Raw genomic sequence first — 56818 nt, forward strand, 5'->3', positions numbered from 1 at the left:
TCGCGGCAGTCGATGCCGATGTTGTGGATGCGTGCGCTCACTGCTGTTCCTCCAGGTCGGACGTTCCTGCCCGCTCCGCCGCACTGCGCAGGACGCAGAACTCGTTGCCCTCCGGATCGGCGAGCACCACCCAGCCCGAGCCGTCGGCGTGCCGCCGGTCGTCCACCAGGACGGCGCCGAGCCCGAGCACCCGGTCGACCTCCTCGTCCCGGGTCCGGCCGGCCGGCTCCAGGCAGACGTGCACCCGGTTCTTGACCGCCTTGGTCTCGGGTACCTGCTGGAAGAACACGTTCGGGCCGGTGCCTGACGGCAGCAGGACCGCCTCCGGATCACCGGGGGCGTCGTCGGGATGCCGGGGGTAGCCGAGCACCGCCGACCAGAAGCCGGCGAGGGCGTAGGTGTCGTGGCAGTCGAAACTGATGTTGTGGATCCGTGGAAACACGGGTGAAGCCTCCGTGGTCGAGGCGCCCCGGATGCGTGAGCGTCAGCCGGCGAGACGGGGCGCGGAGTTGGTCACCATGGACATTCGACGCACCCCCCTCCGAAATCGGGCTGACCTGGTGATCCTTTCACCCCGCCCACCGGCGCCGCAACCCCGTCAGCGGCCCCCCGCCGGCCCGGCGTGTTCGGCGGTGACCGCCGGGGCGGCGTCCGCCGCCGGCAGCGTCACGGTCACCTCCAGGCCGCCGCCCGGCTGGGCGACGGCCTGCACGGTCCCGCCGTGCGCGTCGCTGACCGCGCGGACGATGGAGAGTCCGAGGCCGGAGCCGCGGGCGCCGGTGCGCTCCCGGCCGCCGCGGCGGAACGGCTCGAACAGCCCGGGCACGTCGGCCTGATCCACCTCGAACCCGGTGTTCCCCACCACCAGCCAGGACCGGCATCCGTCGGTGCCGGTCCGCACCCAGAGCCGGCCGTGCAGGTGGTTGTAGCGGACCGCGTTCTCGACCAGGTTGCCGGCCAGCCGGTCCAGCAGCCCGGGATCGCCGACCACCGGCGCCGACTCCAGCGAGGTCTGCACCCGCAGCCCGATCCGCTCCACCTCCCGGCGTACCGCCGACAGGGCGTTGGCGGTGCCGGCGGCGAGGTCGCACTCGGTGCGCCGGCCGAGCCGCCGGCCCGCCTGCGCCTCGCTGCGGGCCAGCACCAGCAGCGCGTCGACCAGCCCGTTGGCCCGCTCGGAGGCGTCCCGGACCACGGTGGCCATCCGGCGGTACTCGCCGATGTCCGCCTCGTCGTCGCTGAGCGTCACGTCGATCTCGGTCCGCATCACGGCGAGGGGGGTCCGCAGCTCGTGCGAGGCGTTCGCGACGAACCGCTTCTGCGCCTCGAACGCGGCGGCGATCCGGTCCAGCATGTCGTCGAACGTCTCGGCCAGCTCGGCCACCTCGTCGTCGGCGCCCGAGTAGCCGATCCGCTGGTCCAGGGTGGCCTCGCCGAGCCGCTGCGCGGTGGCGGTGACCTGGTGCAGCGGCCGCAGCGCCCGCCCGGCGACCGCGTACGCCCCGGCCACCCCGACCACACTGATCGCCAGCAGCGCGACCAGCCCCTTGGCCAGCAGCTCCGCCGAGGCGGAGTCGACCAGCTGCCGCTGCCACTGCGCCGCGTCCAGCGCCCGCCCGTCGGCCAGCACCACAGTGGTGCCGGGCAGCAACTCGTCGGTCGGCCGCAGCGCGTCGCGGACCAGCAGCCAGGCCAGCAGCACCAGGATCGCGCCCGCCCCGACCAGCAGCACGCCGTTGAGCAGGGTGAGCCGCAGCCGCAGGGTGGGCCGCAGGCGCGGGCGCCGGCTCATGCCGGCGCTCCGCTGCGCTCCGTGCCGGCATGAGGCATCCTCGCGCTGAGTGTGATGATTCGCCCGCTGCGCTCGCTCATGCCTCCACCTCGGCGGTGCGGTAGCCGGCGCCGACCACCGTCTCGATCAGCGGCGGCTCGCCCAGCTTCTTGCGCAGGGTCATCACGGTGACCCGGACGATGGTGGTGAACGGGTCGGTGTTGGCGTCCCAGACCCGCTCCAGCAGCTCCTCGCTGGAGACCACCGCGCCGCGCGCCTTGAGCAGTTCGCAGAGCACGCCGAACTCCTTGTTGGTGAGGTCGACCGGCACGCCGCCGCGGGTGGCCACCCGGCGGGCCGGATCGAGCACCAGGTCGGCCAGGGAGAGCACCGGCGGCGCGGCCGGGGTGGCCCGCCGGCCGAGCGCCTGCACCCGGGCCACCAGCTCGTCGAAGGCGAACGGCTTGGGCAGGTAGTCGTCGGCGCCGAGCCCCAGCCCCTCGACCCGGTCGGCCACCGTGCCGCTGGCGGTCAGCATCAGCACCCGGGTCAGCGCGCCCGAGGCGGCCAGGTCGGCGCAGATCCGGTCGCCGTGGATGCCCGGCAGGTCGCGGTCGAGCACCACCACGTCGTAGCGGGTGACGAAGGCCAGCTCGTGGCCGCTGTCGCCGTCGTAGGCGACGTCCACCGCCATGCCGCGCTTGCGCAGTCCGCGCGCGATCGCGTCCGCGAGGTTCCGCTCGTCCTCGACCACCAGCACCCGCATCCCGGCCCTCCTCGCCCCGACCACCCGACAACCTAGTGCCGGCCGCCAAACCAGCGTCCCGCGCCGTCCCGGTCAGCCGCCATTGCAGAAAACCTTCGTCGTACGCGATGCTTCCGGCGGGAACCTACGGAACGGACGGACCTGTCATGACCGACGCGGGGCGGGACATCGCCTACCGGGGCTTCCGGCTGCCCGGCGACCTGGCCGGCGGGGCGACGGCCGGGGTGCGCGCGGACACCCCGGGCCTGGTGCTGGCCGAACCGGCCGGCCGGCGGGAGCACCCGCTGGCCGACGGCACGGTCGCGGTGCACGAGCACGGAAGCTGGACCTCCCCGCCGGTGCGGGTGGGCTTCGCCGTGCACGAGGTGGTGCCGTCCTGGACCGCGGACACCCCGGCCGGCTGCTGGCTCCGGGTCGAGCTGCGCGGCTGGCACGACGACGGGCCGGCCACCGGCTGGTACCCGCTCGCCGACTGGGCGGCCGACGACGCGACGCTGCGGCGCACCTCGGTGCCCGGGCAGGGCGACGCGGACGCCCGGGTCGACACGGACACGCTCGTGGTGACCGGGGCGACGGTCACCGGCTGGCAGGCCCGGGTGACCCTGTTCCGGCCGGCCGGCACCGGGCCGGGTCCGGTGCTGCGCTCCGTCGGCGCGGTCGCCTCGGGCCGGCCGGTCGTCGCGACGGCCCGGCCCCCGGCCGGCGGCCCGGACGCGGCGGGGCCGGACGGCGCCGGACCGGCCGCGGTGGCCCGGCCGGCGGCCGGCGCGCCCGGCCCGCGGCCCGGCTGGGGCACCGTGCTGGAGGTGCCCCGGTACTCGCAGCGGCTGCACGCCGGCGAGCACCCGCAGTGGGGTGGCGGCGGCGACTCCTGGTGCAGCCCCACCTGCACCTCGATGGTGCTCGCCTTCTGGGGCGCCGCCCCGGCGCCCGAGCGGTACGCCTGGGTGCGCCCGCCCGGCCCCCGGCCGGTGGTGGTGCACGCCGCCCGGCACTGCTACGACCACGCCTACGCCGGCGCCGGGAACTGGCCGTTCAACACCGCCTACGCCGGTCTGTACGGGATGGACGCCTTCGTCACCCGGCTGCGCTCGCTCGCCGAGGCGGAGGCGTTCGTCGCCGCCGGCATCCCGCTGGTCGTCTCCGCCGCCTTCCGGGTCGGCGAGGTGCCCGGGCTGGACTACGACACCCGGGGACACCTGATGGTGCTGGTCGGCTTCACCGCCGACGGCGACCCGGTGCTCAACGACCCGTACGCCCCGGACGACGAGGGGGTGCGCCGCACCGTGGACCGGGACCGGTTCGAGGCGGTATGGCAGGGCGGCAGCGGCGGCGTGGCGTACGTCGTCCGGCCCCCCGGGGTGCCGCTGCCGCCGGCCCCGGCGCAGGCCAACTGGTGATTCACCGGGGCAGCCGCCAGATCCGCAGCGCGCCGCCCGGTTCCTGGCACACCAGCGTGCCGGGCTGCGAGGCGCACCGCCGGGCCCACCCGGGCAGCACGGCCAGCACCTCGGTCCGGGCCGCGGCCACGTCCAGCTCGGCCAGGAACACCCGCCCGTCGGCGAGCCGGCGCAGCCCGTAGCGCGGCCGGCCGGCCGGCCACTCCCAGATGACCTGCCAGCGGCCCAGCTCACCCAGCACCTGGCCGGTGGCGGGGTCGAGCACCACCAGGGGCCGGTCCTCCCGGTCGTCCGGTCGGCCGGCGTCCGCGAGCAGCCGGTCGCCGACCAACGCCACGTTCGACCAGCGCGGGTCCGCCCAGCGGGTCCGGCCGGTCGCCGGGTCGACCACCCGCACCCCACCCTCGATCCGGTGCAGGCAGAGCCCCACCCCGCACCGGTTGGCCCAGCCCACCTGCGGGTCGGGTGGCAGCACCCAGCGCCGGCGCAGGGAGGCCAGGTCGTAGCCGGCGATTCCGCCGGTCCCGTCGCCGACCAGCAGCACGTCGCCGATCAGCTCCAGGAAGCGGTGCGCGGCGTGGCCGATCCCCGGCAGGTCGGCGGCGGCGAGCCGGGTGCCGGTGCGCGGATCGCGCAGCTCCACCCGACCTACGGGCGAGACCGTGGCGACCAGGTCGACGACCCCGTCGGTGTACCGGTAGGCGGCGAAGCCCTCGCCCACCGGCACGGACCAGCCCGGTGCGCCGGTGGCCACGTCGACGGCCCGCACCTCGTGACCCGGTCCCGCCCGGTGCGTCTCCAGCAACACCCCGCCGTCCACCACGGGCAGGGCCCGACCCGGCCGGTGCCACCGCGGCTCGCCGCTGTCCAGTGCGAGCGCGCTGGTGGTCGGGTGGTCACCGGCGGGCGACGAGGTGGTGACCAGGAGCAGGTCGCCGTGCACGGTCAGCCCCATCGAGACGTCGTCGTCCGGCAGTTGCCGGCGCCAGAGCGGTTCCCCGTCCGGCAGCCGGTACGCGACCAGCTCCCGGGCGCCGCCGTCGGCCGGCGTCAGCCCGTGCAGGACCAGCAGCCGGTCACCGAACAGGAGGACGTCCGCGGGATCGGTCGCGGGCACCGTCACCATCGGCGGGCCGGCCGGCGGGGGCGCGCCGCCGGCGAGGGTGCCCAGCGCGAGCAGCAGCGGCAGCGCCACCCGCCACCAGCGGGCCGGTGGCCGGGGGCGGCGGGCGGTCGGCTCGGGCTCGGGCCCGCGCGGCCGCTCACCCAGCTCGATCACCACGTCGCCGGTCATCCGGCCAGCCGCCGCACCACGAAGCCGCCACCCTGCCGCCGGCAGACCAGCATCTCCCGGTCGACCTGGCAGTCCCCCGACGCGTCCCGGAGTACGTCGTGCCCCCGGGTCCGGCCCGTGGCGGCGTCCAGTTCGGCGACCAGGACCCCGCCGCCGGGCATCGGCCGGATCCCGACGATCCGGTCATCGGCCGAGCGCGCCGGCACCAACTGCCAGACGCCGAGATCGGCGAGTTCCCGGCCGGTCGTCATGTCGATCACCACCACCCGGCCCCCACCGGACCCGGTCATCGCCAGGCCGAGCTGCCGGCCGCCCCGCCCGGGCGACAGACCGGTCCAGGCCGCACCGGTCCACCGGACCTGGCCGGTGGCCGGATCCAACGCCTGGATCCCGCCGTTGCGGCCAGCGGCGCAGAGCAGCTCGCCGCACAGGTAGGCGTACGCCACCAGCGGCAGCTCCACCTCCCAACGCCGCCGCAGCCCGTCCAGCTCGTACCCGGTCAGCCGCCCGGACTGCCGACCGATCACCAGCAGCAGGTCCCCCACCAGCTGCGGGTACGTGGTGCCGGGCGGCCCGCCGGGGGGTAGCTCGCCCCGGCGCAGCAGGGTGCCGGTGCCGGCGTCGTACACCTCGACCGCGCCACCGGCCGTGACCACCACGAGCTGCTCGATCAGGCCGTCGCGCCCCCGGTAGTGCGCCCCCTCGGCGGGGACCGGCAGCGACCACAGCGCCCGCCCCGAGGCCAGGTCCACCGACCGGACGGTGCCGGGGCCGTCGAATCCGGCGGTCTCCAGCAGCAGCCGCCCGGCGGCGTCCAGCCGGGCCAGGCCGGGCTGACGCCACCGCAGCCGCCCGGTGTCCGGCTCGAACACCAACGTGTCGCCGCCCTGGAAACCGTTGAGCCCGGCGACGGAGAGCAGCACCGCCCCGTGGCTCTCCTGGATCCCCCAGAACTGCCCGGCTCCCGGCACCGGCACCCGCCACAGCGGGGTGGGCCGCTGCGGGGTGGTCGTCGCCCGGTCGGGCAGCGGGTAGGCGACCAGGTCCCGGGTGCCGTCGGTGACGCCCTCGGCCGGCTGGGCCAGGTAGAGCCGGTCGTCGACGAGGAAGGCGTCGGCGGCTGAGCCCGGCACGTCGGCGGCGACCCGAGCGGGCGGCGGCGCGGCGGCGGCGACGGTCACCAGGACCGCCGCCAGCACCAGGACGCTCCGGAGTGGACGGCCGGCCGGCCGGGGGCGGCGGGGCCGCGTGATCGGCTCGGGCTCGGGCCGGTCGCGCAGTTCACCGAGGTCGATCAGCGTCACGTCGTCCTCCCCCGGCCACGCCCGCCCGGCATACCGGCCGTGGCCGCACCGGGCCGGCAAATGCGACGCATCCCGCCTGTACGATGGCGCGTCGTGGCTGCGCCGATGGTAGACCCCGCACCGACCCCCGTTGCCGAACCCGTGGCGGCGCAGCCGTCGCGGCAGCTCCGCCGGCGGCCGGCCCGCGCCGACGTGCTGGCCGTCGCCGCGTACCTCGCGCTCGGCGTCCTCGTCTGCCTGAACTACTGGGTGGACGTGCAGCACCGGGTGTCGTCGCACCTGCCCACCGACCACAGCTGGTTCGAGTGGCTCTTCTCGCACGGCGCGTACTCGGTGCGGCACCTGGAGAACCCGCTCTTCACCACCCGCCAGAACGCCCCGGACGGGGTGAACATGATGGCGAACACCTCGCTGCTCGGGGTGACGCTGCCGCTGGCGCCGCTGACCATGCTGCTCGGCCCGCAGGTCATGTACGCGCTCTACCTGGGCGCCGCGCTGGCGGCGACCGCCGGCACGTCGTACTGGATGCTCTCCCGGCACCTGGTGCGCTCGCGCGCGGCGGCCTTCGTCGGCGGTGCCTTCCTCGGCTTCGCGCCCGGCATCGTGCACCACGCCAACGGCCAGCCGAACTTCGTCTCCAACTTCCTGCTGCCGCTGATCGTGGTGCGGGTGCTGCGGCTGGGCGAGCCGGGCCGCTGGCGGCGCAACGGCGTGCTGCTCGGCCTGCTGGTGGCGTACCAGATCTTCATCAACGAGGAGATGCTACTGCTCACCGCGCTGGCCTGCCTGGTCGTCGTGGTGGCGTACGCCGTCATGCGGCCACGCGCGGCGTGGACGCAGGCCGGCACCTTCGCCGCCGCGCTCGGCGTCGGCGGCGGGCTGGCGCTGCTGCTCACCGCCTACCCGATCTGGTTCCAGTTCAACGGCCCGCAGTCCTACCGGGGGCTGCAGGGCGGGGTGTTCCACAACTGGGGCGAGGACCTCGCCGCGTTCGTCACCTTCGCCCGGGACACCGTCGCCGGCGACGAGGCGGTGGAGCAGACCATCGGGCTGACCGAGCAGAACACCTGGTTCGGCTGGCCGCTGGTGCTGCTGGCGGTGGTGGCGCTGGTGCTGCTGGTCCGCCGCTCGCTCGCCGCCCGGATCCTCGCCGTGCTGGTGGTGGTCTTCGCGGTGGCCTCGATCGGCCCCAAGGTGCGGCTCAACGGGGTGGAGACCGCGACCGACGGCCCCTGGGCCCATGTCCCCGACGACCTGCCGCTGGTCGAGATGATGATGCCGACCCGGTTGGCCCTGGTGGTGGTGGCCGCGGTCGGCGTGCTGCTCGCGCTGGCCTGGGACGCGGTGGCCGGCGCGGGTCGCCCGCCGGTGCCCGCGCAGCGCACCGGCGAGGCGGACGCCCCGCCCCGGCCGCGCCGCCGCTGGCTCCGGCCGGTCGGGTACGCCGCCATCGCGCTGGCCGTGCTGCCGCTCTTCCCCCGCCCGCTGCCCGCGCAGCCGATCGACCCGCCGCCGCACTTCATCACCGCCGGCGGCTGGCGCCCGTACGTGCCGGCCGGCCGGACCCTGGTGCCGGTGCCGATCCCGAGCAACGTGCACGGCCTGCCCACGCTGCGCTGGAGCGCGCTGACCCAGCACGCCTTCCCCGTTCCCGGCGGCTACTTCATCGGCCCGAACGAGCTGGGTGAGGGCGTCTTCGGCGCGCCGAACCGGCCCACCAGCAGCCTGATCTACGCCACCATGGACGCCGACGCCCTGCCCGAGCTGACCGACGAGCACCGCCGGCAGGCGGTGGCGGACCTGCGCTTCTGGCGGGCCTCCGTGGTGGTGCTCGGCGCCCACCCGCGCGAGGCGGTGCTGCGCGAGCTGATGGCCGCGCTGCTCGGCCCGCCGCAGCGGGTCGACGACGTGTGGCTCTGGGACGTGCGGGCGCTGGTGCCCTGAGCCCGGTCAGCCGACCAGCGGTCGGACGTCCCACACCCAGGCCCCGGCGACCTCCCGGCCGGGGCCGAGCAGCTGGTCCACCGTGCGGCGCACCGGATCGCCGTGGTGCAGTCCACCCTGGACGACCACGGCCGCCCGCCAGTGGCGCAGGTCGTCGACCGCCTGGCGCCGGTCGGCGTCGGTGACCACGGGCACCTCGCCGGTCTCGGCGACCCGGCGCAGCAGCACCGAGGTGGGCCGGTCCGGGGCGCCCCAGCGCGCGGCCGGGTCGTCGGCCGACCGGGGACCGATGAAGTAGCCGCCCGGCGCGTCGAAGGCCAGCCCGGTCCGAGCCGACCAGAACATCGCCGGACTCACTCCCGCGCCGGTCACCGGCGGCACCGGCACCACCGTCCGGCCCGCCGGCACGTGTTCCCGCCAGCCGCCGTCGGCCACGAACGGCGGCACCGGCCAGGTCGGCACGGTCCGGATCGGGGTCGGGGTCAACGGGAGCAGCGCGGCGGCCACCGCGCCGGTCCAGAGCAGCCGCACCGGCACCCCACCCGCCGCCGCGTCCGGGGCGGGTGCCGGCGCGAGCGACCGGACCCGGTCCACCGACAGGGCGAGCAGGATGCCCAGCACCGGGACGCAGACCAGCGGGAACCGGGCCGGCACCGCCAGGTCCAGCAGCGGCAGCCCGGCGACCAGCCGGTACGGCCCGGGCAGGCCGGTGTCCGTCCCGTCCACCCGGATCTGCTCGCCGAGCGAGAGCAGGGCGAACAGCACCCCGCAGACGGCCAGCGCCCTCACCAGCGGCCGGCGCCACAGCCAGACGGTGATCACCGCGGCCAGCACCAGCAGTCCCGGGCCGAAGAACGAGTTCTCCTCGGTCGGGTTCGGCGACAGCAGGCCGGGCAGGTGGTCGTCGCCGAGCACCGTCTGCCGGGCGGACGCGGTGAACGACGCGGCGTCCAGCTGGTAGCCGTACGCGTGGAAGGGCATCCCCCGGTAGTGGCCCGGGCCGAAGAACTGGAACCACAGCGGGTACGCCAGCAGCACCACCGCCACCGCCGCGCCGACCCCGAGCCGGCCGAACAGGGCGGGTGCCAGCCGACGGGCCGCCGCCCGGTCGGCCAGCGCGTACGCGACCGCGAAGGCGCCGGCCGCCAGCACCACGAAGACCAGCACCTCCTCGCCGAGGAAGACCTGGTAGGTGACGGTCAGGCCGAGCAGCACGCCGGCGGGCCAGACCCGGCCGCGCGCCGGGCGGAACACCAGCGCGAGGATCACCGGCACCAGGAACTGCGCCGCCATGTGCAGGTGGGCCCCGGCCTGGGCCACCATGCCGGGGGCGAAGCCGCAGCAGAGCCCGCCGACGGCGGCGGCCACCCGGGAGTCGACCAGCCGGCGGCGCAGCAGCGCGTACCAGGCGGTCGCGGTGCCGGCGAGACAACAGACGACCGCGGTGAGGAAGGCCGCCTGCGAGCCGAGGAGCAGGGTGACCGGGGCCAGCGGCACGCCCAGGCCGAGCACCGAGGTGTTGGCCATCAGGTTCACCCCGTCCGGGGCGTTCAGCGCCGTGCTGTGCAGCGGGTTCTCCAGGTCGACCACGGCCCGGGCCGCGCGGGCCAGCATCCACTCGAAGAGGACCTGGTCGCCCGCCTGGTGGAACAGCCGCCCGCCGCGGCCCCACTGCCCGCTGGTGAGCAGCACGGCCAGGCCGAGGTAGCCGGCCACCACCAGCAGGTCCGGTGGGCGCACCGGTAGCCGGCGGCGCCGGCTGGGCGGGGCGTCGGCGGATGCGGTGGTGGTGCCGACCGCCATCAGGCCGGCTGGTCGGTCAGCGCCCGGACGTCCCAGACCCAGACGTCCAGCTCGCGACGGCCGGGGCCGACCAGCTGCTCGACGGTACGCCGCAGCGGCTCGGCGTGGTGCTGGCGCACCGGCAGCACCAGGATCGCCGCCCGCCAGTGCCGCAGCTCGTCCAGCGACCGGCGGCGCTGCCGGTCGTCCAGTTTGGGGGTACGTCCGGTGGTAGCCACCTCCTCCAGCAGCTGCCCGACCCCGCTGGGCCGCCCGCCGAAGCGGCCCGGGTCACCGGTGTTGCCGTTGCGCGGGGCGAGGAAGTAGCCGCCGGGAATCTTGAAGTCCAGGTTGGTCGCGGCCGCCCAGCGCATCCCGTGCGTGTTGCCCATGCTCGGCACCGGGATGGGCACCAGGGTCTGGTCCGGCCCGACGTAGCCGCGCCAGCGGTCCGCGGTGATGAAGTCCGGCACCGGCGGGCGGGAGGTCACCCGCAGCGGCATCGGCGCGATCGGCAGCAGCGCCAGCACCAGCCCGGCGACGGTGAGCGTCCGCACGGTCCGCCGGTCGAGCGGCAGGGACCGGGCCCGTTCGACGGCGATCGCCAGCAGCACGCCGATCACCACACTGGTGATCAGGCCGAACCGGGTGGGCACCACCGCGTCGAGCAGCGGCAGCCGGACCAGCCACTCCCACGGCCCGGTGAACAGCTCCCGGTCCCACCAGGACACCCGCTCGCCGAGGGAGAGCACGGCGAAGAACACCGCGGTCGCGGCGAGCGCCCGGACCAGCGGTTCGCGGCGCAGCCAGAGCACGATGCCGACGGCGAGCAGGGCCAGGCTCCAGCCGAAGAACGCGTTCTCCTCCGAGTAGTTCGGGGCCAGGTTGACGTTGGCCCGCTCGTTGCCGCCGATGGTGGGCGAGCCGGGGGCGAAGAAGGCGGCGATGTCGTTGCCGTAGTCGCGCACCGCGTCGCTCAGGCCGTGGTACGCCATCGGCCCGCCGAACTGGATGTAGAGCGGATACGCGAGCAGCGCCCCGGCGAGCACCGCGCAGACCGCCAGGCCGGTCCCGAGCGGCCGCCACGCCGCCGACCAGAGCGCCGGCCGCTGGACCAGCACGGCGAGCAGGAAGACCCCGCAGGCCAGCGCGGTGAAGAGCAGGATCTCCTCGTTGATGAACGCCTGCGCGGTGACCATCAGGGCCAGCAGCACGCCGTCGCGGACCGGCCGGCGGGACCGGGTGAGCACCAGCACCCGCCACACGATGAACGGCAGCAGGAACTGGGAGATGATGTTCGGGTGCCAGCTGGCGTGCGAGAGCATCGCCGGCGAGAACCCGCAGAACCAGCCGCCGACGACCGCGGCCAGCGGGGTGCGGACGACGTGCCGGGAGAGCATCACGTACCAGGCGGCGGCGGTGCCGGCGAGGCCGAGGGTGACCAGCACCACGAAGGTCACCGCGGGGCCGAAGAGCAGCGTCACCGGCACCATCGGGATGCCCAGCGCGAGGATGGCGGTGTTCGCCATCAGGTTCACGCCGTCGGGATAGTTGAACTGCTCGGTGAAGAACGGGAACTCGCCGTGCAGCACCACCCGCACCGAGTGGGCGAGGAAGAACTGCACCTGGGCCGGGTCGCTGCTGTAGAGCGGGGCGACCCGGCCGGCCGGGTCCAGCCAGATCTGGCTGGTCACCCAGAGCGCGGTGAGCAGGAAGAGCGCGAAGACCGCGAGGTCGGTGCGCCGGCGGCGCCACCACCGCGGCCGGACGGCGGGTTCCGCGGCCGCGGAAGCGGCCGGACCGGTGCCGCTCTCGGCGGGCGCGGTGGCCGGCTCGGCGGGCGCGGTGGCGGGCTCGGCCGGACCCGGTTCGGCACGGGTGATCGCGGGCGCGGCGGGGTCCGTGGTGGACGGGGCCGTGGGGGCGCCGACCCCGGCGTGGGTGACACCGGCCCCGCCGTCCCGCGCGGAGTGGCCGTTCGCCCGGCCGTCGCCGGGGGTCGCCGGTTCGGACGCGGCGACGGCGGATTCCGGCGAGGACTCGGCGCGGGTCTCGGCAGGCGTCACAGTCGGCGGAGTCTACCGGAGCGGGAAAATGTCCCCAAAGCCACCGCGAGGTCCCTTGTGGTGGCTCGTGCCGGGACGCGGCCGTCGCGTTCGGAACGGGCGCGAGGTGCCGTGTCCGGGTGACCGGACATCTCGTACTATGGCGCTTTCACGACGGCAGACCGATTGAGGGGGCGTACAGGTGGCTCCAGTCCGCCGGCGCGGCACGACGGCCACCGCACTGCTGACCCTGCTGCTGACCGCCACGGCCTGCGGCCCGGTGGCCGAGCGGCAGCAGCCCCGACAGCTGCGGGTGGGCTACGACAGCCGGGACGGTTCCCTCGCCGTCTGGCCGCCGCGGGGCGACCTGGCCGGGGACGCCGCGGTGACCGCGGCGATCACCGCCGCGGTCCGCGACTGGCGGTCGCCGGTCGACGACCGGGTGCACCTACCGACCTCCGGCATCCTCTTCTCGGGCGAGGTCGACGGCGTGCCGCTGGCCCTGGTCGCCGCGGACGTGCCCGGCGAGAGCGCCTCCTGGCTGCTGCAGCTCACCCGCGACGGCGACCGGTACGCGGTCACCCGGGCCACCGAGTACACCGACCCCGGCTACCTGGTCTACTCCGACGTGCTCCCGGTGCAGACCGCCGACGGCCGGCGCTACCTGACCTCCGCCCGGGTGCGCCGCCTGCTCGGCCCGAACGGCAAGGCGTTGAGCAGCACCGAGGGCCTCACCGAGTCGGTCGACGTGCCGGCCTGCCGCGCGGTGGCGGTGACCGCCACGCTGCGGTCCACCGAGTCGCTGCCCCGGGGCCGGGCCACCGACCGGCTGCTCGACCTGGGCACCGGCACCACCGACCCGCGCTACCCGCTGGTCCGGGACGAGAGCGGGTCGGGCAGACGCGCGCTGGCCGGCCTGGACACCTGCGCGCTCGCCGGCGAGCAGGGCCCGTTCGGCAGCATCCCCCGCCGGATCGGCGACCGGGACGCACCGCGCTCGGTGCCGTCGTCCTGGCCGATGGCGAAGGTCGCCGTCCGTACCCTCGGCGAGGTGGCGCTCGGCGGTGGCGAGCCGGCCGAACTGCAGCAGCTGAGCTGGGAGACCGCCACCGGCCCGATGACCGCGGCGGTCTACCGCCCGGCCGACGGCGGCCCGCCGGTGGTCTCCCCCGCCGACCAGGCCAGCCCGCTGCAGACGTACCTGCTGCCGGTGCCGGGGCAGCCGCTGGTGGTGCTGAGCTGGCGGGCGACCCGGGACAGCTCGCTGTCGGTGCCCCCGGGCACCCCCCGGTTGGTGGACCGGCCGGGGCTGGCGGTGGTGCCGAAGCCGGTGCGGAGGGAGACGTTCAGCCTGGCCGGGTCGGGCAAGACGCACTACCGCTCGGTCGGCGGTCGCTGACCCGCACCCCGTCCCGACCCGCCGGCCCGCGCGTGGACGGCCGACCCGCCGGCCCACCGTCGCGGCGGAACGGAGGGAACGTCGACGGCGGGCGTCCCGGTGGTCCGGGGCCGCCCGCCGTCGGTGTGTTCAGTTCTGCGCGGCCGCGTCGTCGGCGGCGAGCCGGACCGGCTCCACCGGCTCGACGTCCAGCTGGGAGATCCAGCCGGTGACGTCGCGGGCCACGTCCTGCGCGGTCAGGCCGAGGTCGGCCAGGATCTGCGCGCGGGTGCCGTGCGGGTGCCAGTCGGCCGGTACGCCGAGGTCGCGCAGCGGCACCCGGACGCCTGCGTCCCGCATCGCCTGGGCGAGCGCGTCGCCGACGCCACCGACCCGCACGCCGTCCTCGACGGTGACCACGAGGCGGTGCCCGGCGGCCAGCTCGACCAGCTCGGCCGGGACCGGGCGGACCCAGCGCGGGTCGACCACGGTGACCCCGTAGCCCTGCTCGGCGACCCGGGCGGCCACCTCCATGCCCAGCTGGCCAAAGGCGCCGACCGCGACCAGCAGCACGTCGGTACGCGCCGCCTCGGCCAGCACGTCGACCGGCCCGACCCGCCGCAGGGCCGGCAGGTCGGCGGCCACCGTGCCGGTCGGGAAGCGCACCACGGTCGGGCCGTCGTCGACGGCCACCGCCTCGCGCAGCTCCTCGCGGAGGGTGGCCGCGTCCCGGGGCGCGGCGATCCGCAGCCCGGGCACCACCCCGAAGACCGACATGTCCCAGATGCCGTAGTGGCTGGGGCCGTCCGGGCCGGTGATGCCGGCCCGGTCCAGCACGAAGGTGACCGGCAGCTTGTGCATCGCCACGTCCAGCAGGACCTGGTCGAAGGCCCGGTTGAGGAAGGTCGCGTAGACCGCCACCACCGGGTGCAGGCCGCCCAGCGCGAGCCCCGCCGCCGAGGTGGCGGCGTGCTGCTCGGCGATGCCCACGTCGTAGGTGCGCTCCGGGTACTTGCGGGCCAGCGCGGCGATGCCGGTCGGCTCGGCCATGGCGGCGGTGATGCCGACCACGTCGGGGCGCTGGTCGGCGATCGCCACCAGCTCCTCGGCGAAGACGTGGGTCCACTTCACCGACGGGGCGGCGACCAGCTTGCCGGTCTCGATGTCGAAGGCGCCGCCGGGGCCGTGCAGGCAGTCCGCCTCGTCCTCCTCGGCCGGCCGGTAGCCGTAGCCCTTGCGGGTGACCGCGTGCACGATCACTGGGCCGCCGAAGTTCTTCGCCGCGCGCAGCGACGACTCGACCGCCGCCACGTCGTGCCCGTCCACCGGGCCGACGTACTTGATGCCGAGGTCCTCGAACATCGCCTGCGGGGCGACCGCGTCCTTGATGCCCTTCTTGACCGCGTGCAGCACCTCGTACATCGGCTTGCCGACCAGCGGGGTCGAGCCGAGCGCATCCTTGACGGTGTCGAGCACCTTCTCGTAGCCGGGGTTGAGCCGCAGCGAGGAGAGGTGGTCGGCGAGGCCGCCGATGGTCGGCGAGTACGACCGGCCGTTGTCGTTGACCACGATCACCAGCGGGTTGCCGGCGGTGGCGATGTTGTTCAGCGCCTCCCAGCACATGCCGCCGGTCAGCGCGCCGTCGCCGACCACCGCCACCACGCTGCGCGACTCGCCGCGCAGCGCGTACGCCTTGGCCAGGCCGTCGGCGTAGGAGAGGGCGGTGGAGGCGTGCGAGTTCTCGATCAGGTCGTGCTCGCTCTCCGCCTGGCTGGGGTAGCCGGAGAGGCCGCCGCGCTGGCGCAGCCGGTCGAAGCCGGCCTGCCGGCCGGTGAGGATCTTGTGCACGTACGCCTGGTGGCCGGTGTCGAACAGGAGCCGGTCGCGCGGGGAGTCGAAGACCCGGTGCATGGCCAGGGTCAGCTCCACCACGCCGAGGTTGGGCCCGACGTGCCCGCCGGTGCGGGAGACCTTCGCGATCAGGAAGTCGCGGATCTCGGCGGCGAGGACGTCCAGTTCCTCGGCGGACATCCGCTTGACGTCCTGCGGACCGCGTACGGTGGCCAGCAACCGGCCCTGGATGGCCGGGTCCTCTTCAACACTCATGACCGGAGAGTCTATCGGCCGTCCGGTACTCCGCAGCCCGGGCCGAGGCCACCCCGGCCGGACCGACGGGCTGAGCGCCAGGTCAGGACCGGATCCGCAGCCGGCGCGGTGGGGCCGGCGGGACGGCGTCACGGGCCGGCCCGGCGGGGTCCAGGGGCCCGGCACGGCGCTCGCGTGGCCCCGGTCACCTCCTTGGCCTGCGCCGGCGCCCCCGGCTCGTCGATGGTGCGCAGCCGCCACCGGCCGGCGCCGAGCGCCGCCAGCCGGCGCCGCAGTGTGGGATTGCGCACCCGCCGCCGGCCGCGACGGTGGTGCCGGCCGGCGGCAGCAGCCCGCCGATCTCCACGCCGTCGGGCCGGCGCCACCCGCCGGCCCGACCATCCCACCGGCCCCCCTTTGCTCTGCTTCAACGGACGCAACGACAGTGGCGGGGAAGCTGTGCGTGGGTTGAAGCAGAGCAAAGGGGGCGAGCCGTGGCTCCGGCCGGCGCGCGACACGCCGGCCGGCGGCTCAGTCGGGCCGGCGGCTCAGTCGGGCGGCAGCAGCAGCCCGACCAGCTCGACGTGCTGGGTCATCGGGAACAGGTCGAAGCCGCGCAGCGTGGCCAGCCGCCAGCCGAGCCCGGCGAAGGTGCGCACGTCGCGGGCGAACGCCGCCGGATCGCAGGCCACGTAGGCCACGGCGCGCGGACCGGCGGCGGCCAGCGCGCGGACCACCCGGCCACCGGCGCCGGAGCGGGGCGGGTCGAGCACCACCACGTCGACCGGGCCGGTGATCCGGCGCCGGGCCAGCGCGTTCTCCACCCGGGCCGCCACCACCTCGACCTGGCGCAGGTCGCGCAGGTTCTCCCGGGCTGCGGCGACCCCCTGCTCGGCCGACTCGACCAGGGTGACCCGCCCGCCGGGGCCGACCCGGTCGGCCAGCGCCGCGGCGAACAGCCCGGCCCCGCCGTAGAGGTCCCAGGCCGACTCCCCCGGCCGCGGCTGCACCGCCGCCAGCACCGCGCCGACCAGGGCGTCCGCCGCGGCCGGGTGCACCTGCCAGAAGGCGGACGCGGGCAACGTCCAGTCCCGGCCGGCGGCCACCTCGCGCACCGCGGCCGGCCCGCTGACCGGCGTGACGACACCATCGGCGACGGTCGAGACGGTGACGTCGCCACCGGTGGAGGCGACCGTGTCGACCGCGTCGGCCGTCGGCCAGCGGACCCCGCTGGGGGCGAGCACCGGCAGCTCCTGGATCGCCGGGTGGGCGATCAGGCAGCGGTCGATCGGCACCACCTCGTGCGAGCGGTGCTTGAGCAGGCCGGCCCGGCCGGCCGCGTCGACCGCGTAGCGGACCCGGGAGCGCCAGCCCAGCGGGCCGCCGGGCAGCGCCTCGACCCGTACGCCCAGCCGGTCCAGCTCGTCCGGGGTCAGCCCACCGAGGCGGGTGAGCTGCTCGCGCACCACCGCGGCCTTCCACTCCAACTGGGCGGCGGGGGCGACGTGCTGCAGGTCGCAGCCGCCGCAGCGGCCCGGCTTCGCGTACGGGCAGGGCGGCTCGACGCGCTCCGGCGCGGCCCCCAGCACGGTCACCGCGTCGGCCCGGACGAAGCCCTTGTGCACCTCGGTGACCTCGACGACCACCCGCTCCCCGGGCAGCGCGTGCCGGACGAAGACCACCTGGCCGTCCACCCGGGCCACGCAGTGCCCGCCGGGGGCGACCGCCCCCACGGTCAGCTCGACCCGCTCGGCCTCCTCCAGGCCCCGCCCCGGCTCAGTCACGGCCGGTTCCGGCGGGGCGGCTGCTCTCGCCCGGCTCCTCGGCGGTCGGCGGCGGCACGGCCGGCGGCAGGGTGCCGCGCGGCGCCACCCGGGGGCCGCGGGCCGGGCCGAGGCTGAGCGTGGCGTCCAGCCGCGCCAGGTTCTTGTTGGCGGTCGACTCGAGCTGCCACGGCACGCTGGTCACCATCACGCCCGGCTCGAAGAGCAGCCGGCCCTTGAGCCGCAGCGCGCTCTGGTTGTGCAGCAGGTTCTCCCACCAGCGGCCCACCACGTACTCGGGGATGAAGACGGTGACCACGTCGCGGGGGGACTCCCGGCGGACGTTGGCGACGAAGTCGATGATCGGCCGGGTGATCTCCCGGTACGGCGAGTCGATCACCGTCAGCGGCACCGGCACCTCCCGCCGCTCCCACTCCTCCTGCAGGTCCCGGGTGTCCTTGTCGTCGACGTTGACGGTCACCGCGGTCAGCGTGTCCGGCCGGGTGGCCCGGGCGTACGCGATGGCCCGCAGCGTCGGCTGGTGCACCTTGCTGACCAGCACCACGGCGTGGTTGCGGGCGGGCAGCACGGCGCGGCCGGCGTCCGACGGGGTCAGCTCCGCCGCGACCCGGTCGTAGTGCTGCCGGATGCCCAGCATCACCAGGTAGATCACCGCCATCGCGGCGATCGCGATCCAGGCGCCGAGCAGGAACTTGGTGACCAGGACGATGACCAGCACGGTGCCGGTCATGACCATGCCGAAGGTGTTGATCGCCCGGGACCGGACCATCCGCTGGCGTGCCTGCGGGTCCCGCTCGGTCTTGAGGTGCCGGTTCCAGTGCCGGATCATCCCCGCCTGGGAGAGGGTGAACGAGACGAACACCCCGACGATGTAGAGCTGGATGAGCCTGGTCACCTCGGCCTGGAAGCCGACGATCAGCACGATCGCGAAGACGGCCAGGAAGACGATGCCGTTGGAGAGGGCCAGCCGGTCGCCCCGGGTGTGCAGCTGTCGGGGCAGGTAGCGGTCCTGGGCGAGGATCGAGCCGAGCACCGGGAAGCCGTTGAAGGCGGTGTTCGCCGCCAGGAAGAGGATCAACGCGGTCGCCCCGGCGACCACGTAGAGCAGCACCGAGCCGGAGCCGAAGACCGTCTCGCCGAGCTGGGTGGTGACCGTCTTCTGCACGTACCCCTCGGGGCCGGAGACGATCTGCAGGGCCGGGTCCTCGACGAACTGCAGCTGCGTGAGCCGGGACAGCCAGATGATGCCGACCAGCATGCTCACCGCGATGGTGCCGAGCAGCAGCAGCGTGGTGGCCGCGTTGCGGCTCTTCGGCGCCTTGAACGCGGGCACCCCGTTGGAGATCGCCTCCACGCCGGTGAGCGCCGCGCAGCCCGAGGAGAAGGTGCGCAGCAGCAGGAAGACCAGGGCGAAACCGGTCACGCTGTGCTCGGCCTGGATCACCAGGTCGGCGCTGGGGGCCCGCAGCTCGTCGCCGAGCACGAAGATCCGGATCAGGCCGGTGAGCAGCATCCCGCCGATCACGATGACGAAGCCGTAGGTGGGGATCGCGAAGGCCGTCCCCGACTCGCGCAGGCCGCGCAGGTTCATCGCGGTGAGCAGCGCCACCGCGGCGACCGCGACGCTGACCTTGTGGGTGGCCACGAAGGGCACCACCGAACCGAGGTTGGCCACCCCGGAGGAGACCGACACCGCGACCGTCAGCACGTAGTCGACCAGCAGCGCGCTGGCCACCGCCACCCCGGCGCGCGGCCCGAGGTTGACCGTGGCCACCTCGTAGTCGCCGCCGCCGGAGGGGTAGGCGTGCACGTTCTGCCGGTAGCTGGCCACCACGGTGAGCATCACCACCACGACGGCGAGGGCGATCCACGGCGAGAAGAGGAACGCCGAGGCACCCGCGATGGAGAGGGTCAGCAGGATCTCGTCGGGCGCGTACGCGACGCTGGAGAGCGCGTCGGAGGCGAAGACGGGCAGCGCGATGCGCTTCGGCAGGAGGGTGTGCTGGAGCCGGTCGGACCGGAAGGGTCGACCGAGGAGCAGCCGCTTGAGCAGCGAGGTGGGACTGGCCACAACCGCCAAGAGTACGACCCGCCGCGCGGACCCGTGGGGGTGGTCGATCACGCCGGCCGCGCGCGGGCGGAGTACCGTCGGTCCCCGCCCGCGCCGGGAACGTGGCAGGCTCGCAGACGACACGCCCGGTCCGGCGGGGCGGGCCGGCAGCTTGGGAGGGCAGCGTGCACGTCGTGATCATGGGATGTGGCCGGGTCGGCTCGACCCTCGCCCACAGCCTGGAGTCCCGGGGGCACTCGGTGGCGGTCATCGACCAGGACGCCGACGCCTTCCGCCGGCTCGGCCCGGACTTCGCCGGCATCACCGTCACCGGAGCCGGTTTCGACGGCGAGGTGCTCCGCCAGGCCGGCATCGAGCGGGCGGACGCCTTCGCGGCGGTCTCCAGCGGCGACAACTCCAACATCATCTCGGCCCGGCTGGCCCGGGAGACGTTCGGGGTCTCCCGGGTCGCCGCCCGGATCTACGACCAGCGCCGGGCGCAGGTCTACGAGCGGCTGGGCATCCCCACCGTGGCCACCGTCCGGTGGACCGCCGACCGGATGCTGCGGCACCTGGTGCCGGAGGGGAACGTGGAGATCTTCCGCGACCCGACCAGCACGGTGTCGATCGTCGAGGTGCCGGTGCACAAGGACTGGATCGGCCGGTCGGTGCGTGCCCTGGAGGACGCGACCGGGGCCCGGGTGGCGTACCTGACCCGGTTCGGCATCGGCACGCTGCCCACCACGACCAGTGCCGTGCAGGAGGGTGACCAGATCTTCATGCTGGTCACCGACGACATCGCGGCCACGGTCACGTCGGTGGCGGCGGCGCCGCCGGAAGGAGTGCACTGAGCATGCGGATCGCCATCGCCGGCGCCGGCAACGTGGGGCGCTCGATCGCGCAGGAGCTGATCGACAACGGCCACCAGGTGATGCTCATCGAGCGCCAGCCCAAGATGCTCCGGCCCGACCGGGTGCCCGCCGCCGAGTGGGTGCTGGCCGACGCGTGCGAGCTGACCAGCCTGGAGGAGGCCAACGTCGCCGGCTGCGACGTGGTGGTCGCGGCCACCGGCGACGACAAGGTCAACCTGGTGGTGTCGTTGCTGGCCAAGACCGAGTTCGCGGTGCCCCGGGTGGTCGCCCGGGTGAACCGGGCCGAGAACGAGTGGCTCTTCACCGAGCAGTGGGGCGTGGACGTCGCGGTGAGCAAGCCCCGGGTGATGGCCGCGCTGGTGGAGGAGGCGGTCACGGTCGGCGACCTGGTCCGGCTGATGACCTTCCGGCAGGGCGAGGCGAACCTGGTGGAGATCACCCTGCCGCCGGCCGCCCCGTACGTCGGCCAGCCGCTGCACGCGGTGCCGCTGCCGCGCGACTCCGCGCTGGTGGCGATCCTGCGCGGCAAGCGGGTGCTGGTGCCCAGCCCCGACGACCCGCTGGAGGCCGGCGACGAGCTGATCTTCGTCTGCACCGCCGAGGTGGAGGACGCCGTCCGCGCCGTGATGCTCGGACCGGACAGCGTGGAACGGACCCGCGAGCGGCGCTGACCGCCCGGGTGGGTCAGCCGCCGGTCAGCGGGGCCGGGCGGGTCTCCCGGGTCACCCGGCGGACCGTCCAGACGGTGATCAGCAGCAGCAGCGCGTACGGCGGGTAGCCCAGCGCCAGCCGGGCCACGCCGAGCGCGGTGTCCTGCTGGGCGAGGTAGAGCCCGGCCTGCACGCCGACCTTGGCCAGCCAGACCACGCCCCAGAGCACGGTCAGCCCGGTGAACGTCCTCACCAGCCGCGGGTCGTCGCGCCATTCGGAACGCCCCTTGGCCACCAGCACCGACCAGATCCACCCCACCAGGGGCTGCCGGATCGCCGCCGAGAGCAGCAGCGCCACCCCGTAGCCGATGCCGTAGAGGATGCCGGGTAGGTAGAAGTCGCGCTCGTCGCCGGTGCGCCAGGCGATCGCCGCGCCGACGGCGATGCCGAAGAGGCCGTTGACCGCGTGCCGGACGGGCCGGCGCTGGGCCAGCCGCAGCCCGGCGATCCCCAGTGCCACGGCCACCGAGGCGATCACCGCGGGGCGCAGCTCGCCGACGATGTTGGCGACCACGAAGACGAACACCGGGATGCTCGACTCCACCAGCCCCCGCCAGCCGCCGAGCTGGTCGGCCATCTGTTCGGCGATGGTGGGCAGCCGCTCCTCCTCCGGCCCGGTCCCCGGCTGCGCCGCCCGGTCCTGTCCGGTGGTCACTTCGGCGACTCCAGCTCGTAGTACGGGTTGTAGATGACCTTGCGGTCGTCCCGGACGGCCACCCGCCCGCGCGCGGTGAGGTGCCGCCCGGGCTCGATCCCGGCGATGTGCCGTTGCCCCAGCCAGACCAGGGTCACCACGTCACTGCCGTCGTAGAGGTCAGCCTCCAGGGTGGGCAGGTTGGTGCGGGGGGTGTAGACCACGGTGCGCAGCCGCCCCGAGACCGACACCACCTGACCCCGGCAGCACTGCCGGGCCGGCACGCCGCCGTGCTCGGCGCTCTCCTTCTGCAGCTCGAGCGCCTCGATCTCGGCTTCGCTGGCCGTGAGCCGGCGCAGCATCCGCCGCAGCGATCCCCGGTCCTCGTCGGTCGTCATGACCTCCGCGTCACCCTTCCCACGCCGGCCGGCCCGCGCCGGCACTGCCCGAGCCCGGCATCACCGGGACCGTTCCGCCAGCGTACGCCGAGCGGGCCGGCCCCGGCGGGCCGGTGGACCCTCGGTCAGGCCTCGCGGGGGCCCGGGGCGGGACGGCCGCCGGCCGCCGCACCGGCCGCGTCGGCCGCCTCGGCGGCGGGACCGGCCTGGTCGGCGACCTCGCGGGGCAGCCGCAGCGGCAGCGGCTCGCGCACCGGCTTCGCCTCCTGACCCCGGTCGACCACCAGCCCGTCGAGGCACTGGCCCAGCGGACCGGCGGCAGCCGGGTCGGTGGCCGCGGCGCCCTGGTAGACGCCGCGGACCATCCAGCGCGGCCCGTCGATGCCGACGAACCGCAGGTCGGTCAGGCCGTCCGGGGTGCGCACCCGGGCACGCAGCTCGGTGCCGTACTCCCCCTCGACCTCCTGGGCGGCGGCGCCGTCGTTGAACAGCGACTGGCGGATCTCCTCGCGCACCTCGTCCCAGATGCCCTCGGAGCGGGGGGCGGCGAAGACGCCGAGCTGGAGCGCGTTCTCGCCGTGCACGAGCACCACCTGCTGGATCACGCCCTGCGGGTCGGCCTGCACCCGCACCTCCACCTCGGGCACCGCCGGGATCTGCAGGCTGCCCAGGTCGAGCCGCTGCACGCCGGCGGGCGCCTCGCTGACGTCGTACGGGCCGCGTGCCGGGACCGGGGTCCGCTCCTCGTCGTAGCTGTCGAGGACCTCGGTGGTCCGCTCGTCGCGGCCGCGCCGCCCGGCGTCGGCCCGCTTACGGGAGAAGATCACTGCGCCAACCCTCCGCTGTTCGCACTCACCCTGACACCTCTTCCGTCCGTCCGCCGGCCCGGTCCACCCGCGGCGAGGGCGGTACCAGCCCGGCATGCCCGCCGGTGGAGCCGTGCCCGCCGGCGCCGCGCCGGGACGCGGGCAGCTCGGCCACCGGCTGGAAGACCGCCCGTTCCACCCGCTGGATGACGAGCTGGGCGATCCGGTCGCCACGGGAGATCTTCGCCGGCACGTCCCGATCATGGTTGATCAGGTTGACCAGGATCTCGCCCCGGTAGCCGGCGTCGACCGTACCGGGCGCGTTGAGCACGGTCACGCCGAGCCTGGCCGCCAGCCCCGACCGGGGGTGGACCAGGCCCACGTACCCCTCCGGCAGGGCGATGGCCACGCCGGTCGGGACCAGTGCCCGACCGCCGGGTGGCAGTTCGACGTCGGCGGCGGCCACCAGGTCGGCCCCGGCGTCACCGGGATGGGCGTACGCCGGCAGCGGCAGCTCAGGGTCGAGCTGCCGTACGGGCACGGGTACGACGTCGGTCACGGTTCCCCTCTTCCGTCCGGTTTCACTGGGGTGACCCTGCCATCCTGCCGGGTACCCGGGCCGTTGTGCGCCGTACCCTCGGACTGTGAGCCTGTCGCCATCCTCGCCGTCGCCGACGTCCCGCCGCGCGGCGCCCGCGGAGCACTCCGAACGGCTCGGCCTGCCCTGGTGGCTCTGGCTGGCCGGGCTGGCCGCGGCCGCCCTGCTCGCCGCCGAGATCTGGATGGGCTACCCCGGGGTCCGGGCGTGGCTGCCGTTCGCGGTGCTGCTGCCGGCGACCGTGCTCGGCCTGGCCTGGCTCGGCCGGGTCCGGGTGGCGGTACGCGACGGCGAGCTGCGGGTGGACGACGCCCGGTTGCCGGTGCGCTTCGTGGCCGACGCGATCCCGCTGGACGCCGCCGGACGGCGCGAGGTGCTCGGGGTCGGCGCGGATCCGCTGGCGTTCGTGGTGCAGCGGCCGTGGATCGGCGGCGCGGTCCAGGTGGTGCTGGACGATCCGGCCGACCCCACGCCCTTCTGGGTGGTGAGCACCCGACGCCCGGTCGAGCTGGCCGAGGCGATCCTGGCCGCCCGCGACGCCGGCTGAGCCGGCTGCTCGCCCGGGTGCGGCCCGCGCTCAGGGACGGGTGGGCTCGCCGGACAGCTCGGGCGGGGCCCCCGGCAGCGCGCGGCGCTTGCGGTGCAGGTCGGCCCGGACCTGGTCGGCCAACCCCCGGGTGGCCCGCCGGTTGAGATAGCTGGCGACCGCCGCCCCGGTGAGGAACGGCCCGAGCGTGGTGAGGTTGCGCCCGAAGCGCCGCAGCAGGGTGTCCCGCAGTTCCCGGCGAGCCGCGGTGCCGAGCACCGCGCCCACCCCGGCGCCGGGGAGCATCGGGTTGATCCCGCGCTGGCTGGCCCAGGAGTGCACCAGGGCGACCGTGCGCGGGGTGCCGTGGACGGGCAGCGGGACGCCGTAGACCTCGTGCAGCTCGCCGACCAGCTTCAACTCGATCGCCACCACGGCGACCGTCTCGGCGGCCAGCAGCACCGGCGCGGAGAGCAGGGTCGGTGTGACCGCCCACTCCACCGCGGCGACGCCGCCGCCGGCGGCGCCCACCCCGGCCGTCGCCCGGGCCGCGTTGCGGACCAGCCGGTCGGCCAGCGCGTCGTCGTCCAGCCCGGGGAAGTGCCGGCGCAGCGTGGCCAGGTCGCGGACCGGCACGTGGGGCGCGATCTCGGCGACCGTGTCGACCATCCAGCGGACGGCGGCCCGAGGTTTGAACAGGTCGCCGAGCCCGCGGGCCCGGGCCTGCCCGACGAGCCGGGTCAGCAGTTGCCGGCGCCGGGCCGGCTCGATGTCGTCGGCGGTGAGCGCGGCGACGGTCGCCCCCAGCTCGTCCGCGCCCCGCTCGCCCACACCCGGCTCGCCCACGCCCGGCTCGTCCGCGCCGCGCTCGCTCATCGAACCGACCTCCCGGGTGGATCGTCAGCCGCCGTGCCGGCTACCCGTCACGAGTCAAGCAGCTCCCCCGGCGCGCCGCACGGTGACTCGGACAGCGGCGGCCCCACGAGGGAGCCGCCGCCGGTGGAGCCTGCCGCGATCAGACGCACTCGCGGCAGATCAGCTCGCCGTTACGCTCGACCGCCAGCTGGCTGCGGTGGTGCACCAGGAAGCAGCGGGCGCAGCGGAACTCGTCCTGCTGCATCGGCAGAACCTTGACCGTGAGCTCCTCGTCGGCCAGGTCGGCGCCGGGCAGCTCGAAGCTCTCGGCCACCTCGGCCTCGTCGACGTCCACGGCGCCCGACTGTGAGTCGACGCGCCGTGCCTTGAGCTCTTCCAGGCTGTCCTCGCCGAGGTCGACCTCGTCGCGACGCGGGGCGTCGTAGTCGGTGGCCATCGGTTTCACTCTCCCATGTCGATGTTGTCGCTTCCGGTTGTAACGCCGGACGACGCTGTTTCGGTTCCGCTGGCCGGCCGCCACTTGTGTCGGTCACCCGACCCGGCGACCGCACGGGCCGGAGCCGCCAGAGGAACTCCCCCAGCGAGCGCGGAACCATACCCCCCCTTTGGGCGAGGCATGTATACCGCCCTCGTGGCTGAGATGTACGCCCCCGCACGCGAAGTTGTTCCCAATGTGACTCAGGCGACACGAAGATAGGGGTAGTAGTACCCCGTTCCCGGATGGCGCGCCGGCATGTCCGGCTGTTTCCACGCGACGGCCGGACAAGCGTTAACCTCAGCGGCGTACTCGACGGCCGGCGGGGCGGCCCGACCGCCGACGGCCGCCGCCACCCACCACTGTCCGGGGAGCGCCCTGATGAGCTTTGCGCGAGTGCGAGCACTCGTTGTCGTCGGCCTGCTGGCGGTGCTCGCCCTGGTCTTCGTGGTGGTCGCGCTGGTGCGCGACACCCAGGGCGCCGCCGGCACCGCCGAGGGATGCCCGGAGGGCTGGCCGTTGGCCGACGTGGCCCTGCGCGAGCCCAAGGACGTCAAGATCAACGTGCTGAACGGCACCGACCAGCCCGGCCTCGCCGCCAACGTCGCGGACGACTTCCGCAACCGCAAGTTCCAGGTCAAGAAGGAAGCCAACGCGCCCAAGCAGATCGACGACGTGGCGGTGCTGCGCTACGGCCCGAAGGGCGTCGGCTCGGCGCACCTGCTGCGCGCCTACTTCCTCAACAACGCCGCGTACGTCTACGACGAGAAGCGCGCCGACGACGTCGTCGACGTGGTGCTGGGCAACTCCTTCCAGCAGTTGGCCACCACCACCGAGGTCAACCAGTCGCTGGGCGACCTCGGCTCGCCGGTCGCGCCGCCCGGCTCCTGCCCGGCGCCGGTCGAGAACTGACGCCACCCCGGGCGGCGGTCACCCCCGCACCACCCGGCCGGCGAGCGGCCTGGTCACCGCCGGTCCGACCGCCTGACCGCGGCCCGCCGCACGGCCCCGGTCGGCCGACGCCGGCCGGGAGGGGCTCCGTGACGCCCGTACGGCCCGTCGGCCGGCCGCGCTGACGTACGCGGCCCGGTCAGCCGGCCGCGCTGGCGTACGGCCCGGTCAGGGGCCGCCGGAGGCGTCCAGGTCGGCCAGGCGGGCGTGCAGCGGCTCGTACAGCGCCGGCGGCGCGGCGATGACCATGTCCGGGCCGGGCGGCAGCCCGCCCAGCCCGCCGACCCGCAGGCCGGCCTCGCTGGCCACCAGGGCGCCGGCGGCCTGGTCCCAGGCGGCCAGCCCCTTCTCGTAGTAGGCGTCCACCCGCCCCTCGGCGGCCAGGCAGAGGTCGAGGGCGGCGGCGCCCAGCCGGCGGATGTCCCGGACGTGCGGGATCAACTCGGCGATCACCCGGGCCTGGTGCGCCCGGCGCCCCGGGTCGTAGCCGAACCCGGTCGCCACCAGCGCCTGGCCGAGGTCGGTCTCGGTCGAGCAGCGCAGCCGCTCGCCGTCGCGCCAGGCCCCACCGCCGGCGGTGGCGGTCCACTCCTCGCCGGTGCTGACGTTGCGCACCACGCCGGCGACCACCTCGCCGTCCACCTCGGCGGCGAGCGAGACGGCGCAGTGCGGCAGCCCGTAGAGGTAGTTGACCGTGCCGTCGATCGGGTCGAGGATCCACCGGACCCCGCCCGGCCCGACCGGCCCGCCGGCGCCCGCGCCGTACTCCTCGCCGAGCACCGCGTCGGCCGGACGCAGCCGGCGCAGCGCGTCCACGACCTGCCGCTCCACGGCCCGGTCCGCGGCGGTCACCACATCGGTGGCGGTGCTCTTGGTGGCCGCCACCGACACGCCCTCGGCCCGCATCCGGTACGCCGTCGCGGCCGCGTCCCGGGCCACCCCGACCGCGATCTCCAGCAGTTCCCGCGGCGCCGGCGCCGTCCGGTCCATCGTCCGTCCCCTTCCCGCACGACCGGGGTGTTCCGGATCCCGCGCGGGTATCATCCTTACAAAGTCCACATCTGCGTCGAATCGGCGGTCCCCACAGCGGGTACGCCGTGCGGCGCAGGATGTTCGCCGCAGACGGCGTTACAATTCACCCCTGCCCACGCGCCACGGACCGCCAGCGACCGGCCGGCCCGGGACACGGGGGTTCCTCAACCACATCGTCCGGCACGGTGCGCCGCTCTGCGCCAGACGACCCGGCCGTGCTCGCTCTTCGCCTCCGGAAGGTCATTCGTGACAGAACCCCGCCAGACCGGCGCCGACGTTCGCTCGCTCACCGACACCCTGATCGCCCACGCGCAGAGCGCCGGCGGCCAGCTCACGTCGGCCCAGCTCGCGCGCACCGTCGAGTCCGCCGAGGTGACTCCGGCCCAGGCCAAGAAGATCCTGCGGGCGCTCTCCGAGGCGGGAGTGACCGTGGTGGTGGACGGCTCGGCCAGCACCCGCCGCCGGGTGGCCGCCGCCCGCTCGGCCACGCCGGCGTCCCGGGCCACCACCGCCAAGACCACCAAGAAGGCCGCCGCGCCCGCCCCGAAGCAGGCGCCCGCCGCCGACGAGGCCCCCGCGCCCGCCCCGCGCAAGGCGACCGCGCGCAAGGCCGCGGGCACCACCGCCGAGGTGGCCGCCAAGGCCGCCGCGCCGGCGAAGGCGACGAAGACCACCCGGGCCACCAAGGCCACGGTCGCCGCGGCGGCCGGCGCCAAGCCGGCCAAGGCCGCCGGCAAGGCCAAGGGCGAGGGCGCCGAGGGTGACATCGACCCGGAGGAGCTCGCCGCCGAGATCGAGGACGTGGTGGTCGAGGAGCCGGCCGAGCTGACCCAGGCCGCCGAGGCCGACGCGGCCAACTCCGCCAGCGACAACGACTTCGAGTGGGACGACGAGGAGTCCGAGGCGCTCAAGCAGGCCCGCCGGGACGCCGAGCTGACCGCCTCCGCGGACTCCGTCCGGGCGTACCTCAAGCAGATCGGCAAGGTCCCGCTGCTCAACGCGGAGCAGGAGGTGGAGCTGGCCAAGCGGATCGAGGCCGGGCTCTACGCCGCCGAGCGGCTGCGCGCGGCCGAGGAGGGCGAGGAGAAGCTCACCCGCGACATGCAGCGGGACCTGCTCTGGATCTCCCGCGACGGCGAGCGCGCCAAGAACCACCTGCTCGAGGCCAACCTCCGCCTGGTCGTCTCACTGGCCAAGCGCTACACCGGCCGCGGCATGGCCTTCCTCGACCTGATCCAGGAGGGCAACCTCGGCCTGATCCGCGCGGTCGAGAAGTTCGACTACACCAAGGGCTACAAGTTCTCCACCTACGCCACCTGGTGGATCCGCCAGGCCATCACCCGGGCCATGGCCGACCAGGCCCGCACCATCCGCATCCCGGTGCACATGGTCGAGGTGATCAACAAGCTCGGCCGGATCCAGCGCGAGCTGCTCCAGGACCTGGGCCGCGAGCCCACCCCGGAGGAGCTGGCCAAGGAGATGGACATCACACCGGAGAAGGTGCTGGAGATCCAGCAGTACGCCCGGGAGCCCATCTCGCTCGACCAGACCATCGGTGACGAGGGCGACAGCCAGCTCGGCGACTTCATCGAGGACTCGGAGGCCGTGGTCGCGGTCGACGCCGTCTCGTTCTCGCTGCTGCAGGACCAGCTCCAGCAGGTGCTGCAGACGTTGTCCGAGCGTGAGGCGGGTGTGGTACGCCTGCGCTTCGGCCTCACCGACGGCCAGCCCCGCACCCTGGACGAGATCGGCCAGGTCTACGGTGTGACCCGGGAGCGGATCCGGCAGATCGAGTCCAAGACGATGTCGAAGCTGCGCCACCCGTCGCGTTCCCAGGTGCTCCGCGATTACCTCGACTGATCCGCGATCGTCAACCCGGCGTGTCGTTTTGGCCACTTGGCGTGCAACGTCGGATGGTGATCGTTCGGTTGCACGATTGTGATCGTTGACGTGGCACCCTGGGTAGACGGCACACTGTCCCTGCCATGTGTGACCTCGGTCCCCCGCGGGCACACAGGGAAGGCAAGGCCCCACAAGGGTGTTGCACGATAGGTGAGCAACGACCGAAGAGATTGTTCATCGGTGACGACCAGAGGAGGAAGGCGATGACCCCGACCCTCACGCCGCCGCCCGAGACGGTGAGCCCCCCGGCCGCCGATGAACGGTGCGACCGCTGCAATGCTGCCGGCAAGCTCCGGATCACTCTGGCGGGTGGGAGCGAGCTGGTGTTCTGTGGGCACCACGCGAACAAGTACGCGGAGGATCTCGTGAAGATCACCGTGCGGTTCGCGACGGACCCGGAGTTCAGCTGGCGTGGCGCCGATCTGATGGCGAACTGAGTCCGCAACCCGACATAGCCGGCCGGAGGCACCCACTGGGTGCCTCCGGCCGGCTTTTCGCTGTCCGCACCCGGTCGGCCCCGCCGTGACCGCCGGTTCGCACCCGGCCACCCCGGTGACCAACGGGCCCGCACCGCCCACCCGACACCCCCCACCCAACCGGTGGATCCACGATCGTCTGCTGCCGGGCAGGCGTGAGTCGGGCTTTCCGCCCTGCTCGCCACCAGACGATCACGGGCACCCGGGGTGCGCCGCGGGAGCGCAGGAGCCGGGCAGGGAACTGGGCCGTCAGAGGGTCTGCACGGTGGCGATGCGTTCCTCGAGCTGCTCGATGGTGGCCTGGGCGCTGGGCGGGCCGCCGCAGAGCCGGCGCAGCTCGGCGTGGATCTTGCCGTGCGGCTGGCCGGTGCGGTGGTGCCGGGCGGCCACCAGGGCGTTCAGCTGCCGGCGCAGCGCCACCCGGCGCTGCGCCGCACTCATCGGAGCCGGTGGCGCCGCGGACGTCTCAGCGGCCGGCTGAGCGCTCCGTTCGGCCGCCCGGCGGCGCTGGGCCGCGAGCTGCTCGGCCTGCCGCTTGGTGAGCAGCAGGGCCACCTGGTCGGCGGTGAGCAGACCGGGCAGGCCCAGGTACTCCTCCTCCTCCGGGGTGCCGGCCTGGGCCGCCGTGCCGAACGAGGCGCCGTCGAAGATCACCTGGTCCAGCTCGGCGGTGGCCGAGAGCGCCGCGAACCGCTTCTCCAGCTCACCGCTGGCCTGCTCGTCGCGCTGGGCACGCTCCAGCAGGTCGTCGTCGAAGCCCTCGCGGTCCTTGGGCTTGCCGAGCACGTGGTCCCGCTCCGCCTCCATCTCGCTGGCCAGCCCGAGCAGGTGCGGCACGCTCGGCAGGAAGACCGAGGCGGTCTCGCCGGGCCGGCGGGCCCGGACGAACCGGCCGATCGCCTGGGCGAAGTAGAGCGGGGTGCTGGCACTGGTGGCGTAGACCCCGACGGCCAGCCGGGGGATGTCCACCCCCTCGGACACCATCCGCACCGCCACCATCCAGCGCTGCTCGGACGCCGCGAAGCTGGCGATCCGCGCGGAGGCACCGACGTCGTCGGAGAGCACCACGGCCGCCTTCTCGCCGGTCACCTGCTCGATCAGCTTGGCGTACGCGCGGGCGGTCTGCTGGTCACTGGCGATGACCAGGCCGGCGGCGTCGCTCATCCCGCCCTCGCGCAGCACGGTCAACCGGGCGTCGGCGGCGCGCAGCACCTGCGGCATCCAGTCCCCCGCCGGGTCCAGCGCGGTACGCCAGGCCTGGGCGATCAGATCCTGGGTCATCGGCTCGCCGAGCCGGGCGGCCAGTTCCTCGCCGGCGTTGGTGCGCCACCGCGTCTCCCCCGAGTACGCCAGGAAGAGCACCGGCCGGACCACGCCGTCGCGCAGCGCGTCCGAGTAGCCGTAGACCGAGTCGGCGCGCGAGCGGAGCAGGCCGTCGTCGCCCCGCTCGTAGCTGACGAACGGGATCGGGTTGTCGTCGGAGCGGAACGGGGTGCCGGTGAGCATCAACCGGCGGACCGCCGGCTCGAAGGCGGCCTTCACCCCGTCGCCCCAGGACCGGGAGTCGCCGGCGTGGTGGATCTCGTCGAGGATGACCAGGGTGCGCCGGGTCATGGTGCGCCGCCGGTGCACCTGCGGCGCCATGCCGACCTGCGCGTAGGTGACCACGGCGCCGTGGAAGTCGGCCGAGGAGTGCAGGTCGGCGTTGCGGAAGGCGGCGTCGAGCTGGATGCCGACCCGGGCCGCCGAGGCGGCCCACTGGGCCTTCAGGTGCTCGGTGGGGGCGACCACGGTGACCGCCTCGACGGTGCCGTCGGCGAGCAGCTCGGCGGCGATCCGCAGGGCGAAGGTGGTCTTACCGGCGCCGGGCGTGGCGACCGCGGTGAAGTCCTCCGTCCGGCGGCGCAGGTACTCCACCAGCGCCTTGCGCTGCCACGCGCGTAGCGCCGGGAACGTCTCGATCGCCGGCAACCGGGAAGCCACCCGAGCGCTCCTCTCCGACCGCGCGTAGGCGGACCCCGGCCGAGGGCCAACGGGTACCGCCGCCCATGAAAACGCCTCCGCGCAGGACATGCCGCGAAGGCCGACTCAGCATAACCAGCGGCGCCCGCCCGGCGCAGCGGACGCCACGCTGGTCACCCCGGTCACACCCGGACCGCCGCCACTGCCACCCTCAGCCGGGCGACGTCAGAGACCCGGGCCGCCGGTACGCGGCGGCCGCAGCGTCGCCACCGGGGCCGACCAGCGCCGGCGCAGCGCCACCAGGCGGATCCCGAACACCAGCAACGCCGCCGCGGTCAGCGGGACGGGGCCGGTGTAACCCAGGCCGGACAGGACCGCCACCACGACCGAGCCGACGAACGCGGCGACCGCGTAGATCTCCCGCCGCAGCACCACCGGGATCTCGGCGGTGAGCAGGTCCCGACCGAGGCCACCACCGATCGCGGTGAGCATGCCGATCACACAGGCGCCGACCGCGGGCACCTGGGCGTCGAGCGCCTTCAGCGTGCCGGTGACGGTGAACAGACCGAGGCCGGCGGCGTCCAGCACCAGCACGGTGGTCCGCAGCCGGGCGAGCTGGGGATGCAGCCAGAACACGGCGGCGGCGGTGACCGCCGCGGTGACCGCGTAGCGCCAGTCGGCGAAGGCCAGCGGCGGGACCTCGTCGATGACCAGGTCGCGGAAGATGCCGCCGCCGAGCGCGGCGACGAAGCCGACGAAGACCACGCCGAAGAGGTCGAGCCGTTTGGCCACCGCCGCGGAGGCCCCGGAGGCGGCGAAGACGGCCACCCCGGTCAGATCGGCGAAGAGCAGCGCGGTGGAGGTGGTCACCGCCGCAGGTTACGTGGGCGGCCGGGCGGGCCGCCCTGGATCACTCGCCCCAGGCGTCGTAGATCTCCTTGCACTTCGGGCAGACCGGCGAACCCGGCTTGGCCGCCTTCGTCACCGGGAAGGTCTCCCCGCAGAGCGCCACGACGAAAGTGCCCATGACGGCGCTTTCGGCGATCTTGTCCTTCCGGACGTAGTGGAACATCTCGGGACCGGTGTCGGCGTCCTTCAGCTCCGGACGCTCGAGAACCTGTGTGCTCACTTTTCCACCTCCAACCGTCAAGTCTGGCAGGTCACCGCGGCCCGGTCCAGTTCAGCCCGGCCCGGCCGGAGCCCGTACCGTGGCCGCCGTGACCAACTTCCACATCCGTTACGGCACCGAGGTGGCCGACGCGCTGCGCGACGGCCGTCCCGTCGTCGCCCTGGAGAGCACCATCGTCTCGCACGGGCTGCCCCGCCCGGAGAACCTGCGGGTGGCCCGGCAGATCGAGCAGGCGGTCCGGGACGCCGGGGCGGTGCCGGCCACCATCGGCATGGTCGGCGGCCGCCTCGTGGTGGGCCTCGACGACGCCGAGCTGACCCGGCTCGCCACCGCCGACGGCGTGACCAAGCTCTCCGTACGCGATCTGGCGGTGGCCGCCGCCACCGGCGCGGACGGCGCCACCACCGTGGCGGCGACCAGCGCCGTCGCCGCCGCGGCCGGGATCGGCGTGTTCGCCACCGGCGGCCTCGGCGGGGTGCACCGGGAGGCGGCCCAGACCTTCGACGAGTCGGCCGACCTGGTCACCCTGGCCCGGACCCCGATCGCGGTGGTCTGCGCCGGGGTCAAGTCGATCCTCGACGTGGGCGCCACCCTGGAGCGGCTGGAGACCCTCGGGGTCGGCGTGGTCGGCTACCGCACCCGGCGGTTCCCCGGCTTCTTCGTCACCGACGGCGGCTTCGACCTGGACTGGTCGGTGGAGAGCCCGGAGCGGGTGGCGGACGTGCTCGCCGCCCGCGAGCAGCACGGGGTGCAGCGCGGCGGCCTGATCGTGGCCAATCCGCTGCCCACCGACGAGCAGCTCGACCCCGACCTGCACGACCGCACGCTCGCCGAGGGGCTGGCCCGGTTGGAGCGCGACGGGGTGACCGGCAAGGCGGTGACCCCGTACCTGCTGGCGCACTTCCACTCGGCCACCGAGGGGGCGAGCCTGGCGGTGAACGTCCGGATCATCCTGCGCAACGCCGACCTCGCCGCCCGGATCGCGGTCGCCGCGGCCGCCCGCCGCGCTGCCGCATGACCACAGGCCGCGTCCTCGTCGTCGGTGACCTGATCACCGACGTGGTGGCGGTGCTGGCCGGACCGCCGGCCACCGGTTCCGACACCCCGGCGGCGATCCGGTTCAGCGGCGGCGGGCAGGCCGCGAACACCGCGGCCTGGCTCGCCGCCCAGGGCGTGCCGGTGACGCTGGTCGGCGCGGTCGGCGACGACAGCCAGGGGCGCGACCGGGTGGCCGAGCTGGCGCGCGCCGGGGTCGACTGCGCGGTGACCCGGCACCCGGACGAGGCCACCGGCACGGTGATCGTGCTGGCCACCGACGACGAGCGGACGATGATCACCGAGCGGGGGGCGAACCTGCGGCTGGCCCCGGAGCACGTCGAGGCCGCGCTGGCCGCCGCGCCGGACGCGGGGCACCTGCACCTGTCCGGGTACCCGCTGCTGGACCCGGCGTCCCGTCCGGCCGGGCTGCGCGCGCTGGCCGCCGCGCGCGAGCGCGGGCTCACCACCAGCGTCGACGCGGCCTCCGCGGCGCCGCTGCGGCGGGTCGGCGCGGCGGCCTTCCTGGCCTGGGTACGCGACGTCGACCTGTTGCTGGTCAACGCGGACGAGGCGACCGTGCTGGCCGGCGGGCTGGACCCGGCGGCCCAGGGGCGGGCGCTGACGGCCTCGGCCCGCCGGGTGGTGGTGAAGCGGGGCGCCGCCGGCGCGGTCTGGGTGGACCGGGCCGGGGCGGTGGCGGTGGCACCGGCCCGCCGGGTGGCGGTGGTGGACGTCACCGGCGCCGGGGACGCGTTCGCCGCCGGGTTGCTCTCCGCCTGGCTGGCCGGGGCCACGCCGGCGGCGGCGCTGGCCCGGGCCGGCGACCTCGGTGCGTCGGCGGTCTCCCAGGTCGGCGCCCGACCCGCGGGCTGAGCGGCCGGCCGGGACCTGACGTCGACGCCGGGACCGGGCGGCCGGGAGACCGCGGCTGGACGGCCGGGTGGCACCCGGCCGGCCCGGTCAGGGCTCGGCGTCGATGACCTTGTGCGGCCGTTCCTCGGCGGTGAGGCTCATCGGCGGCGTCTCGTCCCGGTGCCGCGCCTGGAACCGGCTCATCAGCCGGTGCTCCTCCTTGGGCGGCCGGTCGTTGGCCAGCAGCACGGCCAGCCACGGGATGAGCAGCATGCCCAGGCCGACCAACGGCAGCCAGAGCCAGAGCAGCGGAGCCTGCGCGCCGACCAGGATCGCACCGGCGATCACGCAGGCCACCCGGATGCCCATCATCAGCACGTACCGCTTCTGCCGGCTGGTGAGCTGGTCGTCCTGGCTGCGCGAGGCGTCGGTGATCAGGATCGGCTGGTACGCCTGACGCTTCACCGCGGACCTCCTCGAGGGGATTACGCCCCATCCTGTCACCCCGAGCCCGTGATCAGCGAGAATCGTGGCAAGGAACATCGTGTTACGTCCGTGGTACGCTCGCCGCGTGGGCAGCAGGTTCAGCTTCACCGACGAGGCGTTGGCCAACCTGAGGGTCTACGACGTCACGCCGGGGGAAGTCTGGGAGGCGCTGCACAGCAGCCGGCGGGTCATCCGCCACCTGGGCGACGACGTGATGGTCGTCTACGCCGCCGCCCGCCGGGGGCGTCGACTGGCCGTGCTGCTCGCCGAGGCCGACGGCACCGACAACGACTGGGACATCCTCTCCGCCCGGGAGCTGAGCGACGTCGAGGCCAAGCGCTACGACGAGGCCGTGCGGAGGTCCCACCGACGAGGAGGCGGTGACGATGCACCGTAACGACGCGACCAAGCAGTTCCACAGCGGCGGTGACCGGCTCGCGGAGCTGATCGACGAGAGCCCGCCGGTGGAGCTGCCCACCCCCGACAGCGACACGCCGATGGTGAGCCGCTCGGTCCGGCTGCCGCTGGAGACCTACGAGCGGGTGCGGGCGGCCGCCGACGCCCGGGGCATCGGGGTCACCACCCTGATGCGGCAGTGGATCGAGGCCGGGCTGGCCGACCTCGACGACTCGACCACCGTCTCGCTCGCCGACGTGCGCCGGGCGCTGGCCGCGCTGGCCCACCCGACGGCCGCCTGAGCCGGGCCCGTCACGGGGCCGCGGGGAAGTCCGCTTCCCCGGCCTCGCCGAGCAGCATCGGCGAGGCGGGCGCCTCGGGCGGCCGGCCACGGCTGCGCCACAGGTCGGCGGCCGCCACCCCGGCCAGCACGGCGGCGACGGTCGCCAGCGCCGCCATCGGCGGGCCCAGGGTGAGCGCCGGCGCCAGCAGCAACAGTGCCGCCACGCCGCCCGCCCGCGACCAGGACACCCGGCCGAAGATCTCGTACTCGAAGCGGGCCCGGGCGGCCAGGAAGATCGCCGGGCCGCCGACGACGAAGACCAGCCAGACCGGGTCGATCCGGCCGTACGGGTGCGCGATCACCAGTTCGTAGCCGACGCCGGTGCTCAGCACGCCGACGACGATGGCCAGGTGGGTGGCGGCGACGGAGGAGCCGAGCCGTCCGGGCGACCGGGCCACCCGCAACGCCTCGGCGAGCAGCTGACCCGCCCGGTGGAAGTAGATCCGCCAGAGCAGTGCCGTGGTGACGAACGCCGTGGTGAAGGCGCCGGCCCGGTCGGCGGTGAAGACCGCACCGCTGTAGGTCACGCCGATGACCAGGACGGTCTCCCCCAGCGAGATGAGGAAGATCTGCTGGTACCGCTCGGCCAGGTGCTCGCCGGCGATCAGCCAGCCGGACGCGCGCGCCGGGCCCATCCGGGGCAACGGCCAGCCGAGCAGGAGCCCGGTGCCGTCGACGGCCAGCGCGAGCACCCACAGCGGCAGGCGTAGCTGTTCCGGCGCGAACGCCCCGGCCAACCACGGCACGGCGCCGACCGCCGCCCAGGCGGCGAGCCGCAACGGCACCGTGCGGCGCGGATGGCGGCGCAGTGCCGCGGCGACGACCAGCGGCCGGCCGATCATCACCGCCAGGTACCCGAGCACGAACGGCAGGGCCCGCTCCTCGAACGCCTCCGGCAGCGCGACCGCCATCACCATCGCGCCGAACATCGACCCCACCACGACGAACTGGATCACCGCGCGCTCGGGCTCGTACCGGCTGGTGACCCAGGTGGTGATCGACCAGAGCAGCCAGAGGGCGAGGAAGAGCACGCCGGTGCGCGCGATCTCCACGACCAGCTCCGCGACGGAAGCCCCCGCGGCGTCGATCAGGCGCACCGACACCCGGGTCAGCGCGAAGACGAAGACCAGGTCGAAGAAGAGTTCGAGGAAGCTGGCCCGGGTCGCGCTGACCTCGGGACGCAGCAGCGGCGCGCCGCGTCCGTCCGTCATCGGTTGCCCGTCGCCACCTGCCTACAACGACCGCGGCGACGGCGTGGTTGCGTCAGCGCTGCGCGGACTTCGCCTTCGCGGCCGCCTTCATCTGCTGCTTGTACTCGCGCACCTGGCGCAGCGAGTCGGCGTCGGTTACGTCGGCGACCGAGCGGTGAGCGCCCTCGTCGCCGTAACCGCCCGCGGCCTCCCGCCAGCCCTCCGGTGTGACCCCGAACCGCTTGCCCAGCAGGGCGACGAAGATCTGCGCCTTCTGCCTGCCGAAGCCGGGCAGGTCGGCGACGCGCCGCAGCAGCTCCCGCCCGTCGGCGACGTCGACCCAGAGCCGGGCGGCGTCGCCGTCGTACCGGTCGACGAGCACCCGGCACACCTCCTGCACCCGGGCGGCCATCGCCTTCGGGAACCGGTGCAGCGCCGGTGGCTGGGCGAAGAGGGCGACCAGGGCCTCCGGGTCGTATCCGGCCAGTTCCGCGGCGTCCGGCTCGTGCCCGAGCCGCTGGGCCAGCACGTACGGCGAGGAGAACGCCTTCTCCATCGGCACCTGCTGGTCGAGGACCATGCCGAGGAGCAGGGCCAGCGGGCTGCGCGCCAGCAGCCGGTTGGCCTCGGGATCGATGGGCAGCGCGAGCGTCATGGCAGTCATGCTTCCTCATCCGGGCGCACCGAGGTGAGCCCGGCCGCCCGACACGCCAGGTACGCCGGGTCGATCCGATCGGCGGGCGGTTTCCCAGTGAGGTTAGCCTCTGCTAACTTCTCCCCGTCGGCCGCCGATGGCCGGGAAGAAGGGGTTCTCGTGTCCGTCACTGTCCGCCGGTCCACCGCGACGCTCGTCGCGGCCGGCCTGCTCGGGTTCGGCCTGGTCGCGTGCGGGTCCGGCGACGAGGGTTCCGCCGACCCCGGCAAGCCGAACGACAAGAAGATCACCGTCTACAGCGGGCGCAACGAGCAACTGGTCAAGCCGCTGCTGGAGAAGTTCACCCAGCGGACCGGGATCACCGTGCAGACCCGGTACGCCACCACCGCCCAGCTCGCCGCGCAGCTGACCGAGGAGGGCGGCAAGTCCCCGGCCGACGCGTTCTTCGCCCAGGACGCCGGCGCGCTCGGCGCGGTCGCCAAGAAGGACATGTTCAGCACCCTGCCGGAGGCGGCCACCGCCAAGGTGCCCGAGAAGTACCGGGCCCGCAGCGGCCAGTGGGTCGGGGTCAGCGCCCGCGCCCGGGTGCTGGCGTACAACGCCGACCTGGTGCCCGCCGCCGAGCTGCCGAAGTCCGTCTTCGAGCTGACCGACCCGACGTGGAAGGGCAAGGTCGGCCTCGCTCCGACCAACGCCTCCTTCCAGGCGTTCGTCACCGCGATCCGGGTGCAGCACGGCGAGCAGAAGGCCAAGGACTTCCTGGCCGGGCTGAAGGCCAACGAGCCGCAGATCCGGGACAACAACATCAAGATCGTCGAGGACGTGAACAGCGGCGCGATCCCGGTCGGCCTGGTGAACCACTACTACCTCGGCGAGGTCGCCAAGGAGCAGGGCACCACCCCGGACGCGCTCAAGGCCAAGCTGCACTTCTTCCCCGGCGGCGACACCGGCGCGCTGGTCAACGTGGCCGGGGTCGGGGTGCTCAAGCGCGCCGCGCAGGACCCGGACACCCAGGCGTTCGTCGACTACCTGCTCGGCCCGGAGGCGCAGGCGTACTTCGCCGAGCAGACCTTCGAGTACCCGGTGGTGACCGGCGTCGCCGCGCCGGCGGGCGTGCCGCCGCTGGCCGACCTGGACACCCCGGACATCGACCTGAACGACCTCGACACGCTCGAGGCCACCATCGCCCTGATCAAGGATTCGGGGCTGGTGCCCTGACCAGCCCGTCCGCCACCGTCGGGCCGGCCCCTCCGCGGCCGGCCCGCTCCGGCGTACCTGCCCGGGTGCGGCGGCTGGCGCCGCGGCCGGCGCTGCTCGCGGCCTCGACCGCCGCGGTGGCCGTGGGTCTGCTCCCGCTGGCCTACCTCGCGGTGCGCACCGCCGAGGCCGGGCTGGACCGGGTCGCGGCCGAGCTGTGGACCGACCGGGTCGGCCTGCTCGCCCTGCGCAGCCTCGGGCTGGCCGCGGTGGTCACCGCCGCCAGCGTGCTGCTCGGCGTCGGCACCGCCTGGCTGGTCACCCGGACGGACCTGCCGGCCCGGCGGGCCTTCGCGGTGCTGGCCGCGCTGCCGCTGGCCGTACCCACCTACATCGCCGCCTTCGCCTGGGTCTCCTCCGCGCCGCGGCTGGCCGGGTTCTGGCCGGCCGCGCTGGTGCTCACCCTCTGCTGCTACCCGTACGTCTTCCTGCCGGTCGCGGCCGCGCTGCGCGGCGCGGACCCGGCGCAGGAGGAGGTCTCCCGTTCGCTCGGTCGCGGCGGCTGGCGGACCTTCACCGAGGTCACGCTGCGCCAGATCCGGCCGGCCACCGCGGCCGGCGGGCTGCTGGTCGCCCTCTACGTGCTCTCCGACTTCGGGGCCGTGTCGATCCTGCGCACCGACACCTTCACCCGGGCCATCTTCGTCGCCTTCGACCTGGGCTTCGACCGCACCGGCGCACTGGTGCTCTCCAGCGTGCTGGTGGCGTTGACCGTGCTGCTGCTGGTCGGCGAGACGGCCACCCGCCGCCGCGGCGCCCGGTACGCCCGGCTCGGCGGCGCCCGCCGGCCGGCCACCCGGCTGCGGCTCGGCGCGGCCCGCTGGCCGGCCCTGGCGGCGCTGGTCGGGGTCGCCGCGCTCGCCCTCGGCGTGCCCGCGGTGAGCCTGGCCCGGCGGCTGGCCGACGGGGTGTCCCGACCCGGTGCGCCGGCCGAGGTGCTCACCGCGGCCGGCAACTCACTGTGGATCTCGCTGGCCGGCGCCGCGCTGACCATGCTGCTGGCGCTGCCGCTGGGGCTGCTCACCGCGCGCGCCCCGGGCCCGCTGGCCACCGCGCTGGACCGGCTGGCCTACCTGGCCCACGCCCTGCCCGGGGTGGTGATCGGGCTGTCGCTGATCTTCTTCGGGATCAACGTGGCCTACCCGCTCTACCAGACCCGCTGGCTGCTGGCGCTGGCCTACGCCACGCTCTTCCTGCCACTGGCCGTCGGCGCGGTGGCCGGGGCGGCCGCCCAGTCGCCGCCCGGGCTGGAGGAGGTGGCCCGCTCGCTGGGCCGCGGCCCGCTGGCCGTGCTGCGCACGGTCACGCTGCCACTGACCCTGCCCGGCATCGGCGCGGGCGCGGCGCTGGTCTTCCTCACCGGCATGAAGGAACTGCCGGCCACCCTGCTGCTGCGCCCCACCGGGACGGACACCCTCGCCACCGAGCTGTGGACCAGCACGGCGGTCGGCGCGTACGCCGCGGCGGCCCCGTACGCCGCCCTGCTGGTGGCCATCTCGGCGCTGCCCACCTGGCTGCTGGTCGCCCGCAGCGGCCTGCTCGACAAGGAGGACCGGTGATGAGCGAGGTCGAGCTGACCGGCGTGGTCAAGCGGTACGGCCAGGTCACCGCGCTGGCCGGGGTCGACCTCACCGTGCCGGCCGGGCTGCTGACCGCGGTGCTCGGCCCGTCCGGCTGCGGCAAGACCACCCTGCTGCGCTGTCTGGCCGGCTTCGAACGGCTCGACGCCGGGGAGATCCGGATCGACGGCACCCCGGTCGCCGGGAGCGGCCGGCACCTGCCCGCGCACCGCCGCCGGATCGCCGTGGTGCCGCAGGAGGGCGCGCTCTTCCCGCACCTGAGCGTGGCCGCCAACGTCGGCTACGGCCTGGACCGGGCGGCCCGCCGCGGCGACCGGGTCGACGAGGCGCTCGCCCTGGTCGGGCTGGCCGGGTACGGCGACCGGATGCCGCACCAGCTCTCCGGCGGGCAGCAGCAGCGGGTGGCGGTGGCCCGGGCGCTGGCGCCCCGACCCTCGGTGGTGCTGCTCGACGAGCCGTTCAGCGCGCTCGACGCGGGGCTGCGCGCAGGGCTGCGCCACGACGTACGCGAGGCGCTGCGCGCCGACGGGGCGACCGGGGTGCTGGTCACCCACGACCAGGGCGAGGCGCTGTCGGTGGCCGACCGGGTGGTGGTGCTGCGCGCCGGGCGGGTGGTCCAGGCCGGAGCGCCGACCACCGTTTACCGGGAGCCGGCCGACGAGTGGGTGGCCGGCTTCGTCGGCGACGCGGTGCTGCTCCCGGCGGTGGCCGAGGCCGGCGCGGCCCGTACCGCGCTGGGCACCGTCCCGATCGCCGGCGCGGTGCCGGGCGGCCCGGTGACCGTGCTGGTCCGCCCGGAGCAGATCCGGCTGGCCCCGGCGCCGGGAGCGGTCACCGCGACGGTGCTGCGGCACGACTTCCAAGGGCACGACGCGCTGGTCGGGTTGCGGCTGGCCGACGGCACCCGGATCACCGCCCGGATCCTCGACGACGCCACGCCGGTGCCGGTCGGCGCCGACGTGGCGGTCAGCGTGCAGGGGCCGGTGCGGGCCTGGCCGGCCCGCGACGCCGGCGTCACTCCGGCGACCGCCGACGCCGACCTGCCGCCGGCCGGCGGCCCGGCGGTACGGGTCGAGCCGTCCGCCGGGCCGGTCGGCGTCGGTTGACCACGAAGAGCACCCGGAGCCCGGGTTGGTCACCGGATGTCGCGGGTGGCCCCGCCCGCCGCGGCGGCAGGGGGCAGGATGGCGGCGTGGACGAACACGACATGCTGCTCTCCCCCGCCGGGGTGACGGCGCTGCGGACCGCGCTCACCCGGGCCGGGTTCACCAGCAACGGCATCGCCGCGCGGCTGGGTCCGCAGGCCACCGGCGGGGTGGCCCGCAACGACTTCCGGGCTGCCCTGCGGGCCACCGAGGACCGCGACCCGCTCGGCACCCTGATCCGGGTCTTCATCTGCGAACAGACCGAGCCGGAGGCGGCGGTGGCCGCCGCGCTGGCGCCACTGTCGATCGAGGAGGCGCTCGCCGGCGGCCTGGTCGAGCGGCACGGCGACGGCCTGCGGATGGGCCTGGACCTGGAGCCCTACGGCGACGACTGGTGGGTGCTGGCCGACGTGCCGGCCAGTGCCCGGCCCGGTCGCCCGTTGCACGCCGAGCACGTGCTCGGCATCGGCGGGGCGACCCAGACCCTGATCGGCGCCACCGTCCGACGGCCGGTGGAGACCGCGCTCGACCTGGGCACCGGCTCCGGGGTGCAGGCGCTGCACCTGTCCACCCACGCCCGCCGGGTCACCGCCACCGACGTTTCCGAGCGGGCCCTGCGCTTCGCCGCCACCACCGCCGCGCTCAACGGGCAGGACTGGGAACTGCTCCGCGGCGACCTGGTCGCCCCGGTCGCCGGGCGCCGGTTCGACCTGGTGGTGAGCAACCCGCCGTTCGTGGTCGGGCCGGGCACCACCACGCACGTCTACCGGGACTCCGGCCGGGTCGGCGACGCCATCGGCGCCGAACTGGCCGCCGCCGCGCCGCACCTGCTCACCGAGGGCGGCGCCATGCAGTACCTGGCGAACTGGGTGCACGTCGCCGGGGAGGAGTGGGCCGAGCGGGTCACCGGCTGGTTCGCCGGCACCGGCCTGGACGCCTGGGTGGTCCAGCGCGAGGTGGCCGACCCGATGGCGTACGTCAGCCTCTGGCTGACCGACGTCGCCGAGACGGCCGACCCGCAGCGGATGGCCGACTGGCTGGACTGGTTCGACGCGCACAAGGTGGAGGCGATCGGCTTCGGCATCGTGTCGCTGCGCCGGGGCGGGCACGACGACCCGGTGATCCGGGTCGAGGACCTGCGCCAGCGGGTGGAGGCGCCGATGGGCGACCGGATCGCCGACTGGTTCGACCGGCAGGACTGGCTGCGCGCCCGCGGCACCGACGGCCTGCTCGCCGCGCGCTACCGGGCGGCCGAGGGTCTCCAGCTGCGGCAGGAGGCGACCATGGGCGACGAGGGCTGGGCGGTGGACCGGCAGGTGTTCGCCATGCCGCACGGGCTGCGCTGGACCGAGGAGATCGACCCCCTGGTGCTGGCCCTGGTCGGCGGGGCCGACGGACGGTTGCCGCTGCGCGACCAGCTCGCGCTGCTCGCCGCCGCGCACGACGTCGCCGTCGACGAGCTGGCCGAGGCGGCCGGGCCGATCGTGGCGCACCTGGTCGAGCGGGGCTTCGTCGAGCCGGTGGCCGACTGATGCGGGCGGTGGTGCAGACGGTGGGCCGGGCCGGTGTCACGGTCGGCGGTGAACTGGTCGGTGATATCTCCGACGGGCTGCTGGTGCTGCTCGGGGTGACCCACACCGACACCGTGGAGACCGCGCACACGATGGCCCGCAAGGTGCACGAGCTGCGCATCCTGGACGACGAGCGGTCGGCGGCCGACACCGGCGCGCCGATCCTGGTGGTCAGCCAGTTCACCCTCTACGGCGACGCCCGCAAGGGCCGCCGTCCGAGTTGGACCGCGGCGGCCCCGGCCGAGGTGGCGGAGCCGCTGGTGACCGCGGTCGTCGAGGCGCTGCGCACCCGGGGCGCCAAGGTCGAGACCGGCCGGTTCCGCGCGCACATGCTGGTGGAGAGCGTCAACGTCGGCCCGCGCACCATCCTGCTCGATCTCTGACGGGGGTGGCGGAGTCGCGCCGTGGCGTGACTCCGCCGCCGTCAGCTGTTCACCGGGCCGCGCGACGGCGGTAGAACCGTCGCATGCCATCCCCCACACAGCCCTTCGCCCCCGGCCGGACGAGACGGCGGCTGGTCGCCGCCGCGGCCGCGGTCGGACTGGTCGCGGCCGGCGCCGCCGTGCTCCAGGCGCCCGCCACCGCGGCCGGTCCGACCCCGGCCGCCCCGACCGCGGCCAGGGACACCCACACCGTCACGCTGATCACCGGTGACGTGGTCACGGTGACCACCCTCGCCGACGGCAAGGCCACCGCCGACGTCGACCGGCCCGACCACGCCACCGGCGGCGTACGCGTCCAGGAGAGCGGCGGCGACCTCTACGTGCTGCCCGACGAGGCGCTGCCGCTGTTGGGCGGCGACCGGCTCGACCGGCGGTTGTTCAACGTCACCGACCTCATCGAGATGGGCTACGACGACGCCCGGACCCCGTCACTGCCCCTGATCGCGACCTATCCCCCGGCGAAGGCACGGGCGGGCCGCCCGGCCGCGCCGCGGGGCGCAAAGGTCGTCCGCGACCTGCCCAGCATCACCGGCGCCGCACTGGCCGCCGACAAGAAGCAGGCCCGTGCCTTCTGGTCCACCGTGGCCCCCACGCCGGCCGCCCGGTCCGGGGCGACGCTCGGCGGCGGGGTCGCGAAGCTCTGGCTCGACGGGCGGGTGAAGGCCACCCTGACCGAGAGCGTCCCGCAGGTCGGCGCCCCCGTGGCGTGGGCCGCCGGGTACGACGGCACCGGGGCGACGGTCGCGGTGCTGGACACCGGCATCGACGCCGGCCACCCCGACCTGGCCGACCAGGTCGACGAGACGGTCAGCTTCGTGCCCGGCGAGGACGTCTCGGACGTGCACGGGCACGGCACCCACGTCGCCTCGACCATCGCCGGCACCGGCGCCGCCTCCGGCGGCGACCGCAAGGGCGTCGCGCCGGGCGCCGACCTGATCGTCGGCAAGGTGCTCGACAACGCGGGGTACGGCCAGGACTCCTGGATCATCGCCGGCATGCAGTGGGCCGCCGAGTCCGGGGCGGACGTGGTCAACATGAGCCTGGGCGACGCGTCGCTGACCGACGGCACCGACCCGATGACGGCCGCGGTGAACACCCTCACCGCCCAGCACGGCACGCTCTTCGTGGTCGCGTCGGGCAACGCCGGACCGCAGACCATCGGCGCACCCGGCACCGCCGCGAGCGCGCTGACCGTCGGCGCGGTGGACAAGCAGGACGAGTTGGCCTGGTTCTCCAGCACCGGCCCCCTGGCGGGCACCGGCGCGCTGAAGCCGGACATCACCGCGCCCGGCGTCGGCATCGCCGCGGCCCGCTCGCAGCACACCACCGGCGAGGGCGCCTACCAGAGCATGGACGGCACGTCGATGGCCGCCCCGCACGTGGCGGGCGCGGCGGCGATCCTCGCCCAGCGCCACCCGGACTGGTCCGGCCCGCAGCTCAAGGAGGCGCTGATGAGCAGCGCCAAGGGCCTGGCCGAGGGCTACCACCCGTACCAGGTGGGCACCGGGCGGCTGGACGTGGCGGCGGCGGTGCGCGACGCCGTACGGGCCACCGGCTCGGCGTTCTTCGGCACCTTCGACTGGCCGCACGAGGCGACCGACGCCCCGGTGACCCGGCAGGTGACCTTCACCAACTCCGGCGCCACCGCGGCGACCCTCGACCTCACCCTCACCGGCGCCGGCCCGTTCGCGCTCGGCGCCGCCTCGGTGACCGTGCCGGCCGGCGGCAGCGCCGACGTCGCGGTGACCGGCGACCCGCGGACGGACGCCCACGGCCAGCTCACCGGCTACCTGGTCGGCACCGACGCCGCCACCGGCACGCCGGTCACCCGGACCGCGCTCGCCCTGCTCAAGGAGGACGAGCGGTACGACCTGACCGTCAAGCTGACCGGCCGGGACGGCGAGCCCGCCAGCTCGATCGTGGTGGTGAAGCGGGCCGGCGACTTCTACCCGTGGCAGTACCCGGTCGACGGCGAGCGGACGCTGCGGCTGCCGCCGGGCACGTACACCGTGGAGGCGGCGCTGGACGTCCCGGGTGCGGGGCCGGACCGCCTCGGCTTCGCCCTGCTGGTCGACCCGGAGACGGTGCTCGACCGGGCGGCCGAGGTGGTGCTCGACGCCAGCCGCGCCCGGCTGCTCGACACCACCACGCCGCAGCGCACCGAGGACCGGCAGCGCAAGCTCGACTTCGAGATGCGGTACGCCGACGGTGACCGCTTCCGCCAGGCCTACCAGCTGCCGGTGCGGTACGACGACCTCTACGTCATGCCGACCGAGCCGGTCGCCAAGGGGTCGTTCGCCATGGCGGCCCGGTGGCGCAGGGGCGAGCCGATGCTGAGCCTGCGCGCCGCCGGCCTGCCGCCAGTCGACGCCACCGTGCAGCCGGGCAGCACGCTCACCGCGGGCGGCGAGACGCTGCGCCTGGTCCACGCCGGCACCGGCACGCCGGCCGAGTACGCGGACGTCGACGCGAAGGGCAGGGTCGCGGTGGTGACCCGCAGCGACGCGATCGGCGCGGCGGACCGCGCCGCGGCCGCGGCGGCCGCCGGGGCGAAGCTGCTGCTGGTCGTCAACGACGGCCCGGGCATCCTCAACGAGTGGGTCGGCGAGTCCCCGATCCCGGTCGCCACCGTGCACCAGGACGCCGGGCAGCGACTGATCGAGGCCGCGCGGGCCGGGACGCCGAAGCTCACCGTCACCCGGGTGCCGTACGCCAGCTACGTCTACGACCTGACCCGGGTCTGGCCGGGACAGGTGCCGGACCAGCCGCTCACCTACCACCCGGGCCGCGACGACCTGGCGCGGATCGACGCCCGCTACCACGCCGTGCAGGACACCGCGGGCGCCGGCTACCGGTACGACATGACCTTCAGCCCTTCGTTCGGCTTCCGGGAGAGCGAGTGGCACCCGGGCACCCGCACCGAGTGGGTCACCCCGGACATGGTCTGGCACGAGGTGCACGACCAGGGCTCCTGGACCGACACGGCGTACCTGAACACGTACGCCAAGGGCACGAGGACGCGGCTGGACTGGTTCGCACCGGCCGTCCGGCCGGCGTTCAACCGGGCGTTCGCGGTCCGCAACAGCCGGTACCGGGACTTCATGACCCTCAACGTGCAGGCCTGGAGCCCGTCGGACGACATCCTGGAGCACGGCGGCAACCTGGACTGGGGGTCGGTGCCGACCACCGTGAAGCTGTACCAGGGCGACACCCTGCTGCACCAGAACGGCTACTCCTCGGACCTGCAGTGGAAGGCGGTGCCCGCCGGCACCCTGCCGTACCGCCTGGTGCTGGACGCGTCGCGGCCGGCGGAGGAGTGGCGACTGTCCACCCGCACGCACACCGAGTGGGACTTCGTCTCCAGCTCCAACGAGGCGGACGACTTCGTCCCGTTCGCGCTGCTGCAGCTCGACTACGCGCTGGAGACGGACCTGCGGGGTGACGTCAAGGCGGGCACCAGCCAGCAGATCAGCGTCAAGGCCCGACCGCAGCCGGGCGGCACCGGCACCGGCACGGTCACCTCGGTCGAGCTGGAGGTCTCGTACGACGACGGCTCCACCTGGCGGCAGGTGACCCTGAGCCGGGGCGCAGACGACCGGCGGGTCGGCTCGCTCAAGCTGCCGAAGCAGCCGGGCGGCTTCGTCTCGGTGCGGGCCGCCGCGAAGACGGACGCCGGCTTCGGCATCCGGCAGGAACTCATCCGGGCGTACGGCCTGCGGTGAGGGGACCGGCGGGGTCCTGGGACCGGCACCGTCCCGGGGCCCCGCCGGGCACCACCCCCTGTTCAAGATCGATCAACATGACCCATACTCTCCGTGCCGTCAGCGGCGGAGGGAGGCGGCCACCGATGCTCGGCGCGTTGGGTCTGAGCCCGGACGACGAGGCGGTCTACGGGCTGCTGGTCCGCCGGGGACAGGCCGGTGCGGCCGAACTCGCCGACGCCCTGCGGCTGCCGGTCGGGGCGGTCGACGCGGCACTGTCCCACCTGGCCGCGTCCGGGCTGGTCAAGTGCGGGCCGGACGACGGGTTCTCGGTGGCTCCGCCCGCGGTCGCGCTCGGGGCGCTGATCAGCGAGCAGCGCAGCGCCCTGCGCAGCGCCGAACTGGCACTGGTCACGCTCGCCGAGGAGTACCGCGGCGCGATCGCCGGCCGCGCCATCGACGAACTGATCGAGGTGGTCACCGGCGTGGAGGCCGTCCGCCACCGGTTCGCCCAGGTGCAGCACGCCGCCCGGACCGAGGTCCGCAGCTTCGTCACCACACCCTTCATCGCCGTGCCGCCGGGCACCAACGCGGTGGAGTCGGTGGCGGTGAACCAGGGCGTCCGGTTCCGGGTGGTGATCGACCGCCCGACGCTCGCCGAGCCGGGTGTGGTCGCCGAGACCCTGGAGTCGCTGCGCGACGGCGTCCAGGTGCGGGTGGTCGACTCGTTGCCGATCAAGCTGATCCTGGCCGACACGGAGCTCGCCCTGGTGCCGCTGACCGCCACCCCCGGGGGCGAGCCCGGTGCGGTGCTGCTGCACCGCACCGGGCTGCTGGCGGCGATGGACGCGCTGTTCGAGATCGTCTGGCGGGACGCCCACCCGCTCGACGTGACCGCCGCCGGTGGCGTGACCGAGCGCCCCGACGGCGACGGCGGCACCGAGCCGACCGAGCTGGACCGCCGGATCCTGGCGCTGCTGCTGGCCGGGCTCACCGACCAGGTCGTCGCCACCCAGCTCGACCTGTCGTTGCGGACCCTGCAACGGCGGCTGCGCCACCTGATGGACCTCGCCGGCGTGCAGACCCGGATGCAGCTCGGCTGGCACGCCGCGCGGCACGGCTGGACCTGACCGGCCGGCGCGGTCAGGAGAAGAGACCCCGGCGCTGCAGCGACTGGCGCAGCCAGCCGTCCAGCTGGGCCACCCAGTCGGTGCGGTCCATGGTGGCGTAGTCGACGGTGAACCGGCCGAACGCGTCCCGGCCCTCGGTGAGCAGCCCACCGCGCTTGTCCAGCTCGAGCACCACCTGCATCTGCCGCGGGTCGGCGACGAAGGTCACCTCCAGCTGGTTGATCGCGCGGGCGTACTGCGGCGGCGGGTAGAACTCGATCTCCTGGTAGAAGGGCAGGGTCTGCCGTACCCCGTAGATGTGGCCCCGCTCCACGTCGGCGCGGCTGAACCGGAAGCCGAGCCGCAGCAGCGCCTCCAGCAGCCGCTCCTGGGCCGGCAGCGGGTGCACCGCCACCGCGTCCAGGTCGCCCTTGTCGACCGCCCGGGCCACCTCCAGCTCGGTACGCAGTCCCATCGTCATCCCGTGCAGGTGCTGCCCGTACAGCTCGGTGACCGGGGTCTCCCAGGGCACGTCGAACCGGAACGGGATGTCGTGGCGCTGCCCCGGCTCCAGCCGGAACGTGCCGGTCACCTGCTGGCGGTGGAACTCCTGGGTGGTGTTGTACTCGTTGTCGCCGCTCTCCACCTCGACCCGGGTGACCAGGCCCAGCGCCACGTAGCTGACCTCGACCTGGTGGTCGCCGCCGGCCACGTGGACGGTGCCCTCCAACTGGCCGCCGGGCCGGCAGTTGGGGTTCGCCAGCACGGTTTCCACCGACGGGCCACCCACGCCCATCGCCTGCATGAGCCGCTTGAAGACCACGACGCCCTCCGTTGCCTGTCCGCGCCGGCCGGCGCGATCGGCCCCGCTGGCCGACCGCTGGCACGGTAACCGGGCCCGGCAACCGCCACCGGCCGACACACCCCGGCATCCGACGTTTCCGGCCAGATTGGTGTCGGTTCCCCGATCGCCTCACTCCCGTTTCACGCCCCGCCCGCCAAGCTGTGTGTCACACCGGCACCACTGGGCCGGACGAGCGGTACAGACGTGGACACGGGGAGAAGAGATGGCCCTGCAGATGACGGAGCACCGGATGCGCCCGGCCGGCACCATCGAGGCCGAGCACGGCACCGACACCCTGACCGACCTGGACGCCACCGACGAGCGCGGCGTCTCCACGGACCTGGTCCGGGCATACCTGAACGGAATCGGCCGCACCAAGCTGCTCACCGCCGCCCAGGAGGTCGACCTGGCCAAGCGGATCGAGGCCGGGCTCTTCGCCGAGGAGAAGCTGGCCACCTGCACCCCGGTCTCCGCGGCGCTGCGGGCCGACCTGGAACTGGTCGCCGCCGAGGGCCGCGCCGCCAAGGACCACCTGCTCGAGGCGAACCTGCGCCTGGTGGTCAGCATCGCCAAGCGGTACACCGGCCGCGGCATGGCCTTCCTCGACCTGATCCAGGAGGGCAACCTCGGCCTGATCCGCGCGGTCGAGAAGTTCGACTACACCAAGGGCTACAAGTTCTCCACCTACGCCACCTGGTGGATCCGCCAGGCCATCACCCGGGCCATGGCCGACCAGGCCCGCACCATCCGCATCCCGGTGCACATGGTCGAGCAGGTCAACCGGATGGTCCGGGCCCGCCGCGAGCTGTCGGTGACGCTGGGCCGCGAGCCGACCGTCGCCGAGGTCGCCCGGGCGCTGGACATCCCGGAGTTCCAGGTCATCGAGCTGATCTCGTACGACCGGGAGCCGGTCAGCCTGGACCAGGCGGTCGGCGAGGACGGCGAGAGCGCGCTCGGCGACTTCGTCGCCGCCGTCGACCCGGGCGCCGAGCCGGGTGACGCGGCCGCGCAGGGCGAGCTGCGCAACGAGGTGAGCATCGTGCTGGCCACCCTCTCCCAGCGGGAGCAGGCGGTGATCCGGCTCCGGTTCGGCCTCGACGACGGCCGCCAGCGCACCCTCGACGAGGTGGGGCGGGAGTTCGGCCTGTCCCGGGAGCGGATCCGGCAGATCGAGAAGGTGACCCTGCTGAAGCTGCGCGCTCCGGAGCGGGCGCAGCGCCTGGAGGCGTACGCCTGCTGACGGTGCGTGCGTGTCGCGGCCCCGGCGGTTCGCCGGGGCCGCGGAGTGTCCACGGCCGAGGGTCTTGACCTGGCCACCGATCCACGCTAGAACCAAATGGTTATAAAACCAGGAGGTTATCGACGGTGGCCACGGAACTGTTGGACGCGACCTTCGCGGCGCTGGCCGACCCGACCCGGCGGGCCATCCTCGCCCGCCTGGCGGCCGGCGAGGCGACGGTGACCGAGCTGGCGGAGCCCTTCGCGATGAGTCAGCCGGCCATCTCCAAACACCTGAAGGTGCTGGAACGCGCCGGACTGGTCAGCCGGGGCCGGGACGCCCAGCGGCGGCCCTGCCGGCTGGAGGCCGGGCCGCTGCGGGAGGCCACCGCCTGGCTGGCGAACTACCGCGACTACTGGGCGGAGAGCTACCAGCGCCTCGATGCCCTGCTCGACGACCTCCAGGCCGCCGACCGGACGCCCCCGCAGCGGGACGGCACCCGGGGCGGCGAACGGTGACCGGCCTCGGCGACCCGCCGGTGGTGGCCACCCCGGGCGACCGCGAGATCGTGCTGAGCCGGCTGTTCGACGCGCCCGCGCACCTGGTCTTCGCCGCCTTCACCCGCCCGGAGCTGCTCGTCCGTTGGTACGGCGCACGCGGCTGGCGGCTGGTCGAATGCGAGGTGGACCTGCGGGTGGGCGGGCGCTGGCGCTACGTCTCGGCGGGCCCGGGCGGCGAGCGGATGGGCCAGGGCGGGGTGTACCGCGCGGTCGAGCCGCCACACCGGCTGGTCTGCACCGAGCTCTTCGACGACCAGTCCTACCCGGGCGAGACCCTGGTCACCCACGAGTTCACCGAACTCGTCGGGCGGACGACGGTCACCACCACGCTGCGGTACGCCACTCCCGAGGGGCGCGAGGCCGTGCTGCGTTACCCGATGACCCGCGGTGTCGGCGAGAGCTTCGCGCGGCTCGCCGAACTGCTGCACCAGACGACGAGGCGAGGAGAGACACCGTGAACTGGACCCTGGAAGTGGTGATCGTGCCGGTCTCCGACGTGGACCGGGCCAAGGCGTTCTACGCCGACCAGCTCGGCTTCACCGTCGACCACGACACGGTGATCAGCGACGACGCGCGGATCGTGCAGTTGACCCCGCCCGGCTCCGGCTGCTCCATCGTGATCGGCAAGGGCGTGGTGCCGCAGATGCCGCCGGGCTCGCTGAAGGGCCTCCAGCTGGTGGTGCCGGATCTGCGCAAGGCCCGGGCCCAGCTGGTCGAGCGGGGCGTCGAGGTCAGCGAGATCCAGGTGGTGGGCGAGAACCCCCGGCCGGTGCCGGACCCGCTGGACAACGTCGGCTTCGTCTTCTTCACCGACCCGGACGACAACGCCTGGGGCGTCCAGCAGATCTCCAGCCGCGGCTGACCGGCTACAGCCGGCGTGGGCCGGTGTCCGGGCGGTCGGCGGCGGAGCCGGTCCGCACGGTGGCGTGCAGCACCGAGAGGCCGTCCGGCCGGACGAGCACCGGGTTCAGCGTCGCCGACCGCACCCGGGGCTGCTCGTCGGCGAGCCGGCCGACCCGCAGCAGCAGGTCGGCCAGGGCCGCCCGGTCCACCGGGGCGGCGCCCCGGTGGCCGCGCAGCAGCGGCGCCGCGCGGGGCTCGTCGACCAGCTCGGCGGCGTCCAGGTCGGTCAGCGGCACGGCCCGCCAGGCCCGGTCGCCGAGCAGCTCGGTCGCCACGCCGCCGAGACCGAAGCCGACCACCGGCCCGAACGCCGGGTCCTCCACCAGCTCCACCACGCAGGCCACGCCCGGCGGGACCATCGGTTGGACCAGCACGTCCGCGCCGAAGACCGCCGACATCTCGGCGTACGCGCGGCGCAGGGCGGCCGGGTCGGGCAGGTCGAGCCGGACGGCGCCGAGGTCGAGCCGGTGCCGCAGGCCGGGGGCGGCCGCCTTGAGCGCCACCGGGTAACCGAGCCGGGCCGCGGCGTCCACCGCCTCGTCGGCCGAGCGCGCCGGCACCGACTCGACCACGTCGATGCCGTACGCGGCGAGCAGCCCCGCCGGGTCGGTGGCCTCCGGGCGCAGCGCGGCCTGCGCCGCCTCCCGGTCGACGGCGGGCAGCTCCGGCAGCGCCCCGGACGGGCGACGCAGCCAGTCGGCGTACGCGGCGACCCGGGCGAGGGCGCGGACCGCCTCCTCCACGCTCGGGTACGCCGGCACCCCGGCCGGCGCCCGGCCGACCAGGAACGTCGCCACGGTCGGCTTGCCGGCGGCGAGGGCGCTCGGCAGCGCGGCGGTGAAGTCCGCCTCGGCGTCGGGGAGCTGGCCGGGCAGCGGCGGCGCGAAGACGACGACGAGGGCGTCGACCCGGTCGTCGGCGGCGGTGTCGGCGAGCGCGGCGGCGAACTCGGCCGCCCCGGCGCGCGGGCCGACGTCGCGGGGGTAGCCGGCGGCGACGGTCAGCCCCTGGCCGGCGCAGGCGGTGGCGGCCAGGCCGGTCAGCGCCGAGGAGTTGCCGACCACCCCGACCCGGCGGCCGGCCGGCAACGGCTGGTTGGCCAGCAGCACCCCGACGTCGAGCAGTTCGGCCACGGTGTCCACCCGGATCACGCCGGACTGGGCGAACAGCGCGCTCACCGCGACCTCGTCGGGGCCGGCGGTGTCGCCGACGCCGGGCGGGCGGGCCGGCGAGGCGAGCGCCAGCACCGGCTTGTCCCGGCCGATCCGGCGGGCCAGCCGGGCGAACTTGCGCGGATTGCCGAACGTCTCCAGGTACAGCATGATCACGTCGGTGCCCGGGTCGTCCTGCCAGTACTGGAGCAGGTCGTTGCCGGAGACGTCGGCCCGGTTGCCGGCCGAGACGAAGCTGGACAAGCCCAGCCCACGCCGGTCCGCCTCGGCGAGCAGGGCCACCCCGAACGCGCCGGACTGGCTGAAGATGCCCACCCGGCCGGGCACCGGCAGCCGCGGCGCGAGGGTGGCGTTGAGGCGTACCGCCGGGTCGGTGTTGGCGACGCCCAGGCAGTTCGGGCCGATCACCCGCATGCCGGCGGCGTGGGCCGCGCGGACCAGGGCCCGCTGCGCGGCGGCGCCCGCTGCGCCGGCCTCGGCGAACCCGGCGGAGATCACCACCAGGCCGTGCACCCCGGCGGCGGCCGCGTCGGCGACCACCGCCTCCGCCGCGTCCGGCGGCACCGCCACCACGGCCAGGTCGACCGGCAGGCCGGCGTCGGCCGCCGACGGGTACGCGGGCAGCCCGGCGACCGTCGCCGCGCTCGGGTGCACCGGCACCACCGACCCGGTGAAGCCGAAGTCGCGCAGGTGCCCGAGCACCGCCGCGCCGACGCCCTGCCCGGTGGCGCTGGCGCCGTAGACCGCGACGCCGCGCGGGGCGAGCAGCCGGGCGATGGAGCGGGCCTCGGTGCGGTGCTCCCGGCCGCGCTGCACCTCCAGCGTCGCCTCGGTGGGCGCGATGGGGAAGCTCAGGTGCACCACGCCGTCGGCGAACTCGCGCTGCACCTGGTAGCCGAAGTCGGAGAAGACCCGCAGCATGGCGCCGTTGGCCGGCAGCACCTCGGCGACGAAGCTGACGATGCCGATCCGGCGGGCCGCGTCGGCCAGGTGCTCCAGCAGCACCGAGCCGATCCCCCGGCCCTGGTAGGCGTCCTCGACCACGAAGGCGACCTCGGCCTCGGGCGCCGCCGGGCCGAGCCGCTCGTAGCGGCCCACGGCGACCATCCGCTCGCCGGCCAGCACCACGAACGCCTCCCGGTCGCGGTGGTCGACGTTGACGAAGCGTTGCAGGTCGCGCTCGGGGATCCGCGGGTACGGCGAGAAGTAGCGCAGGTAGCGGGTGCGCTCGGAGAACCGCGAGTGCATCGCCACGATGTCCGGGGCGTCCGCCGGGCGGATCTGTCGCAGCTGGACGGTGGTGCCGTCGCTGAGCAGCACGTCCACCGGTTGCGGCGCGGTCGCCACCGGCCCGGCGGCGGCCGGTTCAGTCACGGGGGTCGTGCGGGTCGAGCCCGAGCAGCGGGAAGACCGTCTTGCGGGTGGCCGCGATGGCCCGGTCCACCGCGGTCGGCTCGCCGGTCGGCTGCCACGGCTCGTACGCGGGGTCGACGTCGTCGGTCATCCGCAGCGGCACCTCGCGCCCGGGACGGCGCGCGGTGGCCAGTTCCCGCCAGGCCGGCGGGGTCAGCGTGGCCGGGTCGAGCGGGGCGCCGGTGGCGATCGCCAGCAGGTGCGTCCACGCCCGGGGCACCACCTCGACCAGTGCGTACCCACCGCCGCCGGTGGCCACCCAGCGGCCCTCGCAGAGCTCGTCGGCGAGCGCCCGCAGGGCCAGGTAGGTGGCCCGCTGCCCGTCCACGGACAGGTGCAGGTCGGCCAGCGGGTCGAGCCGGTGCCCGTCCGCGCCGCACTGGGTGACCAGCAGCTGCGGCCGGAACGCGCGCAGCGCCGAGGGCACGATCGCGTGGAACGCCCGTTGCCAGCCGGCGTCGTCGACGCCCGGCGGCAGGGGGACGTTGACCGCGGTCCCCACCGCCTCCGGGCCGCCGGTCTCGTCGGGGAACCCGGTGCCGGGGAAGAGCGCGAGCGGGGTCTCGTGCAGGCTGACCGTGAGCACCCGCGGGTCGTCCCAGAAGATCTGCTGCACCCCGTCGCCGTGGTGCACGTCCACGTCCACGTACGCGATCCGCTCGGCGCCGAGGTCGAGCAGGCGGGCGATGGCCACCGCGGGGTCGTTGTAGACACAGAAGCCGGCGGCCCGGGCCGGCATCGCGTGGTGCAGCCCGCCGGCCACGTTGACCGCGCGGCGGGCCTCGCCCCGCCAGACCGCCTCGGCGGCGGCCACGCTCGCGCCGGCGACCAGCGCGCTGGACTCGTGCATCCCCGGGAAGACCGGATTGTCCGAGGTGCCCATCCCGAACCCGGCGAAGAGCGGGTCGCTCGGCGCCGTCCGCACCGCCTCCACGAAGCGCGGGTCGTGCACCCGGGTCAGCAGCGCGTCGTCGGCCGGTTCCGGCTTCACCAGCCGCACCCCGGGGCGTTGCAGGACGCCCAGCTCACGGGCGAGCGCGATGGTCAGCTCGACCCGGACCGGGTCCAGCGGGTGGTCACCCATGTCGTAGGCGAGCAGCGACTCGTCCCACACCACCACTGTCTCGTCGGACATGGCCTCATCGTCGCACGAGGACCGGCGGACCCTCGTCGCACGCGCTGCTCACGCGCCGGGTGTCGCCCCGGTGGCCACCGGACGGGCCGGGTCGGCCACCCAGTTGCTCCACGAGCCGACGTAGAGCGCCGCGTCCGTCCGGCCGGCCAGGTGCAGGGCGAGCACCGCCTGCGCCGCGGTCACCCCGGAGCCGCAGTAGGCCCCGATCGGGCGGTCCGGGCCGACGCCCGCGGCGGCGAACCGCTCGCGCAGCGCGTCGGCGGCCGGGAACCGCCCGTCCGGACCGACGTACTCCGGGGCGGGCAGGTTCGCCGCACCCGGCACGTGCCCGGCCACCGGGTCGATCGGCTCCGTCTCGCCCCGGTAGCGGGGCGCGGCCCGCACGTCCAGCAGCACGCCGTCACCGGCGGCGAGCCGGGCTGCCGCGCCCGCGTCGAGCACCGGCAGCTCGCCCGGCCGGACGGTGACGTCGCCGGGCGGCGGGGCGGGCAGCTCGGTCGAGACGGGCAGCCCCGCCGCCGCCCAGGCCGGGAAGCCGCCGTGCAGCAGCCGTACCTCGCGGTGGCCGGCCCAGCGCAGCGTCCACCAGGCCCGCGCGGCGGCCATGCCGTCGCCGCCGTCGTACACCACCACGGGGTGGCCGGTGCGGACGCCGGCGGCCCGCAGCGCCGCCTGCAGCGCGGCCGGGTCGGGCAGCGGGTGCCGGCCGGCGGCGCCGGGCGGCCCGCAGAGTTCGGTGTCCAGGTCGACGAAGACCGCGCCGGGCAGGTGGTCGGCCGCGTAGTCGTCCCGGCCGGGCGGGCCGGCCAGCCGCCAGCGGACGTCCAGCAGGGTGGGCGGGTCGGCGCGGTCGAGC

52 protein-coding genes and 1 pseudogene (2 of these 53 cut by a window edge) are annotated in these 56818 nt (G+C 75.0%); 24 read left to right on the top strand and 29 right to left on the bottom strand.

The features are described 5' to 3' along the window. From AC1WTP_RS12815 to AC1WTP_RS12830, 4 genes are all read right to left on the bottom strand, one after another. A protein-coding gene (locus AC1WTP_RS12815) for a VOC family protein (RefSeq protein ID WP_481649448.1) crosses the window boundary here: on the bottom strand, positions 1-41 show its beginning. Its footprint begins 391 nt before the window's first position; only the first 41 of its 432 coding nucleotides appear in the window; the start codon lies at positions 39-41; its stop codon lies off the left edge, out of view. Then, the gene (locus AC1WTP_RS12820; RefSeq protein ID WP_481649449.1) at positions 38-442 is read right to left on the bottom strand and encodes a VOC family protein; all 405 of its coding nucleotides are present in this window, start codon (positions 440-442) and stop codon (positions 38-40) included. The genes AC1WTP_RS12815 and AC1WTP_RS12820 overlap by 4 nt, the downstream gene beginning before the upstream one ends. A gap of 156 nt (positions 443-598) precedes the next feature. After that, a complete protein-coding gene (locus AC1WTP_RS12825; protein ID WP_481649450.1) occupies positions 599-1792 on the bottom strand; it encodes a sensor histidine kinase in 1194 nt (397 codons plus the stop codon). Positions 1793-1868: 76 nt separating this feature from the next. Beyond that, positions 1869-2537, bottom strand: a complete 669-nt coding sequence (locus AC1WTP_RS12830) for a response regulator transcription factor (RefSeq protein ID WP_481649451.1) — start codon at positions 2535-2537, stop codon at positions 1869-1871. Positions 2538-2683: 146 nt separating this feature from the next. On the opposite strand from AC1WTP_RS12830, the gene AC1WTP_RS12835 reads away from it, so the two are divergent. Then, positions 2684-3937, top strand: coding sequence for a peptidase C39 family protein (locus tag AC1WTP_RS12835; RefSeq protein WP_481649452.1), 1254 nt, complete (start codon positions 2684-2686; stop codon positions 3935-3937). 1 nt (position 3938) lies between these two features. Here AC1WTP_RS12835 and AC1WTP_RS12840 read toward each other — a convergent pair whose 3' ends face one another. Then, a complete protein-coding gene (locus AC1WTP_RS12840; RefSeq protein ID WP_481649453.1) occupies positions 3939-5231 on the bottom strand; it encodes an outer membrane protein assembly factor BamB family protein in 1293 nt (430 codons plus the stop codon). After that, the gene (locus AC1WTP_RS12845) at positions 5228-6535 is read right to left on the bottom strand and encodes an outer membrane protein assembly factor BamB family protein (RefSeq protein ID WP_481649454.1); all 1308 of its coding nucleotides are present in this window, start codon (positions 6533-6535) and stop codon (positions 5228-5230) included. Before AC1WTP_RS12845 ends, AC1WTP_RS12840 begins: the two co-directional genes overlap by 4 nt. Positions 6536-6640: 105 nt before the next feature. Here AC1WTP_RS12845 and AC1WTP_RS12850 point away from each other — a divergent pair, with 105 nt between their 5' ends. Then, entirely contained in the window at positions 6641-8479 is a 1839-nt protein-coding gene (locus AC1WTP_RS12850) for a DUF6311 domain-containing protein (protein ID WP_481649502.1), read from the top strand. Between the two features lie 6 nt (positions 8480-8485). Here the strand turns inward: AC1WTP_RS12850 and AC1WTP_RS12855 are convergent, their stop codons facing one another. Next, positions 8486-10282: a DUF6311 domain-containing protein gene (locus AC1WTP_RS12855; RefSeq protein WP_481649455.1), complete on the bottom strand. Its 1797-nt coding sequence runs from the start codon at positions 10280-10282 to the stop codon at positions 8486-8488. After that, entirely contained in the window at positions 10282-12144 is a 1863-nt protein-coding gene (locus tag AC1WTP_RS12860) for a DUF6311 domain-containing protein (protein ID WP_481649503.1), read from the bottom strand. Before AC1WTP_RS12860 ends, AC1WTP_RS12855 begins: the two co-directional genes overlap by 1 nt. 364 nt (positions 12145-12508) lie before the next feature. Here AC1WTP_RS12860 and AC1WTP_RS12865 point away from each other — a divergent pair, with 364 nt between their 5' ends. Beyond that, on the top strand, positions 12509-13705 hold the full coding sequence (locus tag AC1WTP_RS12865; protein ID WP_481649456.1) for a hypothetical protein: 1197 nt from the start codon (positions 12509-12511) through the stop codon (positions 13703-13705). A gap of 129 nt (positions 13706-13834) precedes the next feature. On the opposite strand, the gene dxs is transcribed toward AC1WTP_RS12865, so the two are convergent. The 4 genes from dxs to AC1WTP_RS12885 all read right to left on the bottom strand — a co-directional run bounded on the left by dxs (position 13835) and on the right by AC1WTP_RS12885 (position 19624). Then, positions 13835-15790 carry a 1-deoxy-D-xylulose-5-phosphate synthase gene (gene dxs, locus AC1WTP_RS12870; protein ID WP_481649457.1) on the bottom strand — a complete coding sequence of 652 codons (1956 nt, stop codon included), beginning with the start codon at positions 15788-15790 and terminating at the stop codon, positions 13835-13837. Positions 15791-15918: 128 nt separating this feature from the next. After that, positions 15919-16080, bottom strand: coding sequence for a hypothetical protein (locus AC1WTP_RS12875; protein WP_481649458.1), 162 nt, complete (start codon positions 16078-16080; stop codon positions 15919-15921). A gap of 237 nt (positions 16081-16317) precedes the next feature. Further along, on the bottom strand, positions 16318-17553 hold the full coding sequence (locus tag AC1WTP_RS12880) for a class I SAM-dependent RNA methyltransferase (RefSeq protein ID WP_481649459.1): 1236 nt from the start codon (positions 17551-17553) through the stop codon (positions 16318-16320). After that, a complete protein-coding gene (locus AC1WTP_RS12885) occupies positions 17546-19624 on the bottom strand; it encodes an APC family permease (protein WP_481649460.1) in 2079 nt (692 codons plus the stop codon). The genes AC1WTP_RS12880 and AC1WTP_RS12885 overlap by 8 nt, the downstream gene beginning before the upstream one ends. Before the next feature lie 164 nt (positions 19625-19788). Here AC1WTP_RS12885 and AC1WTP_RS12890 point away from each other — a divergent pair, with 164 nt between their 5' ends. Together AC1WTP_RS12890 and AC1WTP_RS12895 are read left to right on the top strand one after the other, a co-directional pair. After that, a complete protein-coding gene (locus tag AC1WTP_RS12890; RefSeq protein ID WP_481649461.1) occupies positions 19789-20454 on the top strand; it encodes a potassium channel family protein in 666 nt (221 codons plus the stop codon). A gap of 2 nt (positions 20455-20456) precedes the next feature. Then, positions 20457-21146 (top strand): potassium channel family protein, encoded by a 690-nt coding sequence (locus AC1WTP_RS12895; protein ID WP_481649462.1) that lies wholly within the window; start codon positions 20457-20459, stop codon positions 21144-21146. 13 nt (positions 21147-21159) lie between these two features. Here AC1WTP_RS12895 and AC1WTP_RS12900 read toward each other — a convergent pair whose 3' ends face one another. The 4 genes from AC1WTP_RS12900 to dut all read right to left on the bottom strand — a co-directional run bounded on the left by AC1WTP_RS12900 (position 21160) and on the right by dut (position 23582). Then, entirely contained in the window at positions 21160-21840 is a 681-nt protein-coding gene (locus AC1WTP_RS12900) for a DUF3159 domain-containing protein (RefSeq protein ID WP_481649463.1), read from the bottom strand. Continuing rightward, positions 21837-22217: an OB-fold nucleic acid binding domain-containing protein gene (locus AC1WTP_RS12905; protein ID WP_447135460.1), complete on the bottom strand. Its 381-nt coding sequence runs from the start codon at positions 22215-22217 to the stop codon at positions 21837-21839. The genes AC1WTP_RS12900 and AC1WTP_RS12905 overlap by 4 nt, the downstream gene beginning before the upstream one ends. Positions 22218-22342: 125 nt before the next feature. Next, positions 22343-23044, bottom strand: coding sequence for a DUF3710 domain-containing protein (locus tag AC1WTP_RS12910; protein WP_481649464.1), 702 nt, complete (start codon positions 23042-23044; stop codon positions 22343-22345). Positions 23045-23069: 25 nt separating this feature from the next. Continuing rightward, positions 23070-23582, bottom strand: coding sequence for a dUTP diphosphatase (gene dut, locus AC1WTP_RS12915; RefSeq protein WP_481649465.1), 513 nt, complete (start codon positions 23580-23582; stop codon positions 23070-23072). A 91-nt stretch (positions 23583-23673) separates the two neighbouring features. Between dut and AC1WTP_RS12920 the strand changes: the two genes are divergently transcribed. Beyond that, positions 23674-24168, top strand: coding sequence for a DUF3093 domain-containing protein (locus tag AC1WTP_RS12920; RefSeq protein WP_481649504.1), 495 nt, complete (start codon positions 23674-23676; stop codon positions 24166-24168). Between the two features lie 30 nt (positions 24169-24198). Here AC1WTP_RS12920 and AC1WTP_RS12925 read toward each other — a convergent pair whose 3' ends face one another. Beyond that, complete coding sequence (locus AC1WTP_RS12925; protein ID WP_481649466.1) at positions 24199-25023, bottom strand: hypothetical protein; 825 nt, start codon at positions 25021-25023, stop codon at positions 24199-24201. A gap of 139 nt (positions 25024-25162) precedes the next feature. Beyond that, positions 25163-25459 (bottom strand): DUF4193 domain-containing protein, encoded by a 297-nt coding sequence (locus AC1WTP_RS12930; RefSeq protein ID WP_007075406.1) that lies wholly within the window; start codon positions 25457-25459, stop codon positions 25163-25165. Between the two features lie 435 nt (positions 25460-25894). On the opposite strand from AC1WTP_RS12930, the gene AC1WTP_RS12935 reads away from it, so the two are divergent. Beyond that, a complete protein-coding gene (locus AC1WTP_RS12935; RefSeq protein ID WP_481649505.1) occupies positions 25895-26410 on the top strand; it encodes a LytR C-terminal domain-containing protein in 516 nt (171 codons plus the stop codon). A gap of 207 nt (positions 26411-26617) precedes the next feature. Here the strand turns inward: AC1WTP_RS12935 and AC1WTP_RS12940 are convergent, their stop codons facing one another. Then, entirely contained in the window at positions 26618-27439 is an 822-nt protein-coding gene (locus AC1WTP_RS12940) for an inositol monophosphatase family protein (RefSeq protein ID WP_481649467.1), read from the bottom strand. A 288-nt stretch (positions 27440-27727) separates the two neighbouring features. Here AC1WTP_RS12940 and AC1WTP_RS12945 point away from each other — a divergent pair, with 288 nt between their 5' ends. Together AC1WTP_RS12945 and AC1WTP_RS12950 are read left to right on the top strand one after the other, a co-directional pair. Beyond that, positions 27728-29341 (top strand): RNA polymerase sigma factor, encoded by a 1614-nt coding sequence (locus AC1WTP_RS12945; protein ID WP_481649468.1) that lies wholly within the window; start codon positions 27728-27730, stop codon positions 29339-29341. Positions 29342-29586: 245 nt separating this feature from the next. Further along, positions 29587-29820 (top strand): DUF7455 domain-containing protein, encoded by a 234-nt coding sequence (locus tag AC1WTP_RS12950; RefSeq protein WP_091672175.1) that lies wholly within the window; start codon positions 29587-29589, stop codon positions 29818-29820. Between the two features lie 288 nt (positions 29821-30108). On the opposite strand, the gene AC1WTP_RS12955 is transcribed toward AC1WTP_RS12950, so the two are convergent. From AC1WTP_RS12955 to AC1WTP_RS12965, 3 genes are all read right to left on the bottom strand, one after another. Next, complete coding sequence (locus AC1WTP_RS12955) at positions 30109-31842, bottom strand: DEAD/DEAH box helicase (RefSeq protein WP_481649469.1); 1734 nt, start codon at positions 31840-31842, stop codon at positions 30109-30111. Between the two features lie 204 nt (positions 31843-32046). Then, positions 32047-32691, bottom strand: coding sequence for a trimeric intracellular cation channel family protein (locus AC1WTP_RS12960; RefSeq protein WP_481649470.1), 645 nt, complete (start codon positions 32689-32691; stop codon positions 32047-32049). 40 nt (positions 32692-32731) lie between these two features. Next, complete coding sequence (locus tag AC1WTP_RS12965) at positions 32732-32950, bottom strand: DUF3039 domain-containing protein (protein ID WP_481649471.1); 219 nt, start codon at positions 32948-32950, stop codon at positions 32732-32734. Positions 32951-33038: 88 nt separating this feature from the next. Here AC1WTP_RS12965 and AC1WTP_RS12970 point away from each other — a divergent pair, with 88 nt between their 5' ends. Beyond that, positions 33039-33968: a pseudouridine-5'-phosphate glycosidase gene (locus AC1WTP_RS12970; RefSeq protein ID WP_481649472.1), complete on the top strand. Its 930-nt coding sequence runs from the start codon at positions 33039-33041 to the stop codon at positions 33966-33968. Then, positions 33965-34861 (top strand): carbohydrate kinase family protein, encoded by an 897-nt coding sequence (locus tag AC1WTP_RS12975; protein WP_481649473.1) that lies wholly within the window; start codon positions 33965-33967, stop codon positions 34859-34861. The genes AC1WTP_RS12970 and AC1WTP_RS12975 overlap by 4 nt, the downstream gene beginning before the upstream one ends. 87 nt (positions 34862-34948) lie before the next feature. On the opposite strand, the gene AC1WTP_RS12980 is transcribed toward AC1WTP_RS12975, so the two are convergent. After that, positions 34949-35305, bottom strand: coding sequence for a DUF3099 domain-containing protein (locus tag AC1WTP_RS12980; protein WP_481649474.1), 357 nt, complete (start codon positions 35303-35305; stop codon positions 34949-34951). Between the two features lie 106 nt (positions 35306-35411). Here AC1WTP_RS12980 and AC1WTP_RS12985 point away from each other — a divergent pair, with 106 nt between their 5' ends. Both AC1WTP_RS12985 and AC1WTP_RS12990 read left to right on the top strand, forming a co-directional pair. After that, on the top strand, positions 35412-35723 hold the full coding sequence (locus AC1WTP_RS12985) for a hypothetical protein (protein ID WP_172899378.1): 312 nt from the start codon (positions 35412-35414) through the stop codon (positions 35721-35723). Further along, positions 35713-36024, top strand: a complete 312-nt coding sequence (locus AC1WTP_RS12990) for a hypothetical protein (protein WP_481649506.1) — start codon at positions 35713-35715, stop codon at positions 36022-36024. The genes AC1WTP_RS12985 and AC1WTP_RS12990 overlap by 11 nt, the downstream gene beginning before the upstream one ends. Before the next feature lie 10 nt (positions 36025-36034). Here AC1WTP_RS12990 and AC1WTP_RS12995 read toward each other — a convergent pair whose 3' ends face one another. Together AC1WTP_RS12995 and AC1WTP_RS13000 are read right to left on the bottom strand one after the other, a co-directional pair. After that, positions 36035-37276, bottom strand: a complete 1242-nt coding sequence (locus tag AC1WTP_RS12995; RefSeq protein WP_481649475.1) for a low temperature requirement protein A — start codon at positions 37274-37276, stop codon at positions 36035-36037. A 52-nt stretch (positions 37277-37328) separates the two neighbouring features. Continuing rightward, entirely contained in the window at positions 37329-37919 is a 591-nt protein-coding gene (locus AC1WTP_RS13000) for an HhH-GPD-type base excision DNA repair protein (protein WP_481649476.1), read from the bottom strand. Positions 37920-38069: 150 nt separating this feature from the next. On the opposite strand from AC1WTP_RS13000, the gene AC1WTP_RS13005 reads away from it, so the two are divergent. The 7 genes and pseudogenes from AC1WTP_RS13005 to AC1WTP_RS13035 all read left to right on the top strand — a co-directional run bounded on the left by AC1WTP_RS13005 (position 38070) and on the right by AC1WTP_RS13035 (position 48737). After that, complete coding sequence (locus tag AC1WTP_RS13005) at positions 38070-39128, top strand: iron ABC transporter substrate-binding protein (RefSeq protein WP_481649477.1); 1059 nt, start codon at positions 38070-38072, stop codon at positions 39126-39128. 65 nt (positions 39129-39193) lie between these two features. Further along, positions 39194-40726: an ABC transporter permease gene (locus tag AC1WTP_RS13010; RefSeq protein WP_481649478.1), complete on the top strand. Its 1533-nt coding sequence runs from the start codon at positions 39194-39196 to the stop codon at positions 40724-40726. After that, a pseudogene (locus tag AC1WTP_RS13015) lies at positions 40726-41745 on the top strand (ABC transporter ATP-binding protein); the annotation flags it as partial. The gene AC1WTP_RS13010 and the pseudogene AC1WTP_RS13015, both read left to right, overlap by 1 nt. Positions 41746-41939: 194 nt before the next feature. Next, positions 41940-43424, top strand: a complete 1485-nt coding sequence (locus tag AC1WTP_RS13020) for a DUF7782 domain-containing protein (protein ID WP_481649479.1) — start codon at positions 41940-41942, stop codon at positions 43422-43424. Beyond that, entirely contained in the window at positions 43424-43846 is a 423-nt protein-coding gene (gene dtd, locus AC1WTP_RS13025) for a D-aminoacyl-tRNA deacylase (RefSeq protein ID WP_481649480.1), read from the top strand. Before AC1WTP_RS13020 ends, dtd begins: the two co-directional genes overlap by 1 nt. 83 nt (positions 43847-43929) lie before the next feature. Further along, positions 43930-47628 carry a S8 family serine peptidase gene (locus AC1WTP_RS13030; RefSeq protein ID WP_481649481.1) on the top strand — a complete coding sequence of 1233 codons (3699 nt, stop codon included), beginning with the start codon at positions 43930-43932 and terminating at the stop codon, positions 47626-47628. Between the two features lie 125 nt (positions 47629-47753). Continuing rightward, positions 47754-48737 carry a helix-turn-helix domain-containing protein gene (locus AC1WTP_RS13035; RefSeq protein WP_481649482.1) on the top strand — a complete coding sequence of 328 codons (984 nt, stop codon included), beginning with the start codon at positions 47754-47756 and terminating at the stop codon, positions 48735-48737. Between the two features lie 13 nt (positions 48738-48750). Here the strand turns inward: AC1WTP_RS13035 and AC1WTP_RS13040 are convergent, their stop codons facing one another. Next, positions 48751-49539: a sporulation protein gene (locus tag AC1WTP_RS13040; protein WP_481649483.1), complete on the bottom strand. Its 789-nt coding sequence runs from the start codon at positions 49537-49539 to the stop codon at positions 48751-48753. 244 nt (positions 49540-49783) lie between these two features. Between AC1WTP_RS13040 and sigB the strand changes: the two genes are divergently transcribed. From sigB to AC1WTP_RS13060, 4 genes are all read left to right on the top strand, one after another. Beyond that, the gene (sigB, locus tag AC1WTP_RS13045) at positions 49784-50800 is read left to right on the top strand and encodes an RNA polymerase sigma factor SigB (RefSeq protein ID WP_481649484.1); all 1017 of its coding nucleotides are present in this window, start codon (positions 49784-49786) and stop codon (positions 50798-50800) included. 125 nt (positions 50801-50925) lie between these two features. Beyond that, positions 50926-51297, top strand: a complete 372-nt coding sequence (locus AC1WTP_RS13050; RefSeq protein WP_481649485.1) for an ArsR/SmtB family transcription factor — start codon at positions 50926-50928, stop codon at positions 51295-51297. Continuing rightward, positions 51294-51797 carry an SRPBCC family protein gene (locus tag AC1WTP_RS13055; RefSeq protein ID WP_481649486.1) on the top strand — a complete coding sequence of 168 codons (504 nt, stop codon included), beginning with the start codon at positions 51294-51296 and terminating at the stop codon, positions 51795-51797. Before AC1WTP_RS13050 ends, AC1WTP_RS13055 begins: the two co-directional genes overlap by 4 nt. Beyond that, the gene (locus AC1WTP_RS13060; RefSeq protein WP_481649487.1) at positions 51794-52201 is read left to right on the top strand and encodes a VOC family protein; all 408 of its coding nucleotides are present in this window, start codon (positions 51794-51796) and stop codon (positions 52199-52201) included. The genes AC1WTP_RS13055 and AC1WTP_RS13060 overlap by 4 nt, the downstream gene beginning before the upstream one ends. A gap of 4 nt (positions 52202-52205) precedes the next feature. Here the strand turns inward: AC1WTP_RS13060 and AC1WTP_RS13065 are convergent, their stop codons facing one another. The 3 genes in view from AC1WTP_RS13065 to AC1WTP_RS13075 are tightly spaced (at most 48 nt apart) and all read right to left on the bottom strand, a layout consistent with a single transcriptional unit that may run on beyond the window. Continuing rightward, positions 52206-54761 carry a bifunctional acetate--CoA ligase family protein/GNAT family N-acetyltransferase gene (locus AC1WTP_RS13065; RefSeq protein ID WP_481649507.1) on the bottom strand — a complete coding sequence of 852 codons (2556 nt, stop codon included), beginning with the start codon at positions 54759-54761 and terminating at the stop codon, positions 52206-52208. 19 nt (positions 54762-54780) lie between these two features. Continuing rightward, positions 54781-55962 (bottom strand): acetoin utilization protein AcuC, encoded by a 1182-nt coding sequence (locus AC1WTP_RS13070; RefSeq protein ID WP_481649488.1) that lies wholly within the window; start codon positions 55960-55962, stop codon positions 54781-54783. A 48-nt stretch (positions 55963-56010) separates the two neighbouring features. Next, positions 56011-56818 carry the 3' portion of a sulfurtransferase gene (locus AC1WTP_RS13075; RefSeq protein WP_481649489.1) on the bottom strand. It continues 50 nt past the right edge of the window, so only the last 808 of its 858 coding nucleotides appear in the window; its start codon lies beyond the right edge, outside the window; the stop codon is at positions 56011-56013.

It is taken from the genome of Micromonospora sp. R311, from assembly GCF_056780015.1.

What these genes read in the sequence shown, in the direction of transcription:
- AC1WTP_RS12825 (WP_481649450.1), bottom strand. Translation starts at nt 1,792, where the DNA reads ATGAGCCGGCGCCCGCGCCTGCGGCCCACCCTGCGGCTGCGGCTCACC.
- AC1WTP_RS12830 (WP_481649451.1), bottom strand. Translation starts at nt 2,537, where the DNA reads ATGCGGGTGCTGGTGGTCGAGGACGAGCGGAACCTCGCGGACGCGATC.
- AC1WTP_RS12835 (WP_481649452.1), top strand. Translation starts at nt 2,684, where the DNA reads ATGACCGACGCGGGGCGGGACATCGCCTACCGGGGCTTCCGGCTGCCC.
- AC1WTP_RS12840 (WP_481649453.1), bottom strand. Translation starts at nt 5,231, where the DNA reads ATGACCGGCGACGTGGTGATCGAGCTGGGTGAGCGGCCGCGCGGGCCC.
- AC1WTP_RS12850 (WP_481649502.1), top strand. Translation starts at nt 6,641, where the DNA reads ATGGTAGACCCCGCACCGACCCCCGTTGCCGAACCCGTGGCGGCGCAG.
- AC1WTP_RS12855 (WP_481649455.1), bottom strand. Translation starts at nt 10,282, where the DNA reads ATGGCGGTCGGCACCACCACCGCATCCGCCGACGCCCCGCCCAGCCGG.
- dxs (WP_481649457.1), bottom strand. Translation starts at nt 15,790, where the DNA reads ATGAGTGTTGAAGAGGACCCGGCCATCCAGGGCCGGTTGCTGGCCACC.
- AC1WTP_RS12895 (WP_481649462.1), top strand. Translation starts at nt 20,457, where the DNA reads ATGCGGATCGCCATCGCCGGCGCCGGCAACGTGGGGCGCTCGATCGCG.
- AC1WTP_RS12905 (WP_447135460.1), bottom strand. Translation starts at nt 22,217, where the DNA reads ATGACGACCGACGAGGACCGGGGATCGCTGCGGCGGATGCTGCGCCGG.
- AC1WTP_RS12925 (WP_481649466.1), bottom strand. Translation starts at nt 25,023, where the DNA reads ATGAGCGAGCGCGGCGCGGACGAGCCGGGCGTGGGCGAGCCGGGTGTG.
- AC1WTP_RS12930 (WP_007075406.1), bottom strand. Translation starts at nt 25,459, where the DNA reads ATGGCCACCGACTACGACGCCCCGCGTCGCGACGAGGTCGACCTCGGC.
- AC1WTP_RS12940 (WP_481649467.1), bottom strand. Translation starts at nt 27,439, where the DNA reads ATGGACCGGACGGCGCCGGCGCCGCGGGAACTGCTGGAGATCGCGGTC.
- AC1WTP_RS12950 (WP_091672175.1), top strand. Translation starts at nt 29,587, where the DNA reads ATGACCCCGACCCTCACGCCGCCGCCCGAGACGGTGAGCCCCCCGGCC.
- AC1WTP_RS12975 (WP_481649473.1), top strand. Translation starts at nt 33,965, where the DNA reads ATGACCACAGGCCGCGTCCTCGTCGTCGGTGACCTGATCACCGACGTG.
- AC1WTP_RS12990 (WP_481649506.1), top strand. Translation starts at nt 35,713, where the DNA reads ATGCACCGTAACGACGCGACCAAGCAGTTCCACAGCGGCGGTGACCGG.
- AC1WTP_RS12995 (WP_481649475.1), bottom strand. Translation starts at nt 37,276, where the DNA reads ATGACGGACGGACGCGGCGCGCCGCTGCTGCGTCCCGAGGTCAGCGCG.
- AC1WTP_RS13000 (WP_481649476.1), bottom strand. Translation starts at nt 37,919, where the DNA reads ATGACTGCCATGACGCTCGCGCTGCCCATCGATCCCGAGGCCAACCGG.
- dtd (WP_481649480.1), top strand. Translation starts at nt 43,424, where the DNA reads ATGCGGGCGGTGGTGCAGACGGTGGGCCGGGCCGGTGTCACGGTCGGC.
- AC1WTP_RS13030 (WP_481649481.1), top strand. Translation starts at nt 43,930, where the DNA reads ATGCCATCCCCCACACAGCCCTTCGCCCCCGGCCGGACGAGACGGCGG.
- AC1WTP_RS13035 (WP_481649482.1), top strand. Translation starts at nt 47,754, where the DNA reads ATGCTCGGCGCGTTGGGTCTGAGCCCGGACGACGAGGCGGTCTACGGG.
- sigB (WP_481649484.1), top strand. Translation starts at nt 49,784, where the DNA reads ATGGCCCTGCAGATGACGGAGCACCGGATGCGCCCGGCCGGCACCATC.
- AC1WTP_RS13070 (WP_481649488.1), bottom strand. Translation starts at nt 55,962, where the DNA reads ATGTCCGACGAGACAGTGGTGGTGTGGGACGAGTCGCTGCTCGCCTAC.